This window comes from Geminicoccus sp. (genome assembly GCF_036263595.1).
In the GTDB taxonomy this organism is placed as follows: Bacteria; Pseudomonadota; Alphaproteobacteria; order Geminicoccales; family Geminicoccaceae; genus Geminicoccus.
In genome coordinates this window covers 1-56,658 of record NZ_DATAGQ010000093.1, presented here as the reverse complement: position 1 = coordinate 56,658, position 56,658 = coordinate 1, and the positions used below count along the sequence as shown (strand labels likewise).

Genomic DNA, 56,658 nt, shown 5'->3' with positions numbered 1-56,658 from the left:
TGGAAAGCCTGATCCGGGATCTGGCCGCCCTCAAGATGGACGGTCGGTTCACCTTCCATATCCTGTCGGACAGCAACATCGACGACGTCATCGCGAAGGAACGGCGCGAGTGGCAGCGGCTCGTCCATTCCTGGCCGCAGTTCCGCATCATGTGGCGGGTCCGTACCGACAATTACGGCAAGAAGGCCGGCAACATCGCCGAATTCTGCCGCAGCCAGGGCGGCCGCTACGACTACATGCTGATCCTTGACGCCGACAGCCTGATGAGCGGCCGCACGCTCGCTTCGTTGGCCAGGCTCATGGATGCCAACCCGGACGCCGGCATCATCCAGGTGTCGCCGGGTCTGACGGAAGGCGAGACCCGCTTCACCCGCTATCGCGCGCTGGCCACCCGCATCTATGGCCCGATCGCCTCCGCCGGGCTATCGATCTTCGCCGGCAGCGAAGCCAACTATTACGGCCACCACGCCATCATCCGCGTCCGCGCGTTCACTGAGAACTGTGGCCTGCCTGAACTGCCCGGCAAGGCGCCGCTGGGCGGACCGATCATGAGCCATGACTTCGTCGAGGCGGCCCTGGTGCGCCGGAGCGGCTGGCGGGTCTGGCTGGCCTATGACCTGGACGGCGCTGTCGAGGACAGCCCACCCACGCTCGTGGACGAGGTCAAGCGCGACCGGCGCTGGATGCAGGGCAACCTCCAGCACCTGCGCCTACTGTCGATGCGGGGGCTGCACCCGCTGAGCCGCCTCCACTTCTTCATGGGAGCCTGGGCCTATATCGTCTCGGCGGTCTGGTTCGGGCTTGTGGTCACAAGCCTGATCGTCTCACCGGGTGGCGGCGAGGCTGGAAGTGTGCTCCCCTCGATCCTCCTGATCACGCTCGTGCTGCTGTTCGCCCAGAAGGTGCTGGGCGTCGTTCATGCGCTGGCGGAAGGCAGGGAGAAGCCGACGTTCCGCTTCTGGCGTGACGTGCTGGGCGAGCAGGTGTTCTCCTCGCTGATCGCCCCGCTGTTCATGGTCTGGCACACCCGCTTCCTGATCCAGACCCTGCGAGGGCAGGTCGATGCCTGGGGCGCACAGGCGCGCGGTGCGCGGAGGCTGAGTTGGGGCGAGGTCTGGCAGACCCACATGCTGCCGATCGGCGTCGGGTTCTTGCTCCTGGGCCTGGGCATCTGGTTCTCGCCCCAGGCGCTGCCATGGCTGGCGCCGGTGCTGGCGGGACTATGGCTGGGCCCTGTCGCGACCTGGTGGTCGGCTGGCAAGGCCGCTACGCCAGTCAGGGCTCCATTCGCTGCGGTCACCTGATCACTTGACCAGCCTGCGTGTGCTAAGGCAGGTCGCAGTGGCGGCCTGCTGCCGCGTCGGGATGGGCCTCACATGAGCGTCATGCTTCGCACTCTCCTGATCTCCGCGGTGATCGGCGCTGGTTTGTCAGGCTGCACGCTGAACCTGCCCGAGCAGTCGCCGCCCACGCAGGTCTCCGGACCGGCTTGAACTGAGCCTCAGCGCGAGAGCATCGGTCCAAGCGGCTTTCCGCCGAACAGGTGGAGATGGAAGTGCGGGACCTCCTGGTGGGCGTTCGGTCCGGTGTTGCACAGGGCGCGGAAGCCCGGTGCCACAACTCCAAGCTTTTCAGCCGTGGTGGTGACTGCCCGGAAGAAGCCGGTCACTTCCTCCGGGGTCGCCCGGCTGCCGAAATCCGCGAGGTCCGTATAGGCACCCTTTGGGATCACCAGCACATGGATCGGTGCCTGGGGGTTGATGTCGTGGAACGCCAGGGCGAAATCATCCTCGTAGACGGTCCGGTTGGGGATCTCGCCGCGCAGGATGCGCGCAAAGATGTTGTCGGAGTCGTAGGCCATCCATACCCTCAGCCGTTCATCATGTGACGTGGATTTCGGAACGCCTGACGGCGTCCGCTGTCAAGCCGGGGAGTAGATCGATGTCGTTAGCGGTGGCGATCCAGATGGATCCGCTGGAGACCGTCGCGATCAACGCGGACAGCACGTTCGCCTTGGCGCTGGAAGCCCAGCGCCGGGGCTTTGGTCTTTATCATTACCTGCCCCGCGATCTCTCCTGGAAGGACGGCCGTGTGGTCGCCAAGGCGCGGGCGATCAAGGTGCAGCGGGTCGAAGGCGACCATGTGCAGTTCGGCCAGCCGGAGGCGATCGATCTTGCGGGCGTCGACGTGGTGCTGCTGCGCCAGGATCCCCCGTTCGACCTGTCCTATATCTCGACCACCCACCTGCTCGATCGGGTGCACCCGACAACGCTGGTGGTCAACGACCCGCATCATGTCCGCAACGCGCCGGAGAAACTGTTCGTCACCCAGTTCGCGGAGCTGATGCCGCCGACCCTGATCACCTACGACATCGATCAGATCCGGGAGTTCCGGGCCGAGCACGGCGACATCATCGTCAAGCCGCTCTACGGCAACGGTGGAGCCGGTGTATTCCACCTGCGCCCGGACGATACCAATCTTGGCAGCCTTCTGGAGCTGTTCAATCGCTACCTGAACGAGCCCCTGATGATCCAGCGCTACCTGCCAGCGGTACGGGCGGGCGACAAGCGCATCATCCTGGTGAACGGGAAGCCCGCCGGTGCGGTCAATCGCGTGCCGGCGCACGGCGAGTCGCGAGCCAACATGCATGTCGGCGGACGCGCTGAGAAGAGCAGCCTCACCCACCGCGAGCATGAAATCTGCGAGGCGATCGGCCCGGCCCTGAAGCAGCGTGGCCTGATCTTTGTCGGCATCGACGTGATCGGCGACTATCTCACCGAGATCAACGTCACCTCGCCTACCGGCATCCAGGAGATCGACCGGTTCGACGGCGTGTCGATCGAGGCGCAGATCTGGGACGTGATCGAGGAGCGTGTAGCGGAGAATCGCGGCTCTGCCGTGTGAGGCTGCGAGCCGGCGACGCGCTCGCGGCAGGTCACCCGGGCTGCAGCGTTTGCCGGCTCTGCCCGATGCCGCGTAAGGCCAGGAAGACCGGTCATGTTCCACCCGGCCCTCGGCAAGCCTCTCATGTCTGAGACGAAGGGCGCGGCGTCACCAATCAGCCCGCTGTCAGCGCACTCCGCAGGACCAGCAGAAATACGAAGGTTAAAAAACGAAACGGGGGCCGATGCCCCCGTCGTTCGAGCTGGAAACAGCTGACATCACGCCGCCGCGGAGAGCACTTTCTCCAGGCGACGGGTCGCTTCCGCCTCATCGACCTTGTCGATTGCTGCGACTTCACGGGCCAAGCGCTCCAGGGCAGCGCGGTACATCTGCCGTTCGGAATAGGATTGCTCGGCATCCTCGGCGCGATGCAGCTCACGCACCACTTCGGCGATGGCCACCGGGTCACCGGAGTTGATCTTCGCTTCGTATTCCTGCGCGCGACGGCTCCACATGACCGAGCGGCGCGGCTTGGTCTTGATCTTCAGCGCTTCCAGCGCAGACTGGATCTTCTCGCGCGAGCTGAGCTTCCGCATGCCAGCCTTGGCAGCCTTGCCGACCGGTACGCGCAGCGTGAGGCGCTCGTTCTCGAAACCGACGACATACATCTCCAGCTCGAACCCGGCGATGATCTCTGTCTCGACGCTGCGGACTCTGCCTACCCCATGCGAAGGGTAGACGATATGATCACCGGGCTCGAAAGCCAGTTCTTTCTTGGCCATGCGGCACTTTCCTTCGCGTCTCGTCGCGACCCAACCAAACATGGTGAGGCCCGACGGTTCTCTTCGATAAGAACACCACGTCGTCGCAAACGTGGAAGTGCCCGACTAGGACATGAAAATCACGAGCGACGACCGCAGGAAGACCAATCGCTTCACTTAAGCACACAAGATATAGCACATTTTATCTAAGAGAGCTACTATTATCGCTCATCACGCGTCCGTGCGTACGCCGTAGCTGGCTCAGCCATTGCCCTGGCCTGGATCCGGGCTGAAGTACATTTCGTACTTGCCCTTCACGCCCTTGAAACTGTCCGCGTCCGCCGGAGCAGGCCGCTTCTTCGTCAGGTTCGGCCACTGGGCTGAAAAATCACGGTTAAGTTCCGCCCACTTCTCCGCCTCGCTCTCGAGGTCCGGGCGGATGGCCTCCGCCGGGCATTCCGGCTCACAAACCCCGCAATCGATGCACTCGTCAGGGTTGATCACCAGCATATTCTCACCCTCGTAGAAGCAATCCACGGGGCAAACCTCGACACAATCGGTGTACTTGCACTTGATGCAGGCTTCGGTGACCACGTAGGCCATAGAGACTCCGACGCTTCCATGTAAAAGGCCGGAGACAAGTTGCCACCGGCCTGACAGCTGATCTTGCTCTGCTCGGTGCAGGACGCTGCGTCTGGCCAGATATAACCGAAGTTGCTCCCGCCGTCGAGGCCGTGTGGCACACGCGGCGCATGACGGATCATTCTAGCGGCCGAAAAGCCGGTCGATGACGGTTCGCCCAACGGCAATCCAGGTGGGTCGGCCATGATTGCAGGTGCCGCCATTGGGAGTCGTCTCGATCTGGCGCAGCAATGCGTCCATCTCGGCCAGCGTGAGCCGCCGGCCGGCCCGTATGCTACCATGACAGGCCATCGTTGCGGCGACACGCTCCAGCGAACGCAGGAGAACGTGGGGACCACCCTGTTCGGCCAAGCCGTCGGCAAGATCATGAACAAGCCCGGCCAGGTCGGCCGCTCCCAGCATGGCCGGGCTCTCCCGCACCATGACCGCACGGGATCCGAAGGCTTCCAGGACCAGCCCCAACCGGCTCAAAGGCTCTGCGGCGGCAACCAGCCGCTCGACTGCATCCTCCGGCAGGTCCACCACCACGGGAACGAGTTGGCCCTGCCGTGCTACTGCACCGTCATGCAACTCGGCCTTGAGCCGCTCGTAGACAATACGCTCGTGCGCAGCATGCTGATCGACCAACACGAAACCGTCGGTCGTCTCCGCCAGCACGTACGCATCGAACAACTGCACGCGAGCGACCCCGAGCGGATGCCGCTGCGCCGATTGCCGTGGATCTGCTGTTTCCACCCGAGCCGATGGCGCACCGACATCCAGCCTTGCCTGGAAGGCGATCGCGGCCTCGGCAAGTCCAGGGGACAGGGCGCCAACGGCATGGCCGGAGCGATAGGCTGACGGCCAAGCAGGAACCCGGGAACCTGGCTCCGTGGCGACAGCCAGTCGATCGAGCGACACGGAGCGGGCGGTGCGTTGGCCTGCCTGCTCCAGCAAGCGACGGATAGCCCCGATCACCAGGCTTCGCACGAGATCCGGCTCGCGGAACCGAAGCTCGGTCTTGGCCGGGTGAACGTTCACGTCGACCCGCTCGGGATCGAGCGCGACCATCAGCGCTGCACCCGGCAGCCGGTTCTTGGCGAGCGTATCGCCGTAGCCGATCCGCAGCCCCGTTTCCACCAGCCGGTCGCGTACAGGCCGGCCGTTCACCACGACCAGGAACGGCCGCCGTCCGTAGGCGGCCTCGGTCGGCAGGCCGAAATAGCCGGACAGGCCGATCCCGCTCCGCTCGACAGCGAGCGGCACAGCATCGTCTAGGAACGCTGCCCCGAACACGGCTGCAACGCGCGCTTCCAGCCTGCTTGACGGTTCACGCGGCGGCTCGAACCGGCGCCGCTCCTGACCGTCGATGATCAAGCTGAACGCGATGTCGGGCCGGGCCAGGGCCAGCCGGTCGAACTGGTCAAGGATGGCCGCTGCCTCGGCCCGCTCCGACTTCAGGAAGGCCAGGCGGGCCGGTGTCGCGAAGAACAGGTCACGCACCTCGATCCGCGTGCCGACCGGAGCGGCGGCCGGCCGAATCGGCGCGACCTTGCCCGCTTCGACATCGAGCACGATCGCGTGGGCTGCCTCCGTCGTACGGGTCGTGATGCTCAGTCGTGCCACCGCCGCGATCGACGCCAGCGCCTCACCCCGAAAGCCGAGCGTGGCGATCCGGACGAGATCCGCATCCGGCAGGAGTTTGCTGGTCGCATGCCGCTCCACGCAGAGCCGGAGGTCAGCCTCCGTCATGCCGACACCGTCGTCGGCTACCTGGATCAGGCTGCGCCCGCCATTGGCGACAGCTACCTCGATCCGGCTGGCGCCGGCATCCAGGGCGTTCTCGATCAACTCCTTCATGGCCGAGGCTGGCCGTTCCACCACCTCGCCGGCGGCGATGCGATTGACGAGATGATCGGGCAGGCGGCAGATCGGCAATGGAGTCCAGTCTTCCCCCACGGTGGCGGTCAGGCGGCCGCCTTGAGGCCCTGCGGCTTGCCCACGGCCACCACACGCATGGCATCAGGATGGAACAGGCGTCGTGCCGCCGCCTGTACCTCCTCGAGCGTGAGCGCCTCGATCAGCTGGTTGCGGCGATCCAGGTAGTCCTGGCCCAGGTCCAGGGTCAGCATGCCCACCAGCATGCCGGCCACCTGGTCATTGCTTGTCAGCCGCAGCGGGAACGAGCCGGTGATATAGGTGCGGGCATCCTCCAGCTCAGGAGAGTCGAGCATTCCATTGGCCAGCTTGCTGGCTTCGCTCGCGATGATCTCCAGGGACTGCGCCACGCGGTCGTTGCTGGTCGCGACATGCCCGATCCAGAGCGGCGCGCCCTGCAATTCCACCAGCGACGCACCGACGCCATAAGCCAGGCCACGCTTCTCCCGGACCTCCTCCATCAACCGCGAGGAAAAGCCGCCACCGGCCAGGATGTGGTTGGCGACGAAGGCAGCCTGGTATCCCGGATCATGCCGTTCAATCCCGCCATGGCCGAACATCGCCACGGTCTGAGGATTGTCGATCTCTACGATCTCGAGGCCTGGGCCGGCCATTGGCACGGCGGTCTCGACCGTCCAGGCGCTGCCGGCCGGAAGCGTGCCAAAGGCATGATCGAGTAAGGGCGCCAGCGTCGCGGCATCGATGTCGCCGCACACACCGACCACCAGATCGTCCTTGCGCAACGCCTCCGACACATAGGTTCGAACATCGCCGGCGCTGAAAAGCGTGACCGTCTCCAGGGTGCCGCGGATCGGCCGACCATAGGCATGCGTGCCGAACATGCCATGGTAGAAGTGGCGACGCGCCTGGGCATTGGGGTCCTTGGCCCGTCGCGACAGATCGGCCTGGACCTGGGCACGCACCCGCTCGACCGGTTCTGCATCGAGGCGCGGCTCGTGCAGCGCCAGGCGCAGAAGCTCGAAGGCGTGGTCACGCGTCGCGGACAATGTCTTGAGATGGCCGCTGAACCCGTCGCGATCGGCGTCGAAGCCCAGGCGGATGACATTGTCTTCCAGCTCGCGCCGGAAGGCCTGCGTGTCGTAGGGGCCTGCCCCCTCGTCGATCACGCCGGCCGTGAAGCTTGCCAATCCGTCCTTCCCGAACGGGTCAAGCTTGGCACCACCACGAAAGTGGAAGCCCAGGGACAGGAACGGCACCGTCCGCTCGGTCACAAGATAGGCGCGGATGCCGCCTGGGGTCTTCACCTCCTGAACGGGGACCAAGCTGCGGCACTCCTCTGACTGGAAGGTAACGTTGAAAGACGGAATCAGGCGTGGACCAAGTGGCCCGTCACCGCATGCCGCTTGTTGAACGCAAGGGCCCCAGCCGCGCGCACGTCATCGACCGTGACAGCCGCGATCCGCTCCGGCCAGGCCTCCGCATCCTCGACTGTCAGGCCGCTGCACAGGCAAGCACCGAAATAGCGCGAGGCGCCCATCAGGCTGTCCCGGTCATAGACAGATTCGGCGAGCATGCGCCGCTGCACTCGTTCGAGGGCGTCCGCAGGAATGCCGTCGCGCACCACCCGGGCAAGCACCTCGTCGAGCTCGCTCTCCAGCGTGTCCAGGCCGACGCCGGGCCGTGGGATCGCGTAGACTCGAAGCATGGTCGGATCGAGCGACACGCCCCGGTAGAACCCGCCGGCATTGGACGCCAGCCCCTTCTCGACCACGAGGTCGCGGAACAGCTCGGACGTTCCACCCGTCCCCAGCCACTCCATCAGGACCTCGAGCGGATAGGCGTGCTCCTTGCCGGCGCTGGCGAAGGACGGCACCAGGTATGAGCGGATCAGGAAGGGCTGCCCCACGCGCTCGTCGGCCAGTTGCAGGCGGCGCTCGGCCAGCTGCGGCGGCTCGCCAACGCGCACCCGCTCCGGCGTGCCGCGCGGCGCCACCTTTCCGTAGGTAGCTTCGGCGAGCGGGCGGAGTTCGTCCGCCGTGATGTCTCCGGCCACCACTAGCACCGCATTTCCTGGTGCGTACCAACGGTCATAGAAGGCCAGCGCATCCTCGCGGGTATAGGCCTGGATCTCGTGCATCCAGCCGATCACCGGCAGGCGGTAGGGATGGTGCAGGTACTGCAGCGCGCTCATCTGCTCGTGGAGCTGCGCGTTGGGGTCGTTGTCGATCCGCTGGCGCCGTTCCTCGACGATGACGTCCCGCTCCGGGTACACGATCTCGTCGACCAGGCGCAGGTTCGCCATCCTGTCGGCTTCCATCTGCATCATCAGGGGCAGACGGTCCTTGGCGATCAGCTGGAAATAGGCAGTGTAGTCCAAGCTTGTCTGGGCGTTGTCGTTGCCGCCCTGCTTCGCGACTTCCTTGGAGAAGGCACCGGGCGGAATTGCATCCGTGCCCTTGAACATCAGATGTTCGAGGAAGTGCGGAAGGCCGGATTTCCCGATGGGGCTGTCCGCGCAGCCGACCTTGTACCACACCCAGTGGGCTACCACAGGTGCACGATGGTTCTCGACCACCACCACTTCCATCCCGTTGCCGAGATGGAAGGTGGCCGGATGAAACAGGCCCTTTTGCGGCGGAACCAGTCCCTGGGGATTCAATCCGGCGATCGCGTGCACGTGTTGTCCTCAATTCACCGGCGGGATGGCAAGCGGCACGCTGCCGACGCGGGTGGTGAGCGGCTTGTTCGATGCGTTCACGCCAGCCTGCTGCAGGCGCTGGGCCTCCGCGACCGGATCGAGCACCAGACCCGGCTCGTCCTCCGGCTGGTCGCGCTGCCAGGATGCAATGAACAGGAAGGTCCGCGTACTGATCGATGTGGCGTCCTGCTCCTCCTGTTCAAGAGTACGCCGGATATCGGGATCGGCGGGGATCTCGCCGGTCTCGTCCAGGAGTGCCTGCTGGCCGGGCGTCACCGGTACCTCCACTGCCTCCATCGAGCCGTCAGCGGTATTGCCAGCGCCGATCACGGTAGCGTTGCCCAGCAGGACCTGCCTGGCTTCCTCGGAGGGACGCGCTTCACTGAGTGCGGGTGCCCCAGGCCTCGGCGGCGGCAGTTCGGCCAGGGAAGGCGGCATGGTCAGCGGCTCCCGCCTGATTACCTGGAACTCGTCGGGCCCGGTCCGGCGCAGCCCGAGTTGTTCCTGGATGGTGGTGTCGCAGCCGCCCAGCAGCAGAATGGCTGCCCCTGCCAGTGCGCATCCGGTCGCCCTCGACCCGGCCCTGCTCACGAGGCTGCCTCCTTCTTCTTGCCCATGAAGCTCTCCGCCACCAGCAACAATGCGCCCACCACGATCGCCGAATCCGCGACATTGAAGGCCGGCCAGTGAAAGCCGGCAACGTGGAAATCCAGGAAGTCCACGACCGCGCCGTGCCGGAGGCGGTCAATTACGTTGCCCACCGCACCACCGAGCACCAGGCCCAGGGCCAGCGCGGTCGGCCGGTGCCGCTCGCGGACCAGCCAGATCACGAGCCCAGTGGAAATCACGGCGGTCAGGCCGACCAGGATCCAGGGTTCCAGCGCCTTGTCCCCGCCGAACATCCCAAAGCTGATGCCCGGGTTCCAGACGAGCACCAGGTTGAAGAACGGCATGACGGCCGTGGGCAGGCGATCCGACAAGTACAGAACGGCCTCCTTGGTCGCCTGGTCCAGGACGAACACGATGACGGCCAGCAGCAGCGCCGCGCGGACGTGGGTCATGCTGCGACGCGAAGCCGGCCAAGCACGCCAGCACAGCGGCGGCAGACATGGTCCTCGGAGTTGGAGACCTCAGGCAGGACCCGCCAGCATCGCAGGCACTTCTCGCCTTCGGCCTGCTTTGGCACCACGGATGCCCCGGCCACCTCCTCGAGCCGGAACGCATCCGCCGGCCCCTCACCGACTTTCGCTTTCGCCCAGGAGGTGATGGCGAGTTCCGCCAGGTCCAGCCCATCCAGCACCCTGGCCTGCGCCTCCGTCATGTAGACCTCGGGAGCCGCCTCCAGCGAACTGCCGATCCGCTTCTCGCGGCGCTCGATCTCGAGCGCACCGGTGACCACCCGCCTGAGCGTACGCACCTGGTCCCAACGCTCGCCCAGGTCCGGCCGCATCCATGATGCGGGAATCTCCAGGAACTGCTCCAGGTGGATGCTGCCGGCCTCCTCCCCACGCCGATAGCGCCAGGCTTCCTCGGTCGTGAACACGAGGATCGGCGCCAGCCACCGGACCAGGTGCTCGAACACACGATCAAGGACGGTGCGGGCGGCACGGCGGCGCAGATCCTCAGGGTGGTCGCAGTAGAGCGAATCCTTGCGGACGTCGAAGTAGAAGGCCGACAGGTCGATCGACGCGAATTCCAGGACCTGCTTGTACGGTCCAAGGAAGTCGTAAGCCTCGTTGCCATCCCGCACTGCCCGGTCGATCTCGGCCAGCCGATGGAGCACCCACTGCTCCAGCTCCGGCAGTTGCTCATAGGGCAATCGTTCAGCCGGGGAGAAGCCGTCCAGGTTGGCCAGGAGGTAGCGCAGGGTGTTGCGCGCCTTGCGGTAGGAATCGGCCGTTCGGTCCAGGATGTCCTTGCTGATGCGGATGTCCTCGGAGAAGTCCGTGGACACCACCCAGAGGCGCAGGATGTCGGCACCATGGGTCTTCATCAGGTCCATGGGCGAAAGGGTGTTGCCGAGCGACTTCGACATCTTGCGCCCGGCGGCATCGACCACGAAGCCATGGGTCAGCACCGTGTCGAAGGGTGCGCGACCACGGGTGCCACAGCTCTCCAGCAGCGAGGACTGGAACCAGCCGCGATGCTGGTCCGACCCCTCGAGGTAGAGGTCCGCCGGCCAGCGCAGGTCCGGACGGCCTTCCAGCGTGAACGCATGGGTCGAGCCGCTGTCGAACCAGACGTCGAGAATGTCGTCGACCTTCTCGAAATCCTCGGCGCGGTACCTGTCGCCCAGGAAGCTCTGCGGGTCGCGCGACCACCAGGCGTCCGAGCCCTCCTCGCGAAAGGAGTCGGCGATGCGCCGGCAGACCTCGGGGTCGCGCAGCGGCTGGCCGGTCGCCTTGTCGACGAACACGGCAATCGGCACGCCCCAGGCACGCTGGCGGCTGACGCACCAGTCCGGTCGGTCCTCCACCATCGAGCGCAGGCGATTCTTGCCCTTCTCCGGCACGAAGGTGGTGGCGTCGATCGCGGCCAGCGCCTTGCTGCGCACCTGCACCGAGTCGTCCATGGCGATGAACCACTGCGCGGTGGCGCGGAAGATCAAGGGTGCCTTGGATCGCCAGGAATGAGGGTAGGAATGGAGCAGCTTACCGCGTGCCACCAGCGCACCGCGCTCGGCCAGGGCCGCGATCACCGGCTCGTGCGCCTTGAACACGTGCGTGCCGACGAAGCCCGGGACGCGCGCCGTATAGGTGCCGTCGTCGCCCACCGTGTCCTCGGCCGGGATGTCGTTCTCCGCACCAAGGTTGAAGTCGTCCTCGCCATGGGACGGGGCGATATGAACGAGGCCGGTGCCCTGTTCGGTGGTGACGAAGTCACCGGCCAGGAGCGGCACGTCGAACATGTAGCCGTCGGCCAGGCCACGCAGCGGGTGGTGAGCGATACAGCCGGCAAGGGCCGAGCCGGGGAACCGGGCGCGCACCTTGTGCGTGGTGATCCGAGCCGTCTCCAGGAACGACGGCAGGAGATCCTCGGCCACGATCAGCCGATCGCCGGCCTTGACCGTGGCATCGTCTGCCACCTCGGTGGGCTCGAGTGCCACGTAGGCGATGTCGGACCCGTAGGCCACGGCCCGATTGGCCGGGATCGTCCAGGGTGTCGTGGTCCAGATCACCACGGCCGCCCCGGTCAGCACCGGGTCGATCACGCGGGCCAGCGGGAAGCGCACCCAGATCGTGGTCGAGGTGTGGTCGTGGTACTCGACCTCGGCTTCAGCGAGCGCGGTCTTCTCGACCGTCGACCACATCACCGCCTTCAGGCCGCGATAGAGCGAGCCGTTCTGGAGGAACTTGGCCAGTTCCTCGAAGATCGACGCCTCGGACGAGAAAGCCATCGTCGTGTAGGGATGGTTCCAGTCGCCCAGGCAGCCCAGGCGCTGGAACTCCTTGCGCTGGATATCGATGTACTTGTCGGCGTGCCGGCGGCACTCCTGACGGAACTGGACGATCGGCACGGCATCCTTGTCGGCCCCGCGCTTGCGGTACTCCTGCTCGATCTGCCACTCGATCGGCAGCCCGTGGCAATCCCAGCCGGGCACGTAGTTGGCGTCGTACCCAAGCATCTGGCGCGAGCGGTTGATCAGGTCTTTGAGGACCTTGTTCAACGTCGTGCCCATATGGATGTTGCCGTTGGCATAAGGCGGGCCGTCATGCAGCACGAAGAGCGGCCGGCCCTTCGACTTGCCACGGATCTGTTCCCACAGGCCGGCGTCGATCCAGCGCTGCACGATTGCAGGCTCGCGCTCGGGCAAGGCGGCCCGCATCGGGAAATCGGTCTTCGGCAGAAAGACCGTGCTCTTCAGATCCTGGCTCATGTTCCGGCCGACGAGGGAGGAGACGACAACAGCGCGCGGGCGGCTTCGGCATCCTCGCGGATCCGGGCCACCAGCGCCTCCAAATTCGGGAAACGGATCTCGCCGCGCAGACGCTCGACGAAGCCCACCCGCAAGCGCCTACCATAGAGGTCGCGGGGAAGATCGAACAGATGCACCTCGAGAACTTCCTGGACGCCGTCCACGGTCGGCCGGCGCCCCCAGTTCAGGACGGCCGGACGCGGCTCGCCGGGATCCTCGCCGACGATGCCGACCCTGGCGGCATAGACGCCGTGCGCAGGCAGCAGGACACGCCGGTGCAGCGGTGCGATATTGGCCGTCGGGAACCCGATCTGCCGCCCGAGCCCCGCGCCTCGCCGCACGACCCCCTCGATCACGTGGGGCCGGCCGAGCAGACGTGCGGCAGCCCGTACGTCGCCATCGGCCAGGAACTGCCGGATTCTCGTGGAAGAACAGTCCACGCCGTCGATCGAGACCTTGCAGTGCACGACCGCCGCGACTCCGTGTGTGGCCAGGCGCTCCTTGAGGAACTGGGCCGTGCCTGCCCTGCCCTTGCCGAAGCAGAAGTCCGCGCCAACCACGACGATCCGCACCCCCATCCGGTGGATCAGCACGTCGTCGACGAAGGCTTCCGGTGCGAGCGTCGCGAAGGCACGGGTGAACCGCGGCACGACGACATGCATCAGGCCGACATCACGCAGTAGTTCGAGCTTGCGGCGCAGAGGGGTCAGCCTTCGCGGCGCCGAATCAGGGGAGAAAAGCTCGCGCGGATGCGGCTCGAAAGTCAGGACTCCGGCGGGCACGCCCAAGTCGCGCGCATCGGCAGCCGTGCGGCCCAAGATGGCACGATGGCCAAGATGGACGCCGTCGAAATTGCCGATGGCGAGCGCAAGCCCGCGGGCAGCCTTTGGAAGATGGTCGAGATGGCAATGCACCTGCATGCCCGGCAGATGCGCGAGGGGCGGCGGCGGGTCAAGGATGGCCATCGATGTGAAGAGGTTCCATGACCTGGACGCGGACCTGCGCCGGACCCGGTTTCCCGGCCTCGACCATCTGAAGTATGAACCGGTTCCGCATCGCGCAGCCAGAGGACCATACCATGGACGTTTCGACCGCCATCTTGAGCCGGACCACGGTCCCACCGCTGAAGATGGGCGGCCCGGGCCCAGGCCCGGCGGATCTGCAGGAAATTCTGGCGGCTGGAGCAGCGGCACCGGATCATGGCAAGCTGACGCCGTTTCGCTTCATCCTGATCGAGGGTGATTCACGGGCGGCCCTGGGCGAGGTGTTCGTGGCAGCTGCGCGTGCCGCCGATCCGAACGTGGCCGAGGTGGACCTGGATAAGCAGCGGCGCAACGTGATGCGGGCCACGGCGGTCGTGGTGGTGGTCACGCGGGTGCGGCCTGGCCACAAGATCCCGGCCGAAGAGCAGATCGCCGCCGGCGCCGCGGCGATGCAGAACATGCTCATCATGGCTCATGCCCGCGGCTTCGCGGCCAAATGGGCCACAGGCAAGAACGCCTACGACCCTCACATCCGCCAGGCGCTGGGCTGCAGCCAGGAGGACGTGATCACGGGCTTTCTGCTGATCGGTTCGCTGGCCGAAGCGCATCCCGTCAGTGCAAAGCTCGACCCTGAGCGGATCACCATGCGCTGGACGGGCCCGGCCTGATCACCAACGAAGAACGGCAGCGCCGTTCTGGCGCTGCCGTTCTTTCGACTGGCTTTCTGCCCGAGCCGTGCGCCGCGTCGGGCACCGGCTCAGCCAGGGACGAGAAGGTCAGGAGGCGACCGTGACCTTCTTCATGTCGTCGAAGTTCGCGACAGCGGCGTTGTTCAGCACGTTCATGGCGTCGGACTGTGCCTTCACCACAATGTTGCCGAGCTCCTGCGCGTTGGCGACCGCGGCCTCGTAGGCGCTCTTGACCTTGCCGGCCATGTCTGCCGGCTTTACCTCGGTGGGCTTGCTGGTCAGGAAGGCTTGGCTGTCGGTCATGAACTGCTTCATGGAAGCCTGGGTGATCTCGACCTGACGCTGCGCGAGCGCACGCAGGCCATCGGCAAAGATCTGGGAAGCACCGGTGAAGGCGTCGACATTGCGCTTCTGCGCTGCGACGAACAGGTCGGTGTCGAACTTGGGGGGCTGGAACAGGTTAGTGGCCACGGCAATCTCTCCTTTTGGCGACCAGCGATCTTGCTGTAGGGCGCTTATGCTGCACCGCACAAACGCTAGATAATGACGGTTTAGACTCATTTCAAGGACATTTATGGTGCAGCGCAGCATACAATCCGCCGCACATGCCGATGCGGGCCGGTGGGCTTCAGCTTGACGCGGCCATGAGCCGGCGCTAGATGCGGCACCACTGCGTGCCGGGCATCCGCCACCTGCGGGTCCCGTTCGTCCGATCGGTCACGAGTTACTTCAAGGATCTTCCCATGGCACGTCGCTGCGCCGTTTCGGGCAAGGGCGTTCTCGTCGGCAACAATGTCAGCCACGCGAACAACAAGACCCGCCGGCGGTACCTGCCCAACCTGCAGTATCGCCGCCTCTACAGCGAGACGCTGAAGCAGCAGTTCCGCATCCGCTTGACCGTCGCTGCCATGCGGACGGTCGACAAGCATGGTGGCCTGGATGGCTTCCTGGTCGAGGCTTCAACCAGGAACCTGTCGCCCGAGCTTGCGCGCGTCCAGGAGCGCGTGCTCGCTGCCCGTGCTGCGCAGGCCTGACGCTCAGCCAGCCATGCCCTCGCCTTCATCATCCCGTGCCACCGGCCTGCCTCTCGAGGCGGTTGCGGCCATGGTGGTCGTGGTGGTCGCATCGAACTGGCTCGTCCAGTTTCCGATCAACGACTGGCTGACCTGGGGCGCCTTCAGCTACCCGATGGCGTTCCTGGTCAGCGACCTTACCAACCGCTGGTACGGACCGGCTCGGGCCCGGCAGGTAGCGCTGGTCGGTTTCGCGATCGGCGTGGTGCTGTCCTACTTGCTGTCCGATGCACGGATCGCGTTGGCCTCGGGCTTGGCCTTCCTGTCATCGCAGCTGCTCGACATCACCATCTTCGACCGCATGCGCCGCGCTTCATGGTGGAAGGCTCCGCTGGTCGGCTCGGTCCTGGCCTCGACCTGGGACACGGCTGTATTCTTCAGCGGTGCCTTCGCCTTCACCGGGCTGCCCTGGATCAGCTGGGCGATCGGCGACCTCGCGGTGAAGCTCGCCATGGCGCTGGTGCTGCTCGTCCCGTTCCGGGCGATCATGAACCTGCGCGCGCCCGTTCCTGGCGCTACGCCCCCTCTTCCCTCCAGCTGAACAGCAGCAGCAGCTTCTGCTGCAGTGTGAAGCCGTTGTCGTCGCTGGCCACCAGCAGCGTATAGCTGCCGTCGGCCATCTGGCGGACGGCCATGGCCTCGTAGTTGTCGGCGATGCGCTGCTCGTCGAGCGTGACCACCAATACCGGCTCTGGCAGCTCGTCGGGGCGTGCGTCCAGGGACGCCAGCGGCAGGGCCACGATCTGCATCTGCCAGCCGGCCAGGAGCCCCAGGCCGCGCAGCAGCACGAACAGCCGGTCGCCAGCCACGGCAGCCTCGGTCGGCAGCAGGCCGGGCGTCGGCAGCAGCATCCTTGTGGTCTGCCAGCTGCCGTCCGGCTGCTCGACCAGGATCGTCGCCTGCCCTTCCTGGGTGACGCTGCCCTCCGGCAGCACCACGAGCCGCCCATCCGGCAGCGAGGCGACTGCCTCCGGGCCGCTGTTCTTGGGCAGGCTGCGCATATTCGGCGCGCCGGGCAGCTTGGCGATCTGGTAGCCGCTGCCGTCCGGCTGAAGCAGGGCCAGGCGCGGCATGTTCTCGAGGCCGGCTACCACCGAACCGTCCGGCCGGATCGCCAGGGCTTCCAAATCGGCCCTGGGCGCGCCGCGCGCCACGAGCCGCCCGTCATAGCCCCAGCGGTCGTCGCAGCCTTGCAGCGTCTGGTCCTCCGGGCAGTTCGTGGCGAAAAGCTGCCCATCGTCGGTCGCCAGCATCAGCCGGTCCCCCTGGAGGGCCATGGCGGACAGGCCGCTGATCCGCAGGCGGGAGCGCAGCGTCCATGCCTCTTCCAGGACGGCACCGCCCTGCATCCGCCTGGGCAGGTCCAGGTCGGGCACCGGGATCCGGGTGACCTTGCCGCTGTCCGGCACGGCGGCGGCGGGTGGAGGGTGGGCGCTGCAGGAGCCGAGCAGGATGAGCGCGAGCAGGGCGGCAACGGGTCTTGGCACGGGAGTGTCGGACACTTTCACCACAAAAGAAAACGGCCGCCTCGTCAAAGGCGGCCGATCCTTACTCAGTCGAGTGCGTCAATGGAACATGCGTCACTCGCTATTGGTGCGCACGCCCATGAACTGCAGCAGGAACTGGAACATGTTGATGAAGTTCAGGTACAGCGACAAGGCGCCCATGACGGCCATCTTGGTCTGCGCACCCGGCTCCATCGCCTCGTAATACATCTCCTTCAGCCGCTGGGTGTCCCAGGCGGTGAGCCCAGCGAAGATCAGCACGCCAGCGACGCTGATGGCGAACTGCATGGCGCTGGAACCGACGAAGATGTTCACGACGCTCGCGATGATCAGGCCGAACAGGCCGACGACCAGGAAGGTCGCGAACGCGCTCAGGTCACGCTTGGTGGTGTAACCGTAGAGCGAGAGCGCGCCGAACGCGGCGGCCGTGACGAAGAACGTCCTCGCGATGCTGGCCCCGGTGAAGACCAGGAAGATGGACGCCATCGACAGACCCATCACGGCGCAGAACGCCCAGAAGGTCATCTGTACGGCGGACGTGCTCATCTGCTGGACCCGGAAGCCCAGGAACATCACAAAGCCGAGCGGCGCCAGCATCACCACCCACTTGAGCGGCGACAACAGGATCGGCTCGTACAGGGCAGGCGACGAAGCGACGACCATCGCGATGATGCCGGTCAGCGCCAGGCCCATGCCCATGTAGTTGTAGATGGACAGCATGTAGCGGCGCAGGCCCGCGTCGACTTGGTCGACCGCTACACGTCCGCCCATGCGCGCTATGCGGGGATCCGTGCCGAATGCCATGTAACCTCCTTCGGTGATCGACGGCCCCATAGGCCGCCGGTCTTACTCGCAAGATATAGCGATACAGCAGGATCCTTCAAGACCAGAACGGGCCCGCCACAGAAGATCCGCTCCAGATACAAACCGTTACATTTCCCGGGCTTAAATCTCGCGGGCGGAGCATCGGCCGGGTGCCAAGTCGACCTTTCCATCCGCCCGGACGAGCTGCAATCAGTGCATGACGACTTGAGATGTCGCCAAGTATTGATTGTCGCAAGCCCACGACGACGGCCGGTTGTACCTGAAAGCGCCTGATCGACGACAAGTCGAGCCCGGCCGCCCTTCCCGCGCTCGGTTCTCATGGCCGGCGTGGGGCAGGACGGCCATGGCAGCCGGCTCGGGTTCGTTCATGCAAAGAACGACTCCGGACTGCCCATCTCTCCACATCCTCCACCATGAGACCAAGCCGGCAGTGTAGCACATGAAGGTAGCGTGGTGCGACCGTCGTTGGCAGCTATCCCCCGCGCAGGACCGGTGCGATCGGGCGGGCCAGCAGCCGCCAGGTCGACAGCGCCCCGACCAGGCCGGTCGCGACCACCGCGGCCAAGGCCAGGGCGGCGGCACTGACCAGGCCCGGGGTGAACGTCAGGTTCATGAACGGGCCGACCAGCAAGAAGGCAGCGATGCCCCCCACCAGCAGGCCGACCAGCGCCGACAGGAAGCCGGTGGCGGCGTGCTCGATGACGAAGTGGCGCAAGAGGTCGGCGCGGGTGGCTCCCAGCACCTTCATGAGGGCTACCTGATGCCGCCGCTGCCGTCGCGATGCGGCCAGGGCACCCAGGAGCACGAGCAGCCCCGCCCCCAGCGTCACCGATGCCACGGCCTGGACCGCAAAGCCGATCTTGCCCAGCACGTCGCCAACCTGGCGGGTGACCTCGGTAATCGAGATCGGCGTGACGTTGGGCAAGGCGGCCGCCATCGCGTCCAGCAGCGCACTTTCCTGGCCTGGAGGGACCCGCACCGCCGCGATCAGCGTGTGCGGCGCCTTGTCGATCAGGCCAGGGCTGAACAGGAAGACGAAGTCGATCCGGGCGCGTGACCAGTCGATCTCACGACGCAGATTGGCGACCGTCGCCTCCACCTGCCGGCCCAGCACGTTGAACGAGATCTTGTCGCCGACACCGACGCCATAGCCGATCGCGATCTCGTCCTCGACCGAGACGAGCGGCGGACCGGCATAGTCCGGCGGCCACCATTCGCCCGCCACGAGCGGCGCGTTGTCCGGCGGCGTCGCCGTCCAGGACAGGCCACGGTCGCGGCGCACCGTCCAGCGCGCGTTCTCGCCAATGGCGGCCTCTTCGATCGGCTTGCCCTTGATGCCCGATACCCTGGCCCGCAGCACGGGGGCGCGCTGCTGGATCGATGCATCGGGGAATTCGGCCAGCACCCGGTCGAAAGTCTCGGCCTGGTTCGGCTGGATGTCGATGAAGACCACCGACGGTGCCCGCTCGGGCAAGGCGTTGCGAAGCTCAGACTCCAGGGACTGCTGGACGAACAGCACGGTCGCCAGCACCGAGAGCGCCGTGCCGGTGGCGACGACCACGGGAAGGGCGGTGGAGCCCGGCCGGTTCAGGCGTGCCAGCGAGAGGCGCAGCACGAGCGGGCCGTTCTTCGCGGCGCGGCCGACCAGGGCCAGCACCGCCTTGCCCAAGAGGGTGAGGAGGAACGCCGCCGCCAGGGCGGCCAGGGCGAACACGGCGCCGATCTCGGGGCGTGGCGTCGTCAGCGATGCCAGACCACCCACCACCAGGACGCCCAGCGCGATCACCAGGACCCGCACCTTCCAGTCACCATGGCGGTTCTCCGCCGCAGCCGGGCGGAGCAGGGCCGCGACCGGCAGATCGCGGGCATCCAGAAGGGGAATGGCCGCGAACAGAAGGGCGGTGGCGATGCCGAGCAGGGCGGCACGCAACAGCGGCCACGGGTCGAACACCCCGTCCACGGCAAACGGGATCAGGTCGGGCGGCAGGAAGGCCGACATCGATGCCAGCCCGTAGGCGCCGATCATGCCCAGCAGCGCTGCGATGGTCGCGACGAGAAGGACCTGGAGCGCGTAGACCAGCAGGACCTGGCGGGGCGTCGCACCCAGGGCCTTGAGGGTGGCGATGCCGGCGCGGCGCTGGACCAGCCAGCCTTGGACCGCCAGGCCGATGCCGATGCCACCGGTCAGCAGGGCAGCCAGGGCCGCAATCGTGAGATAGCTCGCGAGCCGGTCGGTGAACCGAGCGATCTGCGGCTGGATCTCCTCGATGCCCCGGGCACGGAAGCGAGCACTCGGATTGGCCTCGCGAATGGTGGCCAGCACCGCCGCGGCATCCGCACCCGGCGGCAGGGCAATGGCACGGGTCCAGGTCGTCACCGCGCCTGGCAGGAGGATGCCAGCCGCGCGGATCGTATCGAGCGAGGCGATGACCCGGGGACCGATCCCATAGATCCCCTGCACGCGCTCGGGCTCGTCGATCAGCACGGCCCGGATGGTGACCTGGCGGTCGCCGAGGTTCAGCCGGTCGCCCACCTCCACGCCCAGGCGCGGCAGGACGCCACGCTCCACCACCACCCCGCCATCGGCCAACGCTTCTTCCACGGCGAGCGGCGGGTCGAGGGTGACGGTGCCGACCAAGGGCCAGGGATCTTCCACGCCTTTGAGCGAGATGGCGAGGCTGCGCGGGTTGCCGGCCTCGTTCAGGGTCTCGCTGGTGACGAGGCCACTCATCCGCAGGGTGGAGCGGGCGATGCTGCCGGGTGGCAGCACGTCGCCCAGTTCCTCGGCCGTAATCTCCTCGCCGGAGGCTTCCACCACGATGTCGCCGCCCAGCAACGCACGGGCGTCGCGCGCCACGGCACGATCCACGGCCGCCGAGAGAAGCCCCACGGCTCCGATCGCGGCCACCCCCAGCGCCAGGCAGAGCAGGAGGAGCCAGAAGCCCTGCAGGCCACCGCGCAGGTCACGCAGCGCGAAGGACAGGGTGAAAGGCAGCCTGGACGCACTCATGCCGGGGCCCCGGCCAGGACCTGGCCCGCGCTGCTCGGGTTCGACCAGGAATCCGGCGGCGTGACGATGCGGCCGTCCTCCATGCGGCAGGTCCAGTCGCAGGCCTGGGCGAGAGCGGCGTCGTGGGTAACCAGCAGCAGCGTCGTGCCGAGTTTCTTGCGCAGGTCGAATACGAGATCCATCACATGCTCGCCATTGGCACGGTCGAGATTGCCGGTGGGCTCGTCCGCCAGGAGGATCGAGGGCTCGGTCACGATCGCTCGGGCCAGCGCGGTGCGCTGCTGCTCACCGCCGGACATCTGGCCGGGATAATGGTCGACGCGATGGGCCAGGCCCACCTCGGCCAGGGCGTCGGCAGCCCGAGTCAGGGCGTCGCGGCGGCCCATCAGCTCCAGGGGCACGGCCACGTTCTCGAGCGCCGAGAGGGTCGGGATCAGGTGGAACGACTGGAACAGGATCGACAGCCGGCCGCGCCGGAAGCGGGACAGCCCGTCCTCGTCCAAGGTGGCGAGGTCGACGCCGTCCACGACGACCTGGCCGCCGGTCGCCCGCTCGATGCCGGCGATCACCGCGATCAGGCTCGACTTGCCGGAACCGGATGGACCGACCACGCTTACTGCCGACCCGGCCGGCACCTGCAGATCGACACCCTTGAGGATCGAGACCTGCCCGGCAGCACCCACCAGATCCAGACGGAGGTCTACAAGATTGATCATCCGATCCTCACAAGATTCATCATTCGGGCAGATGGCGAACAGGCATGTTCCCGACAACCACCAGCCATCCGGCAAGTTCGCCGCATGGCGGCGACGCTTCCTGCATGTTCTAGCCCTTGCCTGGCTGGCGCTACCATTGGCCAGCCCGCCTGCGATGGCGCAGCCCGCCGATTCTACGCAAGGCCAAGCCTGCAGGATCGCCGTTCTCGGTGATTCGCTGACGGCAGCCTATGGCCTGTCGGTGAACGAAGGATTTCCGGCCCGTCTCCAAGCGGCGTTACGTGCGCAAGGCCGGGATTGCGCCGTGATCGATGCGGGTGTCTCCGGCGACACCTCGGCCGGGGGCCTGACCCGTATGGACTGGGTCCTGGCCGACAAGCCGACCCACCTGATCATCGAACTCGGCGCCAATGACGGGCTGCGGGCCCTGCCGGTCGAGCAGCTGGAGCAGAATCTGGACGGGATCATCGCCAAGGCCAAGGCCGCGAACGTCCCGGTGCTCCTGACGGGCATGCTGGCCCCGCCCAATCTGGGCGCTGCCTACGGCAAGGCATTCGCAAAGGTCTACAAAGACTTGGCGGAACGTCATGATGTTCCGCTTTATCCGTTCTTCCTCGAAGGCGTGGCGGGCGACCGCCTGCTCAACCAGCCGGACGGTATCCATCCGACCGCAGAAGGTGTCGAGATCATCGTGTCCAGGATCGTGCCGACCGTGATCGATTGGCTCGACCAGACCGCTTGAGAGGCGTTCTTCAAGCGTTCCATCCAGCACTTATCCACGAAGTTATGCTGGACTTGCCCGCATGTTGCGGCAGCGCGACAAACTACTTTGTAAACCGTGGAGAAGTCTGGGGATATGGGGACAGTCCGGCCGGGCGAAAGAGCGGGCGGCATGAGGATCGCCGTTGCGTGGCGCGCGGCCAGGGAGGAAACTCTGTGCAAAGGAGGCCGGTGGCGATCGTCCCCGGTCCTGGTCCGTGGTTCCGTCGTGCCCGGAACCATGAGCGCTAACAGGGTGGTTGCGAATGTCCGAGCTGTTTCCCGTTCCGGCGTCGTTTGCGCAGACGACGCTCATCGATGATCTCAACTACCGCACCATGTATGCGCGCTCGCTGGCCGAGCCGGAGGCTTTCTGGGGCGAGATCGGGCAGCGGCTGCACTGGAGCAAGCCCTATACGAAGGTGAAGAACACCTCGTTCGAGGGCGACGTCTCGATCAAGTGGTACGAGGATGGCGAGATCAACGTCGCCTACAACTGCATCGACCGGCACCTGCCTCGGCATGCCAACCGCGTTGCCATCATCTGGGAAGCCGACAATCCCGACCACGAGCGGATGGTCACCTATCGCGAGCTGCTGAACCGGGTCTGCCGGATCGCGAACGTCCTGAAGGCGCACGGCGTCAAGAAGGGCGACCGGGTCACCATCTACATGCCGATGATCCCCGAGGCCGCCTACACCATGCTGGCCTGCGCCCGGATCGGAGCGGTGCACACGGTGGTGTTCGGCGGGTTCTCGCCCGACGCGCTGGCCGACCGGATCAAGGACTGCCAGAGCAAGGTCGTGGTCACCGCCGATGGCGGCCTGCGTGGCGGCAAGCCCGTGCTGCTCAAGGGCAATGTCGACGAAGCGCTGAAGAAGTGCCCAGACGACGTCCAGGTGCTGATGTTCCGCCATACGGGCATCGCGGTCGACATGAAGCCCGGCCGTGATTTCGATGCGTCGAAGGAGGCCCGCGAGGCCAGTCCGGAATGCGCCTGCGAGCCGATGAACGCGGAGGACCCGCTGTTCATCCTCTATACCTCGGGCTCCACCGGCAAGCCGAAGGGCGTGCTGCACACGACCGGCGGCTATCTCGTCTATGCCTCGGTCACCCACAAATACGTCTTCGACTACAAGGACGGCGACGTCTACTGGTGCACGGCCGACGTGGGCTGGGTGACCGGCCACAGCTACATCGTCTATGGCCCGCTCTCCAACGCAGCGACCACGCTGATGTTCGAGGGCATCCCCAACTACCCGACCGTGTCGCGCTTTTGGGAAGTCATCGACAAGCACCACGTCACGATCTTCTACACCGCGCCCACCGCGATCCGGGCGCTCATGCAGCAGGGCGATGAGCCGGTCAAGCGGACCTCGCGGGCCTCGCTGCGCCTCCTGGGCTCGGTGGGCGAGCCGATCAACCCGGAGGCCTGGCTCTGGTACCACCGCGTGGTCGGCGACGGCCGCTGCCCGATCGTGGACACCTGGTGGCAGACCGAGACCGGCGGCATCCTGATTACGCCTTTGCCAGGTGCCACGGTGCTCAAGCCAGGCTCGGCGACCCGGCCGTTCTTCGGGATCCAGCCGGCACTGGTGGACAATGACGGCAAGGTGATCGAGGGGGCCGGCGAGGGCAACCTCGTGCTGCTGGACAGCTGGCCCGGCCAGATGCGCACGGTCTATGGCGACCATGAGCGCTTCGTGCAGACCTATTTCTCGACCTTCAAGGGCACCTACTTCACGGGCGATGGCGCCAAGCGCGACGAGGACGGCTACTGGTGGATCACCGGCCGGGTCGACGACGTGCTCAACGTGTCCGGCCACCGGATGGGCACGGCCGAGGTCGAGAGTGCGCTGGTCTCCCATCCGGCCGTGGCCGAGAGCGCGGTGGTGGGCTGCCCGCACGACATCAAGGGCCAGGGCATCTACTGCTACGTGACGCTCCAGAAGGACATCGAGCCGTCGGATGCGCTGCGCGCCGACCTCGTGAAGTGGGTGCGCAAGGAAATCGGGCCGATCGCCACGCCGGACTTCATCCAGTGGGCGCCGGGCCTGCCCAAGACCCGCTCGGGCAAGATCATGCGGCGGATCCTGCGCAAGATCGCAGCCAACGACTACAGCCAGCTCGGCGATACCAGCACACTGGCCGATCCGAGCGTGGTCGAGGACCTGGTGGCGAACCGGCTGAACACGTAGCAGAGGCCACCCTCCCCGCCTGCTCAAAGCCTGCCGTGGGGAAGGAGACGTCCTCACGGCGTGCGCAGGCGGGGTGCTGCGACCATCTGCTTGCCTTCGCCCCGGCAGATCTCGCGTGCCCGGCCGCGCCATCCAGGGCATGGTAGCGGGCGCCGCAGTTCCATGCTGGGGGAGGCCGCCATGGCCGCGTCGTCGCCTATTCCTGCACCTGCCAGCGATCCGTTCCCGGCGGGCGCTGTCATAAAGGACGGGCTCTACATCGAGCACCTGCTGGCGGTCCTGCGCGAGGCCGGCACGCGAACGGTCCTGGCGCACCGCGGCCAGTCGATCCCTGCCCACGCCTTCCTCGGTTCGATCTACCGTTATGCCCGGGCACTGGCCGAGGTCGGCATCGGGCGCGGCAGCCTGGTCGCACTGGTCGCACCGAACCGGCCGGAAGCGCTGGCCGTACGCTATGCCGCCCACCTGCTGGGCGCCGGGACAAGCTATCTGCCGGTACCTGCCAGCGCCGAACGCCGGGCGGATCTGCTGGCCCAGATCGACCCGCAGCTGCTCGTCCTGTTCGAGGAGACGGCAGGCCTTTTCCCGCGCAGCGCTGCCATTCCCGTGGCGATGATCGGCGCCGGGTCGGACCAGCCAGCCCATCGTCTCGACGAGCGAGCGGCCGCCCAGCCGGCCGAGCCGACGGCGGTAGTGGCGCGCCCCTCGGACCTGGCCGTCATCATTTCCTCGGGCGGAACCACCGGCGTGCCCAAGGGCAGCTGGCGGACCTTTGCCAGTTACAGCGCCATGGTCCAGGTCCCGAGCCCTTCCGACCGGCGCCAGCTGGTCGATGGCCGCCTGGCGTATCTCTCCCAGGTCCTGGTCGACCTCACCCTGCTCGGTGGCGGGACGGTGGTTCTCGAGGATTCGTTCGATGCGGCGGACACGCTCGCCACCATCGAACTGGAGCGGATCACCCACCTGTTCCTGGTGGAGCCGCAGCTGTTCGAACTGATGGACCATCCCGGGCTGGACCGGCGCAACCTTGCCAGCCTGAGGGAGATCACCCACATCGGCGCCTCCGCACCTCCCACCCTGCGCCGCCGGGCCTTCGAACGGCTCGGGCCGGTGCTGGTCCATACCTATGGTGCCAGCGAGATGGGCCTGGTGAGCAGCCTGAAGCCGGCACAGCACGACCCGACCCACCCCGACACATTCTCCTGCGCCGGCCATATCCACCCGGGCGTTGCCGTCCGCTTCCGCCAGCCCGATGGCCGCCTGGCGGATGCAGGCGCATACGGCAGCATCGAAGTCTGCTCCCCGGCGATGGCGAACGGCTATCGCAACCGCCCGGCACTCGAGGCCGGCGCCTTCCAGGACGGCTGGTACCATACCGGCGACCTGGGCTTCCTCGACCCGCGCGGGCTCTTGCACATCCTGGGCCGTGCGGCCGACATCTGCTGGATCGACGGGCGCATGGTGAGCCCGACGCTGATCGAGGACACGCTCTGCCAGCTGCCGGACGTGCGCTACGTCGTGGTCGTGGCGGAGCAGGACCCGGCCAGATGGATCGCCGCGGTCGTGCCGTGGCCGGGCGCGTCGCCACAGCCCTCAGCTTGGCTCAGCACCGTGGCCGAGCGACATGGCGACGCCGTCGCCAGTGCGACCACCCTGCTGACGGTGGAACGGGTGCCGCTTACCGAGCAGGGCAAGCCGGATCGCGAGGCGATCCGTCGCCTTGGACATGAAACGGCGGCCCTGCTGGCACCCGCAGGCGAGGGACGCCGACCGGCATCATGCGGGTCAGGTTGAGCAATTGTCCGCAACTGCCTGTACCTTCAAATTAATCGGCCCCCGGTTGGCGGCCGTGTGATACCAGTGGATGGGTTCCTGCTTGCCGACGGCGAGGTCGGGATAGCGCCGGTAGAGCTCGCGCAGGGCGATTGCCGTTTCCAGCCTCGCCAGATGCGCGCCGGCACAACCATGCGGGCCGATGCCGAAGCTCAGGATGCGCTTGGGGTTGCGGGTGATGTCGAAGCGGTCCGGGTCGGGAAAGTGGCCGGGATCGCGATTGGCGGCAGCCAGCGAAAGCTGGACGACGGCGCCAAGCGGGATGGTCTGGCCGTCAAGCTCGACGGGCTCCAGGGAGACGCGGGGGATCAGGGTGACCGGCGGCTCGAAGCGCAGCGTTTCCTCGATCGCCGGCTCCAGCAGGGACGGGTCGGCCTGGAGGAGACGGCGCTGTGCCGGATCCTTGTCCAGGAGATAGACGACGTTGCCGATCAGGTTGCGGACGGCGACATGTCCGGCCAGCAGCAACAGCATGGCATTGCCGACGATCTCCTCCGGCGTCGGGCCGTCCGGCTCCGCGGCGGCACGGGCGAGCTGACCCAGGAAATCGTCGCGCGGACGGGATCTCCGCTCGTCCAGAAGGGCCAGGGTGTAGGCGTTCATCTGCCGCGCGCTGGCGATCATGCGCGTGGCGCTGTCGACCGTGATCGGGAAGATGTTGAAGAAGTCGATGAAGTCGACCGACCACTGCACGACGCGATGGCGATCCTCCGGCCTCACCCCCAGGAAGTCGGACAGCACATAGGCCGGCAGCAGGAAACCGTACTCGGCGCAGACGTCGAAGGACGGGCGGTCGCCGATTTCGTCGAGCAGCGTGCGGGCGGCCGCTTCCACCGTCGGAAGGAAAGCCTGCACCGCCGTCGCATTGAAGCCGATATTGATGAACCGACGGACGCGCAGATGCGCCTCCCCATCCATCATCAGCACCCAGGACGAGAAGAGTGGGGCGATCTCGCGCAGGTCCGCGCGGACAGTCTCCGGTGCCTGATCGACAAAGCCCTTCATCCGGTCGGCGCTCAGGCGCGGGTCGCGCAGCAGCGCCGCGACGTCGTCGTAGCGGAACGCGAACCACTGGCCGAGGTCGGGATGGAAGTGGATGGGGTGCTCGGCCTGGTAGCGGCGCAGCGCGGGAAACGGGTCGTCCAGGAGGGCAGGATCGTCCATGAAGAACGGTTCGCCGAAATACCCCTTTGCCAACACGCCCTCCCCCGCACGATCAAGGTGTCGGCCAGTCCCGCGGCCGCCCCTTCAAGCAGGAGGCCGCTGAGACGGCCGAGGCAAGCCAAAAACCAGAAAGGGCGGCCCATTGCTGGACCACCCTTTCCGCTCTCTGGGGGAGAAACTTCCAGTGCCGCTTCGCGTCCTGGGGGGGACCTACGATGGCGCCGCTGACAGACATGACAGCTAATCCATCTTCGGTGCGAAGACAATCGACATTTTCATCGAATGCAACATGCTGTTGCAGTCCGGCACCAGCGGCGACGCCGACAGCTGTTGAACCGCTGGCGCCGGGCGATCCGGCGCGTGATCGACAGCGACGGCGTACCGTGGAATTGCCTGCAGGCAGGCAAGGCGTTATTGTTCGACCGACCAAAATACTGTTCATCAGCGAACATTTGTGCGGAATTGCCGGAACTGCCGGTGCATTGAGCTGCAATGTTCCATGTATTGACCAAGCTGTCCCGACACCTCGATCTGCCACGATTTGCGGCTGCCGGATGCGGCGCATGCAGACGGTTCCGGCAATTCCGGCGGAACGATGCTGTTGCTCAAGGACAACCACGAAACGTAACAGTATTTTCATGTAAAGTCGGCAGCGGCGGGTCGGGACGGGTCACGGCATCGCAACCCCGATCAGCAGCAGGAGCGCCGTCAAGGCGATCATCGACAGGCTGAGCCCCGTGCCGGCGACGCGGCTGAAGCCACGAAGCTCGACGGCCGAGAACGACCAGGCATGGCAGAGACGGCCTGCCAGGAGGGCCAGGCCCAGCCCATGGAGCAGCCACGCCGATGGCCCGGTAAGCTCCAGCAGGAGGAGAAGGACGAGCGCATAGGGCGTGGTCTCAATGAAGTTCGCTTGCGCCCGGACGTAACGCTCCATCAGCACATCGTCGCCGTTGCCCATGTCGATCCGGTAGCGCCGGCGCCACCGGATCACCCGAACAGTCAGGAACAGATGAAGCGGAGCCAGCAGCGCTGCCCAGAGCGCAGTGACGGGGGCATCCATGGTCCACCTCTCAACGGCACGTACCACACGACCGGCGCATCTTCCGGCCCGGTCAAGCCGTCGATGCCTGCCACTTACCGCACGTACGCGCGTGGCGTGATCACGGATCGCGGGCTCGGCCGCGAGCAGGACCGAAGCGTTGCCGATCTTGGCCGTTGCGCTTTTTGCGGGCACAGGTGCTCGCAGGGCTCGCCCTGTCGATCCCGCGGCGCAGGGGCGCTGCCAGGTGGTCCTGGAGCAGGACGTCCGGTGGCGGGCGATGGTCGGCTGCCAACACCATCAGCAGAGGTGCAGGTCGGGTGGAGATCGAAGGATGGGCGGTGCAGGAGTTGCGCCGCCGCATGGACGCAGACGGGGCACATGACGTCGCCCATGTGGCACGGGTCGTCCGGATGGCCCGGCAGATCGACAGGGAGCTGGGGCATCTTTGCGACCCTGCGGTGCTGACCGCAGCGGCGTGGCTGCATGATCTGGTCAGCCTGCCCAAGTCGCATCCGGAGCGAGCGAGGTCCTCGCTCCTGTCGGCGGACGAGGCGGTGGATTTGCTGGGACGCCGGGGGTTCCCGACAGAGAAGCTGGGCCAGGTCCACCATGCGATCCATGCGCACAGCTTCTCCGCCGGCCTGCCCTGCCGGTCGATCGAGGCCGAGGTGCTGCAGGATGCGGACCGGCTGGATGCGCTGGGAGCGATCGGCCTGGCCCGCTGCTTCTACACGGCCGGGCGGATGGGCGCGCAGATCTTCGACCCCGACGACCCGCTGGCCGCGCGGCGCCCGCTGGACGACCGCGCGTTCGCGCTCGACCACCTGCCGGTCAAGCTCTACCGGATCGCGGACACGCTCCACACCCTGCCAGCGCGGCGAATCGCGGCGGCACGCGTGGCCTTGCTGAAGAGCTTCGAGGCGGCGCTGGTCGAGGAGGCCGGCTGAACCGGCCTGCCGCCACTCACCGCGCCGTGGCGCCGACCTCGTCGGTGGAGCCGGGCGGGGAAGGCTTGGCCTTGGGCAGCGGCTTTTGTCCGAGCAACAGCATGCGGGTGAGATTGAACCGTGAGGCGATTTGCTCGACCAGGATCGGCAGCGACAGGCCTCCGGCCAGCATGATGACGAACATCAGGTAGGGCTGGTCGATGCCGATCTTGGGCAGGATCATGCGCAGGCCGGCAACGCCGAACATGTGAAAGAGGTAGATCCCGTACGAATACTTGCCGATGAACTCGAGCTTCGAGTTCGTCCAGCCGGTGCGAATGATCAGCATGCAGAAGGCGGCGCCGAACAGGAGGCCCAGCGGCGCCTCGCGCGGCAGCGGGCCGTCCAGGTAGCCGAACAGGCCGGCCTGGGTGACGATCACGCCGATCGCCACCAGCGCCCATGCGATCGGTACGCCGCCGCGTCTGGCCAAGGGGTCGCCGAACCGGCCGAAATAGAGCCCCAGGAAGAAGAACGGCAGCAGATAGAGCGCGCCTCGGATCGACAGGAGTTCGGTCTGGATCAGGTCCATCGACGCGATGGCGGCGGCCAGGAACAGGCCAATGACCACCGCGATCCGCTGCACCAGCACGCCGAACGAGTCGAGGAAGGCCACCAGGGCGAAGATCACGAAGATCGCCTGGAGGAACCAGAAATGCTCGTAGGGGAAGATCGGGATCCACAGGGCCTCGGCCAGGTGGCCGAGGTCGAAGCCCTTGGCCAGGGTCTGGAAGAAGAACTGCGTGGAGCCGACCACCAGCATGGGGATCAGCAGCCGGCGCGCCTTGCCGAGCATGAACGGCGCCACCGGCTGGCCGGGCGTCACGCTGCGGAAGGTGTAGACGAGCCCGGCCACGAAGGCGAACAGGGGCATCCTGAGATAGACGAAGCTCTCCGCCAGGTGGCGGAGCAGCGTGCCGTCACCCATCATCAGACCGCGGTCGGGGGCACTGCCGACCGTGTGGTACGCGACCAGGAAAATGCACGCCAAGCCGCGCAGGGTCTGGATCGATTGCTTCAAGACGCTTGCTCCGGGCCGACGCCGCCGGCGGGAAGGACGGGCTGCCAGGGTATGGCGCGCGCTGGCAGAAGGCGGATATCCGATGAACCGCCATCAAAATCGCGGATCTGCAGCCACATGGCAAGCACAGGCGGCTTCACATCCGGGTCACCCATGGACGCGGCCGATCGATTTTGCCCGGGATGCGTCGCCCGGTCGCGGCCACCGCCCGCCGCTTTGGCCCTAGCGGCCCTGCTCGACCAGGACCTTGGCCTCCTGGCCATGACGTTCGCCCGCTGGCTTTGCAGGCAGGCCGTCCTGTTGCTCCAGCTTCTGGCGCCGCAGCCGGTCCAGCTGGACTTCGACCGTGGCCAGCGCGGCGGTGCGCCGCTCCAGGATCTGCTCGAGCGTGGCTCTCGTGGCCAGCGCCGCATCCAGCTCGCTGCGAGCCTCGGCCAGCCGATGCTCGACATGCGACTTCTGGCTCTCCAGCCGGTCCAGGTCCGCATAGGCGGCCAAAAGTGCCTGGTCGCCCTCGTCGATCCGGGCGAGCATCAGCCGCTGGCGACGCTCGTAATGCTCGCCGATCTCGGCCAGGACCGCGTCCTCGCGTTCGCGGAACCATCGAGCCGCGCCATAGCCCGCTAGGGCGAGGCCCATGAGGAAGCTCAAGGCAGCCAGCATGAGATTTCCCAAGTGGTGTTCGGCAGTTACTGGACCGGCAACGCCAGTGCCGGCAAGAGACTTCACTGCATTGCACAAGAGTTTTCAGCTCGCTCCGTCCATGCAGATCCGGAAATGTCAGGCTTGTGCCAAAAAGGCCGGGTGGTAGCGGACTTCGCCTGTGGGGATGGACGCGCCGAACGGCAGGGCCATGAAGTAGGACGCCGGCACCCCGGGCAGCGAGAGGCCTGTGCCGGCACGAAAGCCGAAGCGGCCGTAATAGGCGGGCTCGCCAAGGACGATGCAACCCGCGGCACCCTCGCCCCGGATCTGCCGTAGCCCCTCCGTCACCAGGGCCGTCGCGATCCCGCGTCCCTGGCAGGCCGGCTGAACGGCAAGCGGGCCAAGGCCGTACCAGCCGGTGCTGCCGTCCGCGATCACGACGGGCGAGAAGGCCAGGCAGCCCAGCACATGGCCGCCACCCACCGCGACCAGCGACAGGGCCAGTGCTGCCTGCTCGCGCAGGGCCGCCACGATGGAGGGCTCGGCGCCGTGGCTGTGCGGATGGCCGGCGAAGGCGGCAGCGAGAACGGCGCCGATGGCATCCTGGTCGGCAGGCTGCTCCCGGTGGATGACCAGCCCCTCCATCCGGCCCGGCCCCCGGCTCAGCCCTGCCCCAGCATGATCGCGGCGGCGCGCTCGGCGATCATGATGCTGGGGCTGTTGGTGTTGCCAGACGTGATGGTCGGCATGATCGACGCGTCGACGATGCGCAGGTTCTCGAGGCCGTGCACCTGGAGCGTCGGCGAGACGACGGCCGTGCTGTCGGTCGAGGACCCCATCTTGCAGGTGCCCACCGGGTGGAAGATCGTGGTGCCGAGGTCCCCCGCAGCGTGCACCAGGTCGTCCTGGTCCTGCACCTGGAGGCCGGGCTTCATCTCGCCGGTGACATAGCGCGCCAGGGCCGGGGCCGCACAGATCTTCCGCGTGACCCGGATGCAGTCCGCCGCGACCTGCTGGTCCTCCTCGGTGGACAGGTAGTTCGGGCGGATCGAGGGGGCGGCGCCGGGATCGGGAGACTTCACCCGGATGTCGCCGCGGCTGGTCGGACGCAGGTTGCAGACCGAGGCGGTGAATGCCGGGAACGGGTGCAGGGGCTCGCCGAACTTGTCGAGCGAGAGCGGCTGGACATGGAACTCGATGTTGGGCGTGGCGTAGCGCGGGTCGGAGCGGGTGAAGGCACCCAGTTGCGAGGGCGCCATGGTGAGCGGGCCCTTGCGGAACAGGGCATATTCCAGCCCCATCCTGCCGCGCTGGACCAGCGAGCCCACCCGCTCGTTCAGCGTGCCGATGCCCTGGACGGTGTAGACGAGGCGGAGCTGCAGATGGTCCTGCAGGTTGCGGCCTACGCCCGGCAGGTCGTGGCGGACGTCGATGCCGGCCTCCTTCAGCCATTCGCCGGGACCGATCCCGGAGCGCTGCAGGATGACCGGGCTCATCACCGCGCCGGCGCAGGACACGACTTCCCGGCGCGCCCGCACGGTCCGCCCGTCGGTCAGCGCCACGCCGATGCAGCGCCGTCCGGAGAACAGGAGGTTGCGCGCTTCCGCCTTGGTCACGACCTGGAGGTTGCGGCGGCCCTTGACCGGCCGCAGGAAGGCCTTGGCGCTGGTCCAGCGCACGCCCTTCTTCTGGTTGACCTGGAAGTAGCCGCAGCCCTCGTTGTCGCCGGTATTGAAGTCGTCGGTCTTCGGGATGCCGGCCTGCTCGGCCGCGTCGCGGAACGCATCCAGGATCGGCCAGGAGATCCGCGGGTTCTCGACCCGCCACTCGCCCCCGGCACCGTGCAGGTCGGAGGCGCCGCCTGCGAAGTCCTCCGAGCGCTTGAAGAAGGGCAGGACGTCGTCCCAGCCCCAGCCCTCGTTGCCGAGCTGGCGCCAGTGGTCGTAATCGGCGGCCTGGCCGCGCATGTAGATCATGCCGTTGATGGCCGAGCAGCCGCCCAGCACCTTGCCGCGCGGATAGTTCAGGACGCGGCCGTTGAGGCCCGGCTCCGGCTCGGTGCGCAGGCACCAGTCGGTCCGGGCGTTCATCTGGGTGTAGAGATAGCCGATCGGAATGTGGATCCAGATCCAGTTGTCCTCGCCGCCCGCCTCCAGCAGGCAGACCCGCGTGGCCGGATCGGCGGACAGCCGGTTGGCGAGCGCGCAGCCGGCCGAGCCGGCACCGATGATGACATAGTCGAACTCGCCCAGATCCACCGACACTGCTTCTCACCTCCCATGCTTGCGCTGATCAGTGGCGGGGTTGCCCAGCCGGTTCAAGGTGCCACATTGCTCGCCGACGGCAGCAGGAAGCCCGGGAGCGGTCGATGAGCGAGACGAGCAGGACATCGGCCCTGGTCACGGGCGCCTCCGCCGGCATCGGTGCCGTGTTCGCCCGCAGGCTCGCCGAGCGCGGCCACGACCTGATCCTGGTGGCACGGCGGGAAGAACGCCTGGAACGGCTCTCGGCCGAGATCCGGCAGGCCACTGCCGCCAAGGTGCGGATCATTGCCGCCGATCTTGCCGATCCAACGGGCCTGCTGGAGGTCGAGGCGGCCGTCCAGGCCGAGGCCCGGCTGGGCATGCTGGTCAACAATGCCGGGTTCACCGTGCCCGGACCGTTGGCCGACGCGGATCCCGGCGAGATCGACCGCATGCTGATGGTCAACGTGACGGCGCTGGCCCGGCTGACCCGGGCGGCCCTGCCGGGCATGCTCGCCAAGGGCAGCGGATCGATCATCAACGTCTCTTCAGGCCTGACCTTCATGCAGTTGCCGGGCACGGCCGCCTATAGCGGATCGAAGGCGTTCGTCCTGCATTTCACCCGGACGCTGCACGAGGAGGTCGCACGCCACGGCATCCGGCTGCAGGCGCTGTGCCCGGGCCTGGTCAGCAGCGAGTTCCACGAGGCGGCCGGCCTCGACGTCCACCGCTACCCGCCGGAGATGGTGATGACGCCCGAGGACCTGGTGGACGCCTCGCTGGCCGGGCTCGACCAGGGCGAGGTCGTCTGCATCCCCTCGCTGCCGAACCTCAACGACTGGGAGAGCCTGGAGCAGGCGCGCGACGCGGTGGCCGCACTCGTCTCAAGCAACCAGCCGGCGGAGCGCTATCGCCAGGGCTGAGGCGGCACGGCGCGCCGACCGTCAGTACGCGCGCGTGAATCCGCCGTCGTGCAGGATGTTCAGGCCGGTCATGTGGTCGGACAGGGATGACAGCAGCCCCTCCACGGCCAGGGCCACCTCGTCGGGCGTGCCGTACTTGCGCAGCGGAACGTTCGCGGTCTCCTCGCCCAGCCGCTCGTCGTAGCTGACCCCGGCAGCGGCGGCACGGCGCTCGATGCCGGCCACGTACCAGGGCGACAGCGTGCCACCCAGCGACAGGGTGTTGACGTGGATCCCGCGCTCGCCCAGCGCGAAGGCGAGTGTCTTGGCCTCGGCCAGCCAGGCGCAGCGGATGACGTTGCTCGTGGCGTAATGGCCCAGCACCTGGGCCGAGGAGATGCCGGAGACGACGACGATCTTGCAGCGCCGCCCGCTCGCGGGATCTGGCCGCATGGCTGCGATCGCCGCCTTGAGGAGGGCCAGCGGGCCGACGAAGCTGCCCTGGAAGATCTCGCGCCAGGCCTCGTTGCCGGGCAAGGGATCGGCGGTCGCATGCGGCTGCGGCGGCATCAGGACAGCACCGTCCAGGATGCTGCCTCGTACGCGCAACTCGCGCCCGAGCGCCTCGACGATGCATCGCTGGTCATGTCCACGGGGAGCCAAGAGAAGGTGCCGGACCGGGTGGCCGACAATTCCTGGCCGAGCAGACGAAGCTTTTCGGCGTCACGGGAAGCGAGAAGGAGCGAGCAACCCGAGGCTGCCAGCCGCGCGCAGACGGCGCGGCCGATGCCGCCGGTGGCACCTGTGACGAGGATGGTCTTCGTCCCAGCCATTCAGCCCTCTCCCGCCGGCTGCCTTCCGGACCTGACGAGCATAGAAGCACCGAAGGCTGGGGGGCCAGGATCCCCCGGGGTTCCGGTTGATCCGGTTCAGCCAGGGGCCCTTGCGACGTCGGCAAAGCGCCCGCCGGTCAGGCGTTCCAGGTCGGACGGTGTCAGGGCGAACACCGCGTTGGACGCGCCGGCCGCGGCCCAGATCGTGGCAAAAGCCTGCAGGTCCGCGTCGAGCAGGACATGGGGCGGCTCCAGATGCCCGATGGGCGCCACGCCGCCTATCGGGTAGCCGGTCCTGGCCAGCACGAAGTCGGGGTCCGCCCGGCTGATCTTCTCGCCGAGCAGCATGCCGACCTTCTTCTCGTCGACCCGGTTCGTGCCCGACGCCACGACCAGCACCGAGCGGCCACTCTTCGCCCGGAAGACCAGCGACTTCGCGATCTGGGCGACATCGCAGCCGATCGCTTGCGCCGCCTGGGCGGAGGTGGCGGTGCTGGCATCGAAGGTGACGACGGTGTGGTCCGGTCCGAGCAGCCGGCGAATGCGGTCGATGGGCGAAGCGTCGTCCATGGCGCGATCGTACAGACGATCGTCGCAGGGGTCGAGGCGGCGGCGGCGCGCGGACACCGCCGCCGCCTGCCCAGTGTACCGACAGGGACGTTTCTTGCGCACAGGCGTCTTGGTGCGCCCGTTTGTACATCATACCACGTCGTCGGGCAGAGTTTCACCAGAAACTGGTCTGCCGGAGCGAGAAAGAAGCCGACGCCTTCGCGCAGGGTCGGGGATCAGCAGTCGACCACGTTGACCGGGACTTCCAGCACGTTCACGGCAAGGCCGCCGCGGGCCGTCTCCTTGTACTTGGTCTTCATGTCGGCGCCGGTGTCGCGCATCGTGCGGATCACCTTGTCCAGGCTGACGAAGTGCTCGCCGTCGCCGCGCAGGGCCATCCGGGCAGCGTTGATCGCCTTCACCGAGGCCATGGCGTTGCGCTCGATGCAGGGGATCTGCACGAGGCCGCCAATGGGATCGCAGGTCAGGCCGAGATTATGCTCCATCGCGATCTCGGCGGCGTTCTCGACCTGGCGCGGCGTGCCGCCCATCACCTCGGCCAGCCCCGCCGCCGCCATCGAGCAGGCCGAGCCGACCTCGCCCTGGCAGCCGACCTCCGCGCCGGAGATGGAGGCATTCTCCTTGAACAGGATGCCGATGGCCCCCGCCGTCAGGAGGAAGCGGACGACGCCGTCGTCCGAGGCGCCGGGGACGAACCGCGCATAGTAGTGCAGCACGGCCGGCACGATGCCGGCGGCACCGTTGGTAGGCGCCGTCACGACCCGGCCGCCGGCGGCGTTCTCCTCGTTCACCGCCAGCGCGTACAGGTTGACCCAGTCCATGACCGTCAGCGGATCGACCAGGGCCCGCTCGCGCTCGGCCAGGAGCTTCTCGTAGAGGACACGCGCCCGCCGCCGGACCTTCAGCCCGCCGGGCAAGGTCCCCTCGCGCGCGCAGCCATGGCGCACGCAGTCCTGCATGACCTGCCAGATCTCGAGCAGCCGGGCGCGGATCTCGGCCTCGCTCCGCCATGCCAGCTCGTTCTGCAGCATGACTTGGCTGATGGCCGACCCGGTCTGCGCGCAGATCTCGAGCAGGCGGTCGCCGGTGGTGAACGGGTGGCGCAGCGGCGTGCGGTCGGGCACGATTCGGTCGTCCCCGGTCTCGGCCTCGTTCAGGACGAACCCGCCGCCGACGGAGTAGTAGGCGGTGGCATGCAGTTCGCCCCCGACCTCGTCGAGCGCGGCAAAGCGCATCCCGTTGGGATGGAAGGGCAGGCTCCGCTTGCGATGGAGGACGAGGTGCCGGCCTTCCTCGAACGGCACCGGATGCCGGCTAAGCAGGGAAAGACTGCGGGCGGCCCGGATCCCCGCGATGCGCATCGGGATCCTGTCGACGTCCACCCGCTCGGGCTCCTCGCCTTCCAGCCCCAGCATCACCGCCTTGTTGGACCCGTGGCCGACCCCGGTCGCCCCCAGCGAGCCGAACAGCTCCGCCCTGACAGCGGCCGTCCGCTCGAGAAGGTTGGCCTCCTCCAGGCCGACGGCGAACGTCCGCGCGGCCCGCATCGGCCCTACCGTATGCGAGGACGACGGCCCGATCCCGATCTTGAAAAGGTCGAAGACGCTGATCAACATGGATCCTGTCACCACCAGCAGCGCAGTTCACGCTGCATTAGCTCACCTTGGACGTCGGGGCTTGTCCGTCCCGCCGGGTGGCCTCATCGATCACGACAGAGGCCCTTGCTTGTCAGCTACCGGCACGACGCCTAACCCTCTGTCCCGCCAGCCCAAGAGGTACACGATGCTCAAGTTCCTCGCCGGATCGTCTTGCCTGCTGATGGCGGCAGCGGCGGCGCAAGCCGCGCCGGCCGACGGTGCAGCGATCGAGGCGGCGATCGTCGGTCATACCGTCCAGGGCGAGATGGCCGTGTCCGGCCGCTATACCGAGTTCTACGCCAAGGACGGCAAGATCCACGGCAAGGACTATACCGGCAGCTGGACGATCGAGAACGACCAGATGTGCTTCAGCTACGGCCACGAGCCGGCCTCCTGCTGGCAGGTCGAGATCCACGGGACGAACGTGACCTGGATCAAGGACGGCAGGGCGGACGGCACCGGTACGATCGTCGAAGGCAACCCCAACGGCTACTGAGCAACGGATCGGGGGCGATCATGTCGGTCTACGATACGCTGGGGGTGCGCCGGATCATCAATGCCAAGGGGCCGGCCACCCGGCTCTCCGGCGGACGGATCCGACCGGAGGTCCTGGCCGCCATGAACGAGGCCGCCAGCGCCTGCGTCGACATGGCGGAGCTGCAGGGCGTGGCAGCCCAGCGGATCGCAGCCATCACCGGCGCGGAATCCGGGCTCGTCACCAGCGGGGCGGCCGCAGGACTGCTGCTCGGCACCGCGGCCTGCGTCACCGGCCTGGACCCGGGAAAGATGGCGCGGCTGCCGCAGACCGACGACATGAGTTCCGAGGTCGTGGTCGCGCGCTCGCAGCGCAATTTCTACGACCATGCGGTGCGGACGGCTGGGGTCCATCTCGTCGAGGTGGGCTTGCCGGACCGCTATGCCGGTGCCGGGGTGCGCGACGCCGAACCTTGGGAGTTCGCCGACGCGATCGGGCCGCAGACCGCGGCGGTGCTCTGGGTGGCCAACGCCAATGCCCAGCCTTCCCTGCCCGCGGTGGCTGACGTGGCGCACGCGGCCGGCGTGCCGGTGATCGTGGACGCGGCCGCGGAACTGCCGCCTGCGGCCAATCTCCGGCGCTTTCTCGACGAGGGTGCCGACCTCGTGGCCTTTTCCGGCGGCAAGGCGATCGGCGGCCCACAGGCCTCGGGCATCCTGGCCGGACGCCGGGACCTGATCATGGCGGCGGCCTTGCAGATGCTGGACCTGGACATCTGGCTGGAACAGTTCCGACCCGACCCGGCCTTCATCGACCTTCGGCGGCTGCGCGGCCTGCCCGCCCATGGCATCGGCCGGCCCTGCAAGGTCGGCAAGGAGCAGATCGTGGGCCTGCTCGCCGCCCTGGACCTGTTCCTGGCCGAGGGTGACGATGTCCGCACGTCCCGCTGGACGGAGCTCCTGGTCGATCTTCGCTGCGAGCTGGCCGGTCTGCCCCTCCTGGACGCGACCCTGGTCCCGGGCGTCGTGCCGCTCCTGCGGCTGGACCTGGCGATCGAGGCCTGGCCGGTCGTGATGGCGCTGGAAGAGGGCAGCCCGTCGATACGGGTCGATGTCGAGCATCATGCCGCTGGCCGGCTCGTGATCAACCCCATCTGCCTGCAAGCTGGCGAACTCGCGCCGCTGGCCAGGCGGATCGGTGAGATCCTGCACAGGGCGTCGTGAGCGCGTGTGGGGGATCCTGACGGCCGACCGCAACCCGTTCTACCGCCTCTGGCGGGGCGACCTCCCGCTGTCCGGCGTGTTCTGGCTGCTGGGGATCGTCCTGCGGTTCATCCTTTGGGGCGGCACCTACGCCCTCTTGTTCCGCTATTCCTCCGCCTTCCTGATGAGCGGCTACGGCTACTACCTGCTGGTGGGCTGGGGCATCGCCCTGCTGCTGATCGAGTTCGTCCTCAACGTGGCGATCTGGCGGAGCGCCAGCCGGTATCCCGGACGCAAGGTCGTCGGCAAGGCGGCGAAGTACGTGGTCGTCGTGCTGACGCTGATGGCGATCTCGAACAACTACATCTTCGTGGCGCGGCTGAAGAACCTTAGCCTGACCCGGCAGGAGGTGGGTGCGCTGAACAGCGCGCTGCCGGTGATGCTCGACGACACCATGCGCCTGGACAGCGTCGTGGTCCGCCGGGGCGTGATCATCTTCAACTATACGCTGACCGGCACGGGACCGGCTACCGCCGACCTGGCGGCCGTGACGCGGACGATCCGGTGCAAGCCGGAAAATCTCGGCCTGCTGGATGCCTTCCGCGCGTCATCATCCATCTACAAGAACGAGCACGGCCAGATCGTGGCCGCCTACAGCATCGCGCGCGCGGATTGCAACGAGCCTTGAGCAGCATCACGACCGGCGGGACCAAGACGGCCCGTCCTCCGCATCCCAGGCAACCGGTCCGCACCGCCAGGGTCGCACCGTCGCAGCATGCTGCGGTCCCCTCCCTTGCCGACCGCCTGGTCCACCCAGGGAACGTGGCACTCATGGTGGGCCTGTGGCTCGGCTCCCACGCGCTGCTCAGGCTGTGGCTCGGTGCCACGCTCGGCATGGACGATGCGGAGCAGGCACTCTCCGCGCAGGCCTGGTCCTGGGGCTACCGGACCGAGCAGCCGCCTTTGTTCACCTGGATGCTCCTCCTGCTGGAGCCCCTGTTCGGCCAGGGGATCCTGCCGATCACGATCCTGCGCTACGGCTTCCTGGCCCTGTTCTGCTTCGCCTTCTGGCATGCCGCCAAGGCCTGGCTCGGCGACAACCGCCGCGCGGCGCTGGCCCTCTCGGCCCTGCCCGCCATCTACACCTTCGGCTGGTACGCCCAGGTCGACCTCACCCACTCCACGGTCCTGGCCGCCGCCATGTCCGTGCTGCTCTGGCTGGCTGCCCGCTTCACGAGGACGCCGGCCTGGAGCGACTACCTCCTGCTCGGCCTGACGGTCGGTCTGGGCATGCTGGGCAAGTGGAACTTCGTGATGGCCGGCGCCGGTTTCGCGGTCACGGCCCTGCTGCTGCTGCCCGAACTGCGGCGGGCGCTTCTCCATCCGGGCACCCTCCTGGCCATCCTTCTCGCCGTGGTCATCGTGCTGCCGAACGCGCTCTGGGTCCTGGACCACAAGTCGGTCGAGGCGGCGGGGGCCGCCGTGCTCATCCGCGAGCCGATCAGCCGGCTGGAAAGCGTCCTGGACCTGGGCAAGGCCATGGTGGCCTTCCCGCAGCCCTGGCTGGTGCTGGCCCTGCTCCTGTTCTGGCCGATGCTGCGCCGGCGCGTCCAGGCGGGACCGTTCACGCGCCCGCCGCTGCGGGTGCTCGGCACCTATGTCCTCGTGACGATCGCTTTGCATGCGCTGCTCGTGCTGCCGTTCGGCGGCGTCGACTTCAGCGAGCGCTGGATGATCGTGCCGTTCCTGCCGCTGCCGATCCTGTTCGCCGCGCTCTTCGACCCGGATGACCTGCCGATCGGCCGCTGGCTCGTGGTAGCGGCGGTCCTGGTGCTGGTGACGCTAGGTCTGCGGCTTGGCATCCAGCTTGGCGGCGGCGACCGCTGCTCCGGCCGCTGTCGGACCCTTATGCCGTTCGCCGAACTCAGCGCTGCGCTGAGCAGCGCCGGCTTCAAGAGCGGAACGATCGTAACCGACGACCTGCACCTCGGCGGCAACATGCGGGTACGCTTTCCCGAGTCCCGGGTGGTGGACATGACCGCACCGCCCGGCGTGTTCGGGCCGCCCAAGGGTGATGGCCAGTGCCTCCTGGTCTGGAACAGCCAGCCTGAGCGAACCACCCCGCCGGCGAGGCTGGCCGAGGGTGCGGCCGCCGCGCTGGGCGTCGATCTCGGCAAGCCCTCATCGGTCGGAACGGTCATGGCGCTCTATCCCGGGGCCATCCACAAGCGCCTGTCGTTGGGCTATGTGCTGTTCGCACGACCCAATGGCGAATGCCGATGACACCGTCGTTCCGCATCGTACCTGCCGACAGGACGGCACCACTGCCCGGCGGCCGGCCCGAGCCTGCCGCCCTCGACTTGGCCGTGATCGTGCCGATCATGAACGAGGTCGGCACGATCGAGCAACTGGCGGAGCGGATCCTGGCGGTCTGCCGGGAGCACGCGCTGAACCTCCGGGAGATCCTGTTCGTCGACGACGGGTCGACCGACGGGTCGTGGAAGGTCATCGGCGAGCTGGCAGAGCGGCACGAGCAGGTCCGGGGCCTGCGGCTGCGCCGCAACTTCGGCAAGGCGCTGGCCCTGGATACCGGCATCCGCAGCTGCACGGCCGCCGTGATCGTGACCATGGACGGCGACCTGCAGGACGATCCGGCCGAGCTGCCGAAGTTCATGGCCGAGATCGCGGCAGGCATGGACGTCGTGTCCGGCTGGAAGCAGGTCCGCCACGACCCCTCCCACAAAACCTTGCCGAGCAAGCTGTTCAACTTCATCACGGCCAAGGTGTCGGGCGTGCCGCTGCACGACTTCAATTGCGGCTTCAAGGCATACCGGCGCGAGGTATTCGAGGACATGCGGCTCTACGGCGAGCTGCACCGCTTCGTGCCGATGCTGGCGCACGGCCAGGGCTTCGTGGTGGGCGAGCTGGTCGTCACCCATCACCCACGCCGGCACGGGCGATCCAAATACGGCTTCACGCGGCTGTGGCGCGGCGCGCTCGACCTGCTGACGGTGCTCACGATCAGCCGCTACAGCCAGCGCCCCGGCCACCTGTTCGGCGGGGCCGGCAGCCTGATCGCGCTCGCCGGGTTCCTGATCCTGCTCTACCTGACCTCGCTGAAGGCGTTCACGGGCGCGCTGATCGGGCACCGGCCGCTCCTGCAGCTCGGCATGCTGCTGCTGATCGTGGGCGTGCAGACGGTGCTGTTCGGGATGCTGGCGGAGCTGATCAACGCCCGCACGCGACCCGCCGATACGCGCAACCTCATTCGTGCCCGGACCGATACGCCGCCGTGAACCGACGCCAGATCCTCGGCACGGTCGCCGCGATCCTGCTGACCGCGGCCTTTGTCTGGTGGCTGGCCGGCAGCCGCCTGCTGGAGCCCGTCCTGGTCACGCTGCGGCAGGCGGCGTTGCCCTACCTCCTGCTGATCCTGCCGCTCGTGGTGATCCTGCAGCTGGCCAGGGCCGCCAGGTTCGTGCTGCTCTTGGACCGAATGCGCGCCGGCGGCCTGCTGGCGACGTTCCAGATCTCCTGTGTCCACATCGCGCTCAACTTCCTGCTGCCGTTCAAGCTGGGCGAGGCGGCGTTTCCGCTGCTGGCACGCCGGCTGATGGGGGTGGGCCTCGCATCGGGCACCAGCACCCTGCTCACCGTACGCCTGCTCGACCTGGGAGCGCTGGGTACGCTGCTGGCATTCTCGGCCGCCCTGGCCGTGCCCGATCTCGCTCCCTACCGATGGCTGCTGGTCGCGGGCAGCGTCCTGTCGCTCCTGGCCCCGCTGGCCCTGCTGATCCTGGCCGGCCATGGCCAGCGCCAATGGGGCCGGCTGGCGGCGGTGGGCGAGGTGCTGGCAAGGGCAAGAAGCCACGGCACGTTCGGCAAGATCACGCTCCTGTCGGTGCTGGTCTGGGCCTGTCACGCCGGTGCGGCCTACCTTTCCTTTTTGGCGGTCAACCAGTCGGTGCAGCTTGCCGCCGCCGCTTTTGCAGGTGCCTCGGGCAACCTGGCCTTTGCCCTCCCGTTTCAGGGGATCGCTGGCGTCGGGCCGGTGCAGGCAGCATTCGCCTGGGCCGCCGTGCTGTGCGGCGTGGCGCTGGAGCCAGCGGTGGCGGCAGCGATCGCCTGCCATGCCAGCCTGCTCGTGTCAGGCTGCCTGCTGGCATTCATCGCGATCGCGCTCGAACCCCGCTTGCGCGTCTGGCAGCGCCGGGTCGTCGCCGATCCGCCGGCGCCCTGACCGGTCGGCGGATGCGAAGGCGGCCGCCGTTCGCCCTTCAGCCTTTCACCCCTGGCTCGCCAAGGTGCGCACGGCGAGGCAGTGCTCCACGAGGTTCGGGGCGGCCAGCACGGCCTGCTTGAGCGGCGTGTCGATGTCGTAGAAGTAGATGTTCGCGACGAACCCGTGGACGGTGGCGTCCGCGGCGTGGACCTGATCGCCGAACACGAACGGCCCGTCGCCCAGCAGTCCGGCCAGCGCCTGCAGGTCACGCACGCCACGCTTGTAGGCAGCCGCCGGTTCGTAGCGTCCGATCCCCTGGTAGTGGTAGCGCTGGAAATTGTAGGTGCGCGCGGCCTCCAGCTGATCGGGCCGGAGATCGCCGTGCGTCCTGAGCAGTTCGTCCCGAAAGCTCGGCCAGAACCGCTCGTCGGCCCAGCGCGAGTAGGACATCACCCAGTAAAGGTCGTCCAGCATCCGCCGGATCATCAGGTCGGTCCGCCGCTGCTCGTCCGTCAGGCCCCGGTCGATCGTCAGGTCGAACTTGACGGTGAGATGCTCGATGATGTCGTCGCTGTCGCCGATCACCACGCCATCGTCGTCGAGATAGGGCAACTGTCCACGCGGCGCGTTCGTCGTGTCGACGATGTGCGCCTGGCGAAACTCGACATTGCACAGCTTCATGAACGTCGCGACCTTCAGGCCATACGGGTTGTTGTCCGACTGTCCGTAGAGCTGCGGGTAGGAATAAAGCGTGAGCGCCATCGGCCGGTTCGCCTTCGTCATCTTGCCGTCCTGCCGGCCTGAACCCATTCCACACCGGGGATGGATGAAGCCCGGACCCTCCGCTTCCGCCGACAGCCGGTCAAGCGGATTGCCAGCCGTGGACGGGCTGGTCCGGCTGGAGCAGGGATCGCGCTGGCGTGGCGACGAGCCAGCGGCGCGGTGCGCCTGGCCTCGTGGCTTACGCCTTGGGCATGCGGTTCCAGGCGTCCAGGGCGGCGATCTTGTAGGCTTCGGCGAGTGTCGGATAGTTGAAGGTGTTCTCGATGAAATAGTCGAGCGTGCCCTTCAGGTTGAGGACGGCCTGGCCGACATGGACCAGCTCGGTGGCCCCCTCCCCCACGATGTGGCATCCCAGGAGCCGGCGGGTCTTGAGCGAGAAGATCAGCTTCATCATGCCGGAGGTGAGGCCCATGATCTGGCCACGCGACGTTTCGCGGAATCGGGCGATCCCGGCCTCGTAGGCGATCCCGCGCTTTTGCACCTCGTCCTCGCTCAGGCCGACCGTCGAGATCTCCGGCACGGAGTAGATCCCGTAGGGGAAGTACTCGGCGGTGGTGTGGGCGGTGTGGCCGAAGGCATGGCAGATCGCCGTCCTTCCCTGCTCCATGGACGTGGAAGCGAGGCTGGGAAAGCCGATCACGTCCCCGGCGGCGTAGATGTGCGGTACGCCGGTCTGGAAGGTCTTTGGATCGACACTGAGCCGACCGCGATGGTCGAAGGTCAGCCCGCAGGCGTCCAGGGCCAGGCTGTCCGTGGCGCCGACCCGGCCGGCGGCGAAGAGCACCATGTCGGCCAGCACGCTGCGGCCGTTCTCCAGGCGGATCGTGCAAGTCTCGTCCTGGGTCCTGATCGAGGCGACCTTCGAGCCGAACCGGAAGGTGACGCCGCGGTCGCGCAGGTCGTGGGTGAAGTCCTCGATGAGCTCGCGGTCGATGAAGTCCAGCATGGTGCCGCGCGGCTCGATCAGGGTGACGCGGACATCGAGCGCGCTGAAGATGGTGGCGTACTCCACGCCGATCACGCCTGCCCCGACCACGGCCAGATGCCTTGGCAGCCGGGTGATCGTCAGGATCTCGTCGCTGTCCACCACCTGCCTGCCGTCGAACGGGACGTCGTCCGGCCTGAACGGCCGCGTGCCCACGGCGATCATGAAGAAGCTGGCCGTGAGCACGTGGCGCTCGCCTTCGCCGCACACGACCTCGATCCGGTGCTTGTCCAGGAAGCGGGCGGTGCCGCGCATGGTCGTGACATTGTTGCGGGCGAACTGGTGCTCCAGGACCTCGACCTCGTGGCTGAGCGTGATGCCCAGCCGGGTCAGGAGATCGTCCGCACCGATCTCCTTCTTCACCCGGTAGCCACGGCCATAGAAGCTGCGCTCGCGCCAGCCGGACAGGTTGAGCACGGTTTCACGCAGGGTCTTGCTGGGGATCGTACCGGTATGCACGGATACGCCGCCGACGCGGCGGCCCTTGTCGACGACGAGCACGGACTTGCCGAGCTTGGCGGCCTGGATGGCGGCCCGCCGCCCGGCCGGTCCGCTGCCGATCACGATGAGGTCATAATGCATGCCGAAGGCCCCAACGCAGGATCCGCGTTCATCGATCTCTCTTGCGGCACGACTGCAGCAAGGACTGTGCCGTCCGCCAGCGCTGGCGCTCCGTGGAGATGCCGGCATGACAGGATGGGACCGGCGTCAAGCCCCAGGACTCCCCGGGCGGCAAGAACTGCCGGGACGTTCCTGCCGCCGGGCAAGAGGCTTCAGGGGTCGTGCGGCCTGGTCCGCCCGGCTCGCGGCAGGCTCCAATGGCGGTAGATGGCCATCGCGCGCAGGAACACGCACGTGGCGATGCCCGCGAGCATCGAGGCGGTGACCGGCACATCCAGCGCGTGGCCGGCCACCACCAGCGCACCGCCGGCAAGTGCCGCCGTGGCGTAGATGTCGGAATGGAGGACGATCGGGGTACGGCCGGCCAGGATGTCGCGCAGCATGCCGCCGCCGATGCCGCTCACCATGCCGAGCACGGCCGCCATGACGGGATGGACGCCGAATGCCAGCGCCTTGGCGGTACCCGAGACGGCGAAGATGCCAAGGCCGATCGCGTCGAACAGCTGCACGGGGTTGCGCAGCGTCTCGATGAGCGCAGAGGCGTAGAAGGCCAGCACGCCGGCAGCCGCCGCGACCGCCAGCGAGTGCCATGACCGGATCGCATCGGGCGGCACGTCGCCGATCAAAAGGTCGCGCAGGATCCCGCCGGAAACGGCGGTCACGAAAGCCAGGACCAGCACGCCGAATAGGTCCAGCCGTCGCCGCACGCCAAGGACCGCCCCGCTGACCGCAAACATGAAGGTGCCGGTGAGGTTGAGGACCGTGGCCAGGATCTGGACGGAGGAGACGAGGTCGGGGAACTGTGCCAGGTCCACCGGCACTAGGCGAGGCCCGGCCGTCCGGACGCCGTGGCGGTCACGACCGCCTCGACGAACAGGGAGCCGCCTTCGATGCCGTCGACGACCGTGACCTTCTCCTCCACCCGCACCGCGATCTCGCCGGCACCCGCCTGCTCCGCCCTGGAACGTGCCTGCCGCTCGGCCTCCGCACGGGCAATGCTCAGCGCGTCCGCCAGGTCGTAGGTGTCATAAGGCCCCGCCTGCCGGTGGACCCGCAACCGCTGGTGCTCGACCAGCCCGATCGTGACCGTCGCATGCTGGACGACGTCGCCCGCCACCGCACCCACGGCGTTGCTGACATGGGCGAAGGGAGGAATGACCGCCTCGGTGCCAAGGCGCCTGCAGGCCTCGGGGTAGAAGAGCCGGGCGGGTGCGCCTATTGCCACCACCGGCAGGTGCAGTTCCATGCGCGGCCGGACCAGTCCACCCCGTAGCGCGGCGACGGCCTTGTCCAGCAGGGTCTGCACCGCTGGTGCCTCGGCCGAAGCGAAGCCATCCTCGGCGAAGGCGGCGTTGAGGAGGGCCCGCGCCGTCTGGCGGACCGCCAGATCGACGACCGTCCGCGCGAACTGCTCCGGATCCTGCAGGCCCGCATCCTTGCCGGCCAGCGATTCGTAGCGCCCGCGCAGGGCCGCCCCGAGGCGGGCGCCCTCGCCGTTCCAGTTGGACTGCAGCCCCAGCACGTGGGCGGCATCGGAGGGGGTGAAGGCGGCGCGGATCACGAGGCCCCGATCGACCAGCCTTGCCAGCGGACGCTCGGCATGGCGGCGCTCGCACAATTCGTCGAGCGACAGAGGCCCGTCTTCCAGCCAGTCCCACACCTCCCGCTGCAGGCGCGGCAGGGTGCCGGCATCGGGAAGGGCCCTGAGGCGCAGCGCGAACATGCCATCCAGCGGCCGCCAGAACGGGCGCTCCAGCTGGGCCTTCATCTCGGCGAGAACAGCCGGATGCTGGTGCGCCAGCAAGGACAGCGGCATGGCCCGGCGAGGACCCAGCACCAGCCGCTTTTCCTCGTCGCGCCGCGTCTCGCTGTCGCCGCCAAGCCCCGAGGTATGGACGGCGATGGCCTCGACCATGGTGCGGAACCGGCCGACCCTAGCACCTTGGGCATCCAGTTCGGGCCGGCCGTTCTTCAGGAAGGCGATGTCGGTCGTGGTGCCGCCGATGTCGGAGACCATCACGTCCTTCAGGCCGGAAAGATGCGCGGCACCCACCACGCTGGCGGCGGGGCCGGACAGGATGGTTTCCACTGGCGAGCGCAGCGCGGTGGCGGCCGTCACCAGCGAGCCGTCCCCCTTGGTCACCATCAGCGGTGCGGTGATGCCAAGGCCGATCAGGAAGCCGCGCACGCCCTCGATGAGACGGTGGATGTCGCCGATCAGGCGGGCATTCAGGAGGGTGGTCAGGGCGCGCCTGGTGCCGTCGAGCCTGGCGGTCAGCTCGTGCGAGGAGGTGACGGGCTTGCCAGTGACCGACGCCAGCAGTTCGGCGGCGCGGCGCTCATGGGCAGGGTTGCGGACGGCGAAATGGCCGGTCACCGCGAACGCGTCGACCCTGGCTGCCACCGCGGCGGCATCGGCCAGGAGCTTCGCCTCGTCGAGCGGTGCCTGGGCCATGCCGCTGGCATCGTGCCCGCCGTCGATGAACAGGACGGGATCGCCGCGCAGCGCCTCGTTCAGGTCGGCCCGCTGCAGGGCATCCGCGCCGAACCCGATCAGCACCAGGGCCACCGGGCCGCCATGGCCCTCGACAAGCGCATTGGTGGCGAGCGTGGTCGACAGCCCGACCAGGCCGATCGGCGGCGTGGTCTCCCCCAGCACGCGCTCGACGGCCTCCCTCACACCGATCGTCAGGTCGTGCTTGGTGGTAAGCGCCTTGGCCGCCGCCACCACGCCCTGGTCTGGGTCGAACAGCACCGCATCCGTGTAGGTGCCACCTGTGTCGATGCCGAGCCGAAATGCCAATGTTCCGTCCATTCAATGCCCGACGACCGCCGTCGCACGGCGGTCGTCGGAGAAAAGCCGCTGATAGGCAAGGCCGACGCCCACCAGCGTCATGCCGAGGCCGAGAAAGGCGGCGGCGCGCCAAAGCCCGGTCAGGTCGCCAAGGTCCTGCAGGAACACCTTGAGGATCGCCAGGACGAGCACGGCCAGGGCGGCCAGGCGCAGGTCGCGCAGGCCGGTGACCATGCCGACGACCAGCAGGCCCACGCCCGCGGTGATCAGCCAGGCCGAGTAGAGCCAGTTCTCGGCCAGCCGCACCGGGTCATCGCCCCAGACCACCGAGCCTGCGAAGGAGCGGCGGATCTCCAGGACTGGCCAGGCCAGGAACAGGAGCAGCGCCAAGGCAGCCCCCAGCCGGAGGGCTGCCAACGGCAGGGAGATGCGGTGCCGCCAGAGCATGAAGGCAAGGCCGATCGCGGGCATGGCAAGCAGGAGCAGGAGCGGGTTCAGGACCGGCACGTCCACCACCCGCAAGGCCTCCCCGTCCAGGATGCGGAACGCGGGATGCGCCAGGCAGGCGAGCGCCATCATGCCGGAAAGGACGACGGCGGCCCGGATCAGCCTGCTGGGCGGCCGCAGGGCCAGGGTCAGCGTGGTCAGGGTCAGGGTCGCCACCTGCAGCGACGGCTCGAGCAGGTCGTCGTGGCGGTCGCTGGCCACACCCACCGCGACGACCCGCATCACCGCGACGATCCATGCGACCGCCCCGGCTGCCGCAAGAGCGTCGCGCGTCCATGGCGGGTCGAGCCTGGCGCCGCCGGCGAAAGCAGCCAGGATGAGCAGGGTCGGTGCTCCATAGCTCCAGATGGCGGCCCCAAGGCTGGTCTCGATCAGATCACGGGGGCCAAGATCGGCCGCCTGCCAGAGCAGGCGGCCGGCCACGATGCCGGCCAGCACAGCGGCCGTCCTGGCCAGGGCCGGGAGGTGGATCCGACGCTGGATCAGGACGAGCGCCACCAGTTCGATGGAAAGCGCCACGGTGAGCCAGCCGAGCGACAACGCCATGGTCAGCCCCAGCGCCAGCGTGCCCACCACGCCCAGCGCGAAAGCCGCCAGTGCCGGTTCACGGCCGGTGCGGCGGGCGCTGCGTTCCGCGGCCAGCAGGAACAGGGCCGCCATGACCAGGGCCACCACGGTCCAGCGCGGTGCAGCGGTGAAGCCGGCGATCCGGCCATAGGCTACCACCAGCAGGGCGAGCGGCACGGTGACCGCCAGTGCCGCAAAGCCACCGGGCCGCGGCGTGCGCATGGCACCGAGCCAGCCGACCAGGAAGAAGCCGAGCGCCATGGCGGCGCAAAGGCGCGCGAACGGCAGGTGCTCAGGGGCCAGCAAGCGCCAGCCGGGCGTGCCGATGACGTCCTCCCCGATCACTTCCGTGATCGGCGTGGCCATCCACGGCAGGGCCAGGACGGCCGCGACCAGGACCACCGACGCGGCTGCGGCAAAGGCGACGTGCAGCGGTGCCCGGCCCAGGAGCGTGGCGGCGACCAGGAGGATGGCGAACAGCGATAGCGGCCATGACGAGGCGCTTGCGGAATCCATGGCGGCAAGGGTCGTGACCGCCATGAGCAGCGCTCCGATCCACGTTCGCCCTTCGAGCCCGACCATGACGGCCAGGACACGCCGGATCGGTCGACCCAGTCGGGCAAGGCTGGGCCGCGCCAGCCAGACGGGCAACGCCGTCGCCGCCAGGGCCACGAGCGGTGCGAGCGCGACGCCGGCGTCGCTGCCGGCCATCAGGATGACGCCCAACGGAATGAGGCCCAGCAGGTCGAGGGCCAGCAGCCAGGTCCAGGGACGGAATCGCAGGGTGAGGGCCAGGACGAGCTGGACAGCGATCAGCCAGGTGGCGAAGGCCGGCGCAGCCGGCGCGTCCGTCGTGACCAGGACGGGTGCCAGATAGCCGAACGCCAGCGCGATGACGGCCAAGAGGGCACCGTGATGCCAGGCGAGGAGCAGGGCCACACCCGCGGACAAGGCCATGGCGCCCAGGGCTGCACCTGGCGGGATCAGGGCATAGAGGTCGAAGGCGGCCCAGCTGGCCCCGAACAGGGCGGCGACACCGCCCGCGGCCAAGGCTGATGCCGCGTGCGCCGTCTGCGCCGGGGTCAGCCGCAGGCGATCGGGGCGCTTGCGCAGGAACTCGGCAGCCAGGATCAGCAGCATGCCGACGAGCAGGCCCAGGCCCACGCGCGGGATCGGCCCGATCAGGTCCTGCTCGATCGAATACTGGACGATGAAGACGCCGCCCAGCGCCAAAGCCAGGGCGCCGACCCAGACCAGCCAGCGCTGTCCAAGGCGGCGCTCCAGGTCCCCACCAGGCGGGGTGAGCGGGATCGGCGAGGATTCCGGCACCGGGGCTGGCGATGGCGTCGCGAGCGCAGGATCCCCGTCGGGAACGGCCCGCAGGTCCGGCGTTGCGGTCGGGACAGGCTGCAGCGCGCTGGCTTCGAGGGCTGCCACCCGTGCGGCCAAGCGCAGGATCTGGTCACGCTGGCGCAGCCACATGACCAGCCCGGCAACTACCACGATCAGCCAGAAGATCTCCATGCCGCCTCTTTCACACAGTCGGGTCGACGCTTGCGTGGTGCCGCAGCCTTCAGGGGACGGCTGGAGCTTCACCCGGTAGATTGCCGATCCATAAAGCAACCATCGGGCGTGCAGCAGGGCGGATCAACATGGGACGTACGTTGTTATCCGCGTGGTCGCTACTGCTCGGCATGGCCGTGCTGATGCTGGGGCATGGGCTGCAGGGCACGCTCCTGTCGCTTCGCGCCGCCCTGGAAGGCTTCGCGCTGCCCGTCACCGGCATTGTGATGTCCGGCTACTACCTGGGGCTGGTGGCTGCACCCTTCATCGTGCCGCACTTCGTGGGCTCGGTCGGGCATGTGCGGGTGTTCGCCGCGCTGGCCTCGCTCGCCTCCACCACCATCCTGATGCACATCCTCTGGGTCGACCCCGTCACCTGGTTCTTCCTGCGCTTCGTCACGGGCATGGCGCTTTGCGGGGTCTACATCACCGCCGAGAGCTGGCTGAACAGCAAGGCGGACAACCAGACCCGAGGCGGCCTGTTCTCGGTCTACATGGTCATCCAGACGGCGGGGTTCGCCGGCGGCAACTTCCTTCTTAACCTGGCGCCGGTGCAGTCATGGATGCTGTTCGTCGGCGTCTCCGTCCTGTTTTCGGTGGGGCTGGTGCCGCTGCTGCTGGCCGACAACCAGGCCCCTCCCCCGTCGCGGCCGACCCATGTCGGCTTCAAGGAGCTCTGGCGGCTCTCGCCGCTGGGGCTCGTCACCATCTTCGGGATCGGGATCGCGCAAGGCGGGCTCTACGGCATGGGCCCGATCTGGGCGCGCCAGTTCGGCATGTCGGTCGGCACGGTCTCGATCTTCATGGCAGTCGTGCTGATCGGCGGCGCCCTGTTCCAGTGGCCGATCGGCCGCCTGTCGGACTGGATGGATCGCCGCATCGTGCTGGCGATCGTCAGCTTCGGCGCGGCGCTTGCATCGGTGCTGGTGCTGGCTGCAGGGCCAAGCGCCGAGACCCTCGTCCTCGTGCTGTTCTTCCTGTTCGGCGGCCTCAGCCTGCCCATGTACTCGCTGGGCGTGGCGCATACGAACGACTTCATGCGACCCGACCAGATGGTGGGGGTGAGCGGTGCGCTCCTCCTGGCGAACGGGCTGGGGGCAGCCATCGGACCGACCCTGACCTCGTTCATCATGGAGCATTTCGGCATCTATGCCTTCCCGCTGATGCTGGCCCTGGCGCACGCGGCGATCGGGCTGTTCGCGCTCTGGCGGATGACCCGGCGGCCGGCGCCGACGGCGGCGGAGCGCGGCCCTGTCCAGGCGATCCCGGCGGGCAGTCCCTACAGCACCGTGCTCGCCCAGGAAGTGAGCGCGGTGCGCCGCGAGGGGCAGGAAGTGCGTCAGCCGGCCGAGGCGTAGGCAGGCTCCGCTCGGCCGACGACCGTATCCATCGATGGATAGCCCAGGCGCATCCCGACCTCGCGGCAGGCATCCCACACGGCTTGCGCCTGCTCGTCCGTTCCCTGCCAGCCTGCGACGCGGCCGGCACGGTAGCGCATCGGATTGACGCTCTTCATCGTGGAGAAGCTGGCGACCCTCGGACGGTCCACGGGCAGGCCCAGATAGGCGCCGATGGTGCGGACGGTCGCTTCCGGGTGCCCGGCATGTCGTTCATAGGCGATACGGACCAGAGGCACCTCCACGTCCAGCCATCGCTCGTGATAGTCGGCGAATCCCAGAAGGCCTGCATGGCCCTCCGTCGCCAGCACCTCGGGCGGGATGGAACGGTGCGCCTTCTGTTCCTTGGTCAGGCAGTGCCAGGACCAGCAGGCGGCCAATGGGTGGCGCACCATCTGCACCACCTTCTCGCCGGGCAGGTAGCTGGCGAATGGCGGCTCGTGGGTCTTGAGGTAGTAGGTCACGCGCTCGGCAGCGAGCTCCGCGCGCCGCTCCTCGGTCAGCCAGCCAAGCCAGCCCGGCAGCAGCCCGACCTTGGCGCCGAGGTGGAAGATCTGCGGCTCGTCCGGGTCGATGATCACACCGTGCTTGGCGGTCATGATCTTCGTCCAGGTCGCCAGCCCGGAGGCGGGCATGTAGGGATCGGTGACCGTCACGCCCCAGTTCAGCCAGAACAGGTCGCGGAGCACGCTGTTGCCACAGCGCGGCCATGTCGCGACATAGACGATCATCCCGTCCTTCCGAGGAACAAGCCGTTACAGGCCGCCCGGCGGGACGGCTGACGCCAGATACGTCACGGCATGGTCACATGGGAAGATGGAGCTGGGAAGATGAGGTTGCGAGAACCGGTCAGCTGCGCGTGGGGCGCAGCGGCTCCCTGCCCATGAAGACGCCCAGCCCCGGGATGCCGCGCAAGGTCGTCTGCAGCCGGCCCTTGAGCTTGGCGATGCGCATGACGTCGTCGATGCGCCGCCCGAGGAAGGCCTGCGTCTCGGCGTCGTCGTCGCTGCGGTCCTCCAGCCAGAACAGAAAGGCGGCGATCCAGACGCCCGACAGGAGGCCACGCCTGGTCCAGTAGTCGAACTCGGCGGTGGTGCCGCGGTCGCCGGCGGCCCGCCAGATATCGTCGGCCCCCGACCAGATCCGCCGACCGGTGGCAAATAGGTTGTGCGGCAGAACGCCCGCCGCCACCGCCCGCCGCATCGCCTCCTTGTGCCCCTTGAGGATGTCGAGACGGACCGAAACGAGCTTCGCGATCCGCTCGCGGATGCGCAACTTGGTCAGATCGACATCGGCTAGCCGCTCGGTTGCCTTTCGGTCCAGCCAGTGGCCCAGCCACGCCAGGAGGCTTTCCTGTCCCTGCGGGAAGAGACGACGCGCGGTGATCGACGTCATGCCCAGGTCGTGCGCGGCCGCATTCAGGCTCTTGCTGCCCCAGCCGTCGAACGGGACGTGCTGCAGGACCATCTCGAACAGGCGGTCCTTCTGGACGGCTTTCAGGGCCAGCGCCTCGTCGGACTTCATGGCTCGTTCTCCTCCGGATCCGGCGGCATCGCATCGACGAATGCCAGAGAACGTAGATTGTCCATCCGCATCGGGTAGAGGATGCCGTCGAGATGGTCGACCTCGTGCTGAAGGACCCTGGCGAACAGTCCCTGGGCTTCGCCGCCGATGGCGGCACCGTCGAGGTCGCGCCCGGACCAGCGCACCCGGACAAAGCGCGGGACCTCGCCGCGGAGCCCGGGAATGGACAGGCATCCCTCCGTCGCCTCTTCCACCTGCTCGCCCAGCGGCTCCAGCTCCGGATCGACGATGATCAGCGGCGCCACCTCGGGCTGGCTGCCGCGCTCGGACAGCGGCAGCACCACGATGAGCCGAAGCGAGCGGCCGACCTGGGGCGCCGCGATCCCGATCCCTTCCTCGGCATGCATGGTTTCCACCATGTCCTGGGCCAGTTCGCGGATCTCGGGCCCGATCGGCAGGCCGACCGGCTCGGCGACGGAAAGAAGCACGGGGTGGCCCATGCGCAGGACGGGAAGTACGGTCATGCCGGGCATCTACCGTGGCGCCTTCCCTACGTCACGCGACGTTTGCCTATCCGGCTCCTCCTGCCGATAGCCTGCCGCGCCAGCCAGACATTGCCCGGCCGGTAGGACGGTGGTATAGGGCCCGCCGCGTCGGCCGCGAGCGTGGCCGCGGCATGAGTCATTTGTTTTCGCCGAGGAGAACGGTCATCGTCGAGGTCCAGGTCCGCGACAACAATGTCGATCAGGCTCTGCGTGCACTCAAGAAGAAGATGCAGCGCGAGGGTCTGTACCGCGAGCTGCGCATGCGCAGGCACTACGAGAAGCCCTCCGAGCGTCGTGCCCGCGAGAAGGCAGAGGCGGTGCGTCGCTTCCGCAAGCTGATGCGCAAGCGCGCCGAGCGCGACGAGCTCTGAGGACGCCCTCCGTCCCATCCTGACTCGGGCGACCGTCCGCGGGGATCCACCCGCGGCTCCCTTGTGTTGGAGCGTGGCCATGGAGTGCATTGGTTAGCCCGCCGGGGCGACTCGGCGGGCTTTCTCATGCCGTCGAATGGATATACGATACTTTTCTGTTGTATAGATCTTATTACCTGTAGCTTTATGAAATATCGTTCGCTGCTCCAATGCCGTTGGCGTATTTTCCGTCTCCGAGCCACTGCGTCCGGAGCTTTCTCATGCCGCAGGCAACCATTCTCGAAGCGGGCGAACGCCTGAAGGCCATGGGCCCCGTCGAGCGCCGCGAAGCGCTCCTGGGCAACTACGGCCATCTCTGCGGCCAGGATCTCATCTCGTCGTTGCTGGGCCCCAAGGCCCCCCTGCGCGGCCAGACCGCGCTGGTCTCGTCGTTCGGCGCCGAAAGCGTCGTGCTGCTGCACATGGTGTCCCAGGTCGACCGGGACATTCCGGTCATCTTCCTGGACACGCTGGCCCATTTCCCGGCGACGCTCGCCTATCGCGGGCTGCTCGTGGAGCAGCTGGGGCTGCGGGACGTGCGCGACGCCAGGCCCGACCTGCGGATGCTTGGCCGCATCGACCCGATCGGCAACCTGCACGCCCACGATCCCGATCTCTGCTGCCATTTCCGCAAGACCGAGCCGCTGGACGAGGCGCTCTCCGGCTTCGACGCCTGGATCACCGGTCGCAAGCGGTTCCAGGGCGGTGCCCGCGACAACCTGCCGGTGTTCGAGGTCGAGGACGGCAGCGGGCGGATCAAGATCAACCCGCTCGCCCAGTGGTCCAGCGAGGACCTCGAAGCCTATCGGGCCAGCTATGACCTGCCGGCGCATCCACTGGTAGCGGAAGGCTACCGCTCGATCGGCTGCGCACCCTGCACGCGCCCGGTGGCGGAGGGCGAGGATCCCCGTGCCGGCCGCTGGGCCGGAACGTCCAAGACCGAATGCGGCATCCACGTCTCCCATGGAGGGGGCATATGAGCACGCTGACCTCGCCGGTGATCGACCGGCGCCGCCTGCAGGTTCCGTCGAGCCCGACGGAGCCTGCACCGAGCTTCGACCTGTTCGCTGCCGATGAGGTCGGATGGCTCGAGGTGGAGGCGAGCTCGCGGCTGGGTGCGGCCGGCAGGCCGCTGACCGTGCTGCGCCCGCACGAACCAACGCCCTTAGGCAAGCTGGCGCGCGACCCGCGCCTGCTGGACCTCGCGACGCGCCTGGCTGGCAGTGCTCGTGTGCTTGTCGCGATAGAACTCGGCCGGGCGGCTGACCTGCGCCACCGGCAGCTCGGCGACACGACCCTGTTCGTGGAACTGGGCGGTCCGGTGCGCGGGCAGCCCGGGACGGTGCATGGGAGCCTGGACGACGTGCCGTCGTCGACGATGACACTGGCGGTGGGGTTCAACTGCAGCTGGGCGGAAGCACGGCGAGGCGCGCCAGCCCGTCAGCAGCTCGAAGACCTCTGGCCGCCGGCAGCGGTGGTCGCAGGCTGAGCCGTTCCGCGGCGGCGATTTGGCTCTGGCGAGGACGTATCTAATACTTTACAAAATCCGTCGGGTTTATGATTTTAGGCGGTAAAGAATGTGCGGGCTGAACCGTCATTGGGCACAGATCCTGCTGTTCATGGGGGCGCTCGCGGTGATCCTGCCGTT

The 56,658-nt window shown here is 67.6% G+C and carries 54 protein-coding genes (1 of these 54 only partly in view); 21 read left to right on the top strand and 33 right to left on the bottom strand.

All coding sequences use genetic code 11. The annotated features are described in order from the left end of the window. Positions 1-1,304, top strand: the 3' portion of a protein-coding gene (gene mdoH, locus VHL31_RS08045) for a glucans biosynthesis glucosyltransferase MdoH (protein ID WP_329660690.1). It extends 442 nt beyond the left edge of the window; the window shows 1,304 of its 1,746 coding nt (coding positions 443-1,746); the start codon falls outside the window, past its left edge; the stop codon is at positions 1,302-1,304. Positions 1,305-1,501: 197 nt separating this feature from the next. On the opposite strand, the gene VHL31_RS08040 is transcribed toward mdoH, so the two are convergent. Next, a complete protein-coding gene (locus tag VHL31_RS08040) occupies positions 1,502-1,861 on the bottom strand; it encodes a histidine triad nucleotide-binding protein (protein ID WP_329660689.1) in 360 nt (119 codons plus the stop codon). 80 nt (positions 1,862-1,941) lie between these two features. On the opposite strand from VHL31_RS08040, the gene gshB reads away from it, so the two are divergent. After that, positions 1,942-2,904, top strand: a complete 963-nt coding sequence (gene gshB / locus VHL31_RS08035) for a glutathione synthase (RefSeq protein ID WP_329660688.1) — start codon at positions 1,942-1,944, stop codon at positions 2,902-2,904. 257 nt (positions 2,905-3,161) lie between these two features. On the opposite strand, the gene VHL31_RS08030 is transcribed toward gshB, so the two are convergent. The 9 genes from VHL31_RS08030 to VHL31_RS07990 form a co-directional block, all read right to left on the bottom strand. After that, positions 3,162-3,665: a CarD family transcriptional regulator gene (locus tag VHL31_RS08030; protein WP_027135240.1), complete on the bottom strand. Its 504-nt coding sequence runs from the start codon at positions 3,663-3,665 to the stop codon at positions 3,162-3,164. A 240-nt stretch (positions 3,666-3,905) separates the two neighbouring features. Beyond that, positions 3,906-4,247, bottom strand: coding sequence for a ferredoxin FdxA (fdxA, locus tag VHL31_RS08025; RefSeq protein ID WP_329660687.1), 342 nt, complete (start codon positions 4,245-4,247; stop codon positions 3,906-3,908). A 162-nt stretch (positions 4,248-4,409) separates the two neighbouring features. Beyond that, on the bottom strand, positions 4,410-6,203 hold the full coding sequence (gene mutL / locus VHL31_RS08020; protein ID WP_329660686.1) for a DNA mismatch repair endonuclease MutL: 1,794 nt from the start codon (positions 6,201-6,203) through the stop codon (positions 4,410-4,412). Positions 6,204-6,232: 29 nt separating this feature from the next. After that, complete coding sequence (locus VHL31_RS08015; protein WP_329660685.1) at positions 6,233-7,486, bottom strand: pitrilysin family protein; 1,254 nt, start codon at positions 7,484-7,486, stop codon at positions 6,233-6,235. Positions 7,487-7,530: 44 nt separating this feature from the next. After that, complete coding sequence (locus VHL31_RS08010) at positions 7,531-8,841, bottom strand: pitrilysin family protein (RefSeq protein WP_329660684.1); 1,311 nt, start codon at positions 8,839-8,841, stop codon at positions 7,531-7,533. A gap of 9 nt (positions 8,842-8,850) precedes the next feature. Beyond that, on the bottom strand, positions 8,851-9,453 hold the full coding sequence (locus tag VHL31_RS08005; RefSeq protein WP_329660683.1) for a DUF3035 domain-containing protein: 603 nt from the start codon (positions 9,451-9,453) through the stop codon (positions 8,851-8,853). After that, a complete protein-coding gene (gene lspA / locus VHL31_RS08000) occupies positions 9,450-9,923 on the bottom strand; it encodes a signal peptidase II (RefSeq protein WP_329660682.1) in 474 nt (157 codons plus the stop codon). The genes VHL31_RS08005 and lspA overlap by 4 nt, the downstream gene beginning before the upstream one ends. Continuing rightward, positions 9,920-12,739: an isoleucine--tRNA ligase gene (gene ileS, locus VHL31_RS07995; RefSeq protein ID WP_329660681.1), complete on the bottom strand. Its 2,820-nt coding sequence runs from the start codon at positions 12,737-12,739 to the stop codon at positions 9,920-9,922. The genes lspA and ileS overlap by 4 nt, the downstream gene beginning before the upstream one ends. Next, on the bottom strand, positions 12,736-13,743 hold the full coding sequence (locus tag VHL31_RS07990) for a bifunctional riboflavin kinase/FAD synthetase (RefSeq protein WP_329660680.1): 1,008 nt from the start codon (positions 13,741-13,743) through the stop codon (positions 12,736-12,738). The genes ileS and VHL31_RS07990 overlap by 4 nt, the downstream gene beginning before the upstream one ends. Before the next feature lie 113 nt (positions 13,744-13,856). Between VHL31_RS07990 and VHL31_RS07985 the strand changes: the two genes are divergently transcribed. Further along, positions 13,857-14,429, top strand: coding sequence for a nitroreductase (locus VHL31_RS07985; RefSeq protein WP_329660679.1), 573 nt, complete (start codon positions 13,857-13,859; stop codon positions 14,427-14,429). A gap of 108 nt (positions 14,430-14,537) precedes the next feature. Here VHL31_RS07985 and VHL31_RS07980 read toward each other — a convergent pair whose 3' ends face one another. Beyond that, positions 14,538-14,921, bottom strand: coding sequence for a phasin family protein (locus tag VHL31_RS07980; protein ID WP_329660678.1), 384 nt, complete (start codon positions 14,919-14,921; stop codon positions 14,538-14,540). 272 nt (positions 14,922-15,193) lie between these two features. Here VHL31_RS07980 and rpmB point away from each other — a divergent pair, with 272 nt between their 5' ends. Both rpmB and VHL31_RS07970 read left to right on the top strand, forming a co-directional pair. Further along, a complete protein-coding gene (gene rpmB, locus VHL31_RS07975) occupies positions 15,194-15,484 on the top strand; it encodes a 50S ribosomal protein L28 (protein ID WP_329660677.1) in 291 nt (96 codons plus the stop codon). Further along, the gene (locus tag VHL31_RS07970) at positions 15,471-16,064 is read left to right on the top strand and encodes a VUT family protein (protein WP_414653671.1); all 594 of its coding nucleotides are present in this window, start codon (positions 15,471-15,473) and stop codon (positions 16,062-16,064) included. Before rpmB ends, VHL31_RS07970 begins: the two co-directional genes overlap by 14 nt. Here VHL31_RS07970 and VHL31_RS07965 read toward each other — a convergent pair. From VHL31_RS07965 to VHL31_RS07950, 4 genes are all read right to left on the bottom strand, one after another. Next, complete coding sequence (locus VHL31_RS07965; RefSeq protein WP_329660675.1) at positions 16,039-17,010, bottom strand: esterase-like activity of phytase family protein; 972 nt, start codon at positions 17,008-17,010, stop codon at positions 16,039-16,041. The two genes, VHL31_RS07970 and VHL31_RS07965, sit on opposite strands and share 26 nt — an antisense overlap. 93 nt (positions 17,011-17,103) lie before the next feature. Further along, positions 17,104-17,799: a Bax inhibitor-1/YccA family protein gene (locus VHL31_RS07960; protein ID WP_349262389.1), complete on the bottom strand. Its 696-nt coding sequence runs from the start codon at positions 17,797-17,799 to the stop codon at positions 17,104-17,106. A 526-nt stretch (positions 17,800-18,325) separates the two neighbouring features. Beyond that, positions 18,326-20,863: an ABC transporter permease gene (locus tag VHL31_RS07955; protein ID WP_329660673.1), complete on the bottom strand. Its 2,538-nt coding sequence runs from the start codon at positions 20,861-20,863 to the stop codon at positions 18,326-18,328. Continuing rightward, the gene (locus tag VHL31_RS07950) at positions 20,860-21,579 is read right to left on the bottom strand and encodes an ABC transporter ATP-binding protein (protein ID WP_329660672.1); all 720 of its coding nucleotides are present in this window, start codon (positions 21,577-21,579) and stop codon (positions 20,860-20,862) included. Before VHL31_RS07950 ends, VHL31_RS07955 begins: the two co-directional genes overlap by 4 nt. A gap of 31 nt (positions 21,580-21,610) precedes the next feature. Here VHL31_RS07950 and VHL31_RS07945 point away from each other — a divergent pair, with 31 nt between their 5' ends. The 3 genes from VHL31_RS07945 (at position 21,611) to VHL31_RS07935 (ending at position 26,330) form a co-directional block, all read left to right on the top strand. After that, a complete protein-coding gene (locus VHL31_RS07945; RefSeq protein WP_329660671.1) occupies positions 21,611-22,321 on the top strand; it encodes an arylesterase in 711 nt (236 codons plus the stop codon). A 283-nt stretch (positions 22,322-22,604) separates the two neighbouring features. Then, positions 22,605-24,536, top strand: coding sequence for an acetate--CoA ligase (acs, locus tag VHL31_RS07940; RefSeq protein WP_329660670.1), 1,932 nt, complete (start codon positions 22,605-22,607; stop codon positions 24,534-24,536). A gap of 180 nt (positions 24,537-24,716) precedes the next feature. After that, a complete protein-coding gene (locus tag VHL31_RS07935; RefSeq protein WP_329660669.1) occupies positions 24,717-26,330 on the top strand; it encodes an AMP-binding protein in 1,614 nt (537 codons plus the stop codon). Here VHL31_RS07935 and VHL31_RS07930 read toward each other — a convergent pair. Next, on the bottom strand, positions 26,322-27,566 hold the full coding sequence (locus tag VHL31_RS07930) for a cytochrome P450 (RefSeq protein ID WP_329660668.1): 1,245 nt from the start codon (positions 27,564-27,566) through the stop codon (positions 26,322-26,324). The genes VHL31_RS07935 and VHL31_RS07930 overlap by 9 nt on opposite strands. Positions 27,567-27,863: 297 nt before the next feature. Here VHL31_RS07930 and VHL31_RS07925 point away from each other — a divergent pair, with 297 nt between their 5' ends. After that, on the top strand, positions 27,864-28,019 hold the full coding sequence (locus tag VHL31_RS07925; RefSeq protein WP_329660667.1) for a hypothetical protein: 156 nt from the start codon (positions 27,864-27,866) through the stop codon (positions 28,017-28,019). 184 nt (positions 28,020-28,203) lie between these two features. On the opposite strand, the gene VHL31_RS07920 is transcribed toward VHL31_RS07925, so the two are convergent. Then, positions 28,204-28,596 (bottom strand): MAPEG family protein, encoded by a 393-nt coding sequence (locus VHL31_RS07920; protein ID WP_329660666.1) that lies wholly within the window; start codon positions 28,594-28,596, stop codon positions 28,204-28,206. Positions 28,597-28,895: 299 nt separating this feature from the next. Between VHL31_RS07920 and VHL31_RS07915 the strand changes: the two genes are divergently transcribed. Beyond that, positions 28,896-29,525, top strand: coding sequence for an HD domain-containing protein (locus VHL31_RS07915; RefSeq protein ID WP_329660665.1), 630 nt, complete (start codon positions 28,896-28,898; stop codon positions 29,523-29,525). 16 nt (positions 29,526-29,541) lie between these two features. Here the strand turns inward: VHL31_RS07915 and VHL31_RS07910 are convergent, their stop codons facing one another. From VHL31_RS07910 to VHL31_RS07895, 4 genes are all read right to left on the bottom strand, one after another. After that, positions 29,542-30,585, bottom strand: a complete 1,044-nt coding sequence (locus tag VHL31_RS07910) for an acyltransferase (RefSeq protein WP_329660664.1) — start codon at positions 30,583-30,585, stop codon at positions 29,542-29,544. Positions 30,586-30,807: 222 nt separating this feature from the next. Next, on the bottom strand, positions 30,808-31,248 hold the full coding sequence (locus tag VHL31_RS07905; protein ID WP_329660663.1) for a hypothetical protein: 441 nt from the start codon (positions 31,246-31,248) through the stop codon (positions 30,808-30,810). Between the two features lie 117 nt (positions 31,249-31,365). Next, a complete protein-coding gene (locus tag VHL31_RS07900) occupies positions 31,366-31,875 on the bottom strand; it encodes an N-acetyltransferase (protein WP_329660662.1) in 510 nt (169 codons plus the stop codon). Positions 31,876-31,892: 17 nt separating this feature from the next. After that, on the bottom strand, positions 31,893-33,488 hold the full coding sequence (locus VHL31_RS07895) for a GMC family oxidoreductase (RefSeq protein WP_414653670.1): 1,596 nt from the start codon (positions 33,486-33,488) through the stop codon (positions 31,893-31,895). Between the two features lie 110 nt (positions 33,489-33,598). On the opposite strand from VHL31_RS07895, the gene VHL31_RS07890 reads away from it, so the two are divergent. Next, the gene (locus VHL31_RS07890; RefSeq protein WP_329660660.1) at positions 33,599-34,396 is read left to right on the top strand and encodes an SDR family oxidoreductase; all 798 of its coding nucleotides are present in this window, start codon (positions 33,599-33,601) and stop codon (positions 34,394-34,396) included. A 21-nt stretch (positions 34,397-34,417) separates the two neighbouring features. Here VHL31_RS07890 and VHL31_RS07885 read toward each other — a convergent pair whose 3' ends face one another. The 4 genes from VHL31_RS07885 to VHL31_RS07875 form a co-directional block, all read right to left on the bottom strand. Then, positions 34,418-35,038 carry an SDR family oxidoreductase gene (locus tag VHL31_RS07885; RefSeq protein ID WP_329660659.1) on the bottom strand — a complete coding sequence of 207 codons (621 nt, stop codon included), beginning with the start codon at positions 35,036-35,038 and terminating at the stop codon, positions 34,418-34,420. Further along, positions 34,945-35,208, bottom strand: coding sequence for an SDR family NAD(P)-dependent oxidoreductase (locus tag VHL31_RS26895; RefSeq protein WP_414653667.1), 264 nt, complete (start codon positions 35,206-35,208; stop codon positions 34,945-34,947). Before VHL31_RS26895 ends, VHL31_RS07885 begins: the two co-directional genes overlap by 94 nt. Positions 35,209-35,304: 96 nt before the next feature. Continuing rightward, positions 35,305-35,778, bottom strand: a complete 474-nt coding sequence (locus VHL31_RS07880; protein ID WP_349262387.1) for a YbaK/EbsC family protein — start codon at positions 35,776-35,778, stop codon at positions 35,305-35,307. A gap of 215 nt (positions 35,779-35,993) precedes the next feature. Further along, positions 35,994-37,394, bottom strand: a complete 1,401-nt coding sequence (locus VHL31_RS07875; RefSeq protein WP_329660657.1) for an L-serine ammonia-lyase — start codon at positions 37,392-37,394, stop codon at positions 35,994-35,996. A gap of 166 nt (positions 37,395-37,560) precedes the next feature. On the opposite strand from VHL31_RS07875, the gene VHL31_RS07870 reads away from it, so the two are divergent. Genes VHL31_RS07870 through VHL31_RS07845 form a run of 6 tightly spaced genes read left to right on the top strand, consistent with a single transcriptional unit; the run spans position 37,561 to position 43,332 of the window. Further along, positions 37,561-37,911 (top strand): hypothetical protein, encoded by a 351-nt coding sequence (locus tag VHL31_RS07870; RefSeq protein WP_329660656.1) that lies wholly within the window; start codon positions 37,561-37,563, stop codon positions 37,909-37,911. 20 nt (positions 37,912-37,931) lie between these two features. After that, complete coding sequence (locus VHL31_RS07865) at positions 37,932-39,113, top strand: aminotransferase class V-fold PLP-dependent enzyme (RefSeq protein ID WP_329660655.1); 1,182 nt, start codon at positions 37,932-37,934, stop codon at positions 39,111-39,113. A 4-nt stretch (positions 39,114-39,117) separates the two neighbouring features. Then, a complete protein-coding gene (locus tag VHL31_RS07860) occupies positions 39,118-39,780 on the top strand; it encodes a hypothetical protein (RefSeq protein ID WP_329660654.1) in 663 nt (220 codons plus the stop codon). Continuing rightward, positions 39,777-41,375: a glycosyltransferase family 39 protein gene (locus VHL31_RS07855; RefSeq protein WP_329660653.1), complete on the top strand. Its 1,599-nt coding sequence runs from the start codon at positions 39,777-39,779 to the stop codon at positions 41,373-41,375. The genes VHL31_RS07860 and VHL31_RS07855 overlap by 4 nt, the downstream gene beginning before the upstream one ends. Next, positions 41,372-42,388, top strand: a complete 1,017-nt coding sequence (locus VHL31_RS07850; RefSeq protein WP_329660652.1) for a glycosyltransferase family 2 protein — start codon at positions 41,372-41,374, stop codon at positions 42,386-42,388. The genes VHL31_RS07855 and VHL31_RS07850 overlap by 4 nt, the downstream gene beginning before the upstream one ends. Then, positions 42,385-43,332, top strand: coding sequence for a lysylphosphatidylglycerol synthase transmembrane domain-containing protein (locus VHL31_RS07845; protein WP_329660651.1), 948 nt, complete (start codon positions 42,385-42,387; stop codon positions 43,330-43,332). Before VHL31_RS07850 ends, VHL31_RS07845 begins: the two co-directional genes overlap by 4 nt. Before the next feature lie 45 nt (positions 43,333-43,377). Here the strand turns inward: VHL31_RS07845 and VHL31_RS07840 are convergent, their stop codons facing one another. The 5 genes from VHL31_RS07840 to VHL31_RS07820 form a co-directional block, all read right to left on the bottom strand. Further along, positions 43,378-44,097, bottom strand: a complete 720-nt coding sequence (locus tag VHL31_RS07840) for a glutathione S-transferase family protein (RefSeq protein WP_329660650.1) — start codon at positions 44,095-44,097, stop codon at positions 43,378-43,380. A 178-nt stretch (positions 44,098-44,275) separates the two neighbouring features. Further along, the gene (gene sthA / locus VHL31_RS07835) at positions 44,276-45,664 is read right to left on the bottom strand and encodes a Si-specific NAD(P)(+) transhydrogenase (protein ID WP_329660649.1); all 1,389 of its coding nucleotides are present in this window, start codon (positions 45,662-45,664) and stop codon (positions 44,276-44,278) included. A 191-nt stretch (positions 45,665-45,855) separates the two neighbouring features. Beyond that, on the bottom strand, positions 45,856-46,524 hold the full coding sequence (locus tag VHL31_RS07830; protein WP_329660648.1) for a trimeric intracellular cation channel family protein: 669 nt from the start codon (positions 46,522-46,524) through the stop codon (positions 45,856-45,858). Continuing rightward, entirely contained in the window at positions 46,524-48,506 is a 1,983-nt protein-coding gene (locus tag VHL31_RS07825; RefSeq protein WP_329660647.1) for a hydantoinase/oxoprolinase family protein, read from the bottom strand. The genes VHL31_RS07830 and VHL31_RS07825 overlap by 1 nt, the downstream gene beginning before the upstream one ends. Positions 48,507-48,518: 12 nt before the next feature. Beyond that, the gene (locus VHL31_RS07820) at positions 48,519-51,095 is read right to left on the bottom strand and encodes a DUF2339 domain-containing protein (RefSeq protein WP_329660646.1); all 2,577 of its coding nucleotides are present in this window, start codon (positions 51,093-51,095) and stop codon (positions 48,519-48,521) included. Between the two features lie 140 nt (positions 51,096-51,235). Between VHL31_RS07820 and VHL31_RS07815 the strand changes: the two genes are divergently transcribed. Next, a complete protein-coding gene (locus tag VHL31_RS07815; protein WP_329660645.1) occupies positions 51,236-52,492 on the top strand; it encodes an MFS transporter in 1,257 nt (418 codons plus the stop codon). Here the strand turns inward: VHL31_RS07815 and VHL31_RS07810 are convergent. The 3 genes from VHL31_RS07810 to def all read right to left on the bottom strand — a co-directional run bounded on the left by VHL31_RS07810 (position 52,474) and on the right by def (position 54,579). Then, positions 52,474-53,262 (bottom strand): sulfotransferase, encoded by a 789-nt coding sequence (locus tag VHL31_RS07810; protein ID WP_329660644.1) that lies wholly within the window; start codon positions 53,260-53,262, stop codon positions 52,474-52,476. The two genes, VHL31_RS07815 and VHL31_RS07810, sit on opposite strands and share 19 nt — an antisense overlap. 118 nt (positions 53,263-53,380) lie before the next feature. Further along, complete coding sequence (locus VHL31_RS07805; RefSeq protein ID WP_329660643.1) at positions 53,381-54,055, bottom strand: COQ9 family protein; 675 nt, start codon at positions 54,053-54,055, stop codon at positions 53,381-53,383. Then, positions 54,052-54,579 carry a peptide deformylase gene (def, locus tag VHL31_RS07800; RefSeq protein ID WP_329660642.1) on the bottom strand — a complete coding sequence of 176 codons (528 nt, stop codon included), beginning with the start codon at positions 54,577-54,579 and terminating at the stop codon, positions 54,052-54,054. The genes VHL31_RS07805 and def overlap by 4 nt, the downstream gene beginning before the upstream one ends. A 152-nt stretch (positions 54,580-54,731) precedes the next feature. Here def and rpsU point away from each other — a divergent pair, with 152 nt between their 5' ends. From rpsU to VHL31_RS07785, 3 genes are all read left to right on the top strand, one after another. Next, the gene (rpsU, locus tag VHL31_RS07795; RefSeq protein ID WP_329660641.1) at positions 54,732-54,971 is read left to right on the top strand and encodes a 30S ribosomal protein S21; all 240 of its coding nucleotides are present in this window, start codon (positions 54,732-54,734) and stop codon (positions 54,969-54,971) included. A gap of 260 nt (positions 54,972-55,231) precedes the next feature. Further along, a complete protein-coding gene (locus VHL31_RS07790; protein WP_329660640.1) occupies positions 55,232-55,990 on the top strand; it encodes a phosphoadenylyl-sulfate reductase in 759 nt (252 codons plus the stop codon). Further along, a complete protein-coding gene (locus VHL31_RS07785) occupies positions 55,987-56,499 on the top strand; it encodes a hypothetical protein (protein WP_329660639.1) in 513 nt (170 codons plus the stop codon). The genes VHL31_RS07790 and VHL31_RS07785 overlap by 4 nt, the downstream gene beginning before the upstream one ends. The last annotated feature ends 159 nt before the right edge of the window (positions 56,500-56,658 follow it).

What these genes read in the sequence shown, in the direction of transcription:
- VHL31_RS07870 (WP_329660656.1), top strand. Translation starts at nt 37,561, where the DNA reads ATGCTCAAGTTCCTCGCCGGATCGTCTTGCCTGCTGATGGCGGCAGCG.
- VHL31_RS07900 (WP_329660662.1), bottom strand. Translation starts at nt 31,875, where the DNA reads ATGGAGGGGCTGGTCATCCACCGGGAGCAGCCTGCCGACCAGGATGCC.
- VHL31_RS07905 (WP_329660663.1), bottom strand. Translation starts at nt 31,248, where the DNA reads ATGCTGGCTGCCTTGAGCTTCCTCATGGGCCTCGCCCTAGCGGGCTAT.
- ileS (WP_329660681.1), bottom strand. Translation starts at nt 12,739, where the DNA reads ATGAGCCAGGATCTGAAGAGCACGGTCTTTCTGCCGAAGACCGATTTC.
- def (WP_329660642.1), bottom strand. Translation starts at nt 54,579, where the DNA reads ATGACCGTACTTCCCGTCCTGCGCATGGGCCACCCCGTGCTTCTTTCC.
- VHL31_RS07865 (WP_329660655.1), top strand. Translation starts at nt 37,932, where the DNA reads ATGTCGGTCTACGATACGCTGGGGGTGCGCCGGATCATCAATGCCAAG.
- VHL31_RS07875 (WP_329660657.1), bottom strand. Translation starts at nt 37,394, where the DNA reads ATGTTGATCAGCGTCTTCGACCTTTTCAAGATCGGGATCGGGCCGTCG.
- VHL31_RS08030 (WP_027135240.1), bottom strand. Translation starts at nt 3,665, where the DNA reads ATGGCCAAGAAAGAACTGGCTTTCGAGCCCGGTGATCATATCGTCTAC.
- VHL31_RS07935 (WP_329660669.1), top strand. Translation starts at nt 24,717, where the DNA reads ATGGCCGCGTCGTCGCCTATTCCTGCACCTGCCAGCGATCCGTTCCCG.
- rpmB (WP_329660677.1), top strand. Translation starts at nt 15,194, where the DNA reads ATGGCACGTCGCTGCGCCGTTTCGGGCAAGGGCGTTCTCGTCGGCAAC.
- VHL31_RS07850 (WP_329660652.1), top strand. Translation starts at nt 41,372, where the DNA reads ATGACACCGTCGTTCCGCATCGTACCTGCCGACAGGACGGCACCACTG.
- VHL31_RS07805 (WP_329660643.1), bottom strand. Translation starts at nt 54,055, where the DNA reads ATGAAGTCCGACGAGGCGCTGGCCCTGAAAGCCGTCCAGAAGGACCGC.
- VHL31_RS07985 (WP_329660679.1), top strand. Translation starts at nt 13,857, where the DNA reads ATGGACGTTTCGACCGCCATCTTGAGCCGGACCACGGTCCCACCGCTG.
- VHL31_RS07945 (WP_329660671.1), top strand. Translation starts at nt 21,611, where the DNA reads ATGGCGAACAGGCATGTTCCCGACAACCACCAGCCATCCGGCAAGTTC.
- VHL31_RS07950 (WP_329660672.1), bottom strand. Translation starts at nt 21,579, where the DNA reads ATGATCAATCTTGTAGACCTCCGTCTGGATCTGGTGGGTGCTGCCGGG.
- gshB (WP_329660688.1), top strand. Translation starts at nt 1,942, where the DNA reads ATGTCGTTAGCGGTGGCGATCCAGATGGATCCGCTGGAGACCGTCGCG.
- sthA (WP_329660649.1), bottom strand. Translation starts at nt 45,664, where the DNA reads ATGCATTATGACCTCATCGTGATCGGCAGCGGACCGGCCGGGCGGCGG.
- lspA (WP_329660682.1), bottom strand. Translation starts at nt 9,923, where the DNA reads ATGACCCACGTCCGCGCGGCGCTGCTGCTGGCCGTCATCGTGTTCGTC.
- VHL31_RS08040 (WP_329660689.1), bottom strand. Translation starts at nt 1,861, where the DNA reads ATGGCCTACGACTCCGACAACATCTTTGCGCGCATCCTGCGCGGCGAG.
- VHL31_RS07790 (WP_329660640.1), top strand. Translation starts at nt 55,232, where the DNA reads ATGCCGCAGGCAACCATTCTCGAAGCGGGCGAACGCCTGAAGGCCATG.
- VHL31_RS07960 (WP_349262389.1), bottom strand. Translation starts at nt 17,799, where the DNA reads ATGGGCGGACGTGTAGCGGTCGACCAAGTCGACGCGGGCCTGCGCCGC.
- VHL31_RS07920 (WP_329660666.1), bottom strand. Translation starts at nt 28,596, where the DNA reads ATGGATGCCCCCGTCACTGCGCTCTGGGCAGCGCTGCTGGCTCCGCTT.
- VHL31_RS26895 (WP_414653667.1), bottom strand. Translation starts at nt 35,208, where the DNA reads ATGGCTGGGACGAAGACCATCCTCGTCACAGGTGCCACCGGCGGCATC.
- fdxA (WP_329660687.1), bottom strand. Translation starts at nt 4,247, where the DNA reads ATGGCCTACGTGGTCACCGAAGCCTGCATCAAGTGCAAGTACACCGAT.
- VHL31_RS07880 (WP_349262387.1), bottom strand. Translation starts at nt 35,778, where the DNA reads ATGGACGACGCTTCGCCCATCGACCGCATTCGCCGGCTGCTCGGACCG.
- VHL31_RS07955 (WP_329660673.1), bottom strand. Translation starts at nt 20,863, where the DNA reads ATGAGTGCGTCCAGGCTGCCTTTCACCCTGTCCTTCGCGCTGCGTGAC.
- VHL31_RS07785 (WP_329660639.1), top strand. Translation starts at nt 55,987, where the DNA reads ATGAGCACGCTGACCTCGCCGGTGATCGACCGGCGCCGCCTGCAGGTT.
- acs (WP_329660670.1), top strand. Translation starts at nt 22,605, where the DNA reads ATGTCCGAGCTGTTTCCCGTTCCGGCGTCGTTTGCGCAGACGACGCTC.
- VHL31_RS07810 (WP_329660644.1), bottom strand. Translation starts at nt 53,262, where the DNA reads ATGATCGTCTATGTCGCGACATGGCCGCGCTGTGGCAACAGCGTGCTC.
- rpsU (WP_329660641.1), top strand. Translation starts at nt 54,732, where the DNA reads ATGAGTCATTTGTTTTCGCCGAGGAGAACGGTCATCGTCGAGGTCCAG.
- VHL31_RS07890 (WP_329660660.1), top strand. Translation starts at nt 33,599, where the DNA reads ATGAGCGAGACGAGCAGGACATCGGCCCTGGTCACGGGCGCCTCCGCC.
- VHL31_RS07990 (WP_329660680.1), bottom strand. Translation starts at nt 13,743, where the DNA reads ATGGCCATCCTTGACCCGCCGCCGCCCCTCGCGCATCTGCCGGGCATG.
- VHL31_RS07840 (WP_329660650.1), bottom strand. Translation starts at nt 44,097, where the DNA reads ATGACGAAGGCGAACCGGCCGATGGCGCTCACGCTTTATTCCTACCCG.
- VHL31_RS07820 (WP_329660646.1), bottom strand. Translation starts at nt 51,095, where the DNA reads ATGGAGATCTTCTGGCTGATCGTGGTAGTTGCCGGGCTGGTCATGTGG.